Raw genomic sequence first — 57,671 nt, 5'->3', positions numbered from 1 at the left:
TGTAACCGAGTGAATTAAACGAATCACTAAAATTACCGTTGATACGGTCAACATCGCTGGATAAGCCGCCGCCTAGGACGGAGATGTTTCCGGCGATGATGGAAGAACGCACATCGGTACGGGTGGTACTCGTGTTGCCGAAACTGCCTACGCCGGCACCGAAACCGAAGTAAGGTGCCGAATTATTGCTGATTGTGCTGTGGCGAATCGATGTAAGCCCATCAGCATTGTAGATTCCACCTCCACGATCCTGTGTTGAATTGCCCGAGATCGTGGAATTGAGAATCGTTGTCTGTTTGTCGACTAGATTCGTATTGCTGTAAATGGCTCCGCCATCAGATCGCAATCCTGTAGTATTATTGTCGAATATTGCACTGTCTTCTACATGCAAGCTTCCGTTTTGGATGTAGATTGCACCACCATGTGCATCAGCCCCACTGGTTGAATTCTGCGAGACGTTGGTTTCCATGATCGTCACGTCACCGCCAATACTCGCAATCACACCGCCTGAGGAAAACTGTCCCAATGTCTTGTTAAGAATGACATTCGTGTTGTCGGAAACAGTGAAACTGCCACCATTGATGTAGACGGCGCCACCTTTGGAACTGGTGCCGAAGGTGGTGTTCAAGGCAAGTGCCGAATAGTAGCTGAGCGAAATGTCAGAATTCTTACCAAAGATACCCGCACCATCGGAGTTGGCTCCGCTGGTAATGTTGCCACTAACAACCGAGAACCTGAGTTCAACATCGCTATTGTTGGCGTAAAGTCCTGCCCCGTCGGCTGCCCCTGCAAAGGTTAGATTATTCGTGAGGATGACGTCATAGCCGTACATGGTCGAGTTCGAGAGGAAGATACCGCCACCATGGCTACCTGTAGCACTAGTCGAATTTCCAGAAAGCGTGGTACTGTAAATCGCAACGTTCGCATTCTGGGCATTAATGCCACCACCCGATGCATTTGTTGTATTTCCAGTAATAGTACTGTTCTCAATTCTCAGATTGCCGAGTTGATGGGTCAGTGCCGAGCTTACGTTGCCACGGATATCAATGTCGTCGAGCGACAGATTCTCGGAACTGACTATGTTCCTGTTGAAAAAACCCAATCTACTGATATTTACATCAATGAAACTGCCAGCATTTCCGTCGTTGACGGTAAACACCGTACCGGAGCCTACAAGCGTCAAATTCGGTGACCCAAGGCCGATGATTTCAACCGAGTCGGTGATGTTCAGCGAGCCCGCATTGATGGTCGCTCCCAATAGAATTACATCGAATTCGATGAAGTCTGGCTTGGCACTGAGATTAGAGAGTTTGATTGCCTCGCGGAGTGTCACATCTCCCATGGAATAGTTGCCGTTGTCGGTATCGCCAGGGTTGTCAACGAGGAAGGTGACACCCTGCAGTTCATAGGCACCGATGTCTATGATGCCAGAGACCGTGTCAATTCGTTTGAAAGGATTCCCCCGCTGATCGTTAAGAGGTACACCATTCATATCTGCTACGGCTGTTGGATCACCGCCATCGACAGCCTGACTTTGTTCAAGCAGTGCGTGTGTAGCTGTGAGACCTCCAGTAGAAGCCAACGGAGCCAACCCAGGATTCGTTGTGATTATGTCATTCGTTCCCGAAGAAAACTGGAACGAGGCATTCCCAGCGCCGACAAGGTTGTAGCCTATCGAGACCACCTCCACGGTATTTCCTGGAGCAGCTTCGACATCGAAGTTGAAAACATTGCCAGAGATAATGCTGGAAAAGACTTCGACATGCCCACCCCCGTGATTCCACAACCCGCCACCGCGAGTTGAACCAGGGGAATTATTGGTAATCGTAGAGAACTGGATTACCGTGTTTCCACCCCGATTGAAGATCCCCGCCCCACGATCCCCAGATGTATTACCCGAGATGGTTGTGTTGGAGATCAAAACATCGCCACTAGTCGAGTCAACGTAGAGGGCAGCACCATCGTCGGAGGAGTTATTTCCCGAGATCGTACTGCTTATCAAGTTCAGATTGCCGGCGGAATGGAAAATTGCGCCTCCGTCTAAAGTAGCACGACTACCTCGAATGGTGCTGCGTTCGAGGGTGAGGTTGGCGGAATTGTGAATTGCACCTCCCGATCCTGCAATGTCTCCTCCAAGCAACGTAAGATTGCGAACCAACACATCAGTGGTTCCTGATAAATCCCCGTTGACTATCTGCATGACGCGATCGCCGTTGCCAAAGACTGGGCTCGGATCGTTGCCGTCGATTTCCATTACGAAACTGTCCGGCCCGATAATGTTGACGGAGTGATTGACAGTCAAATGGCCATTGTTGAGCAAAATCGTTGGCGCAGGACTTGCGGTTGGATCGACCTGCCCATCACGGACGACGTTGAAGGTGATATTGTCAATACCCGGATTCACGGCGGAAAAATCAAGCGCTTCTCGAACCGAGAAATCGCCGATTGTTGTGACCCCTTGTGCACTAGAATACTGTCCATCGTTGAATTCATCGTCGTAGACATCGACCACAAATTCGCCGATCTGAACTTCGACAGCTCCAATATCGCGCCGCGGGATCATGGCCCCTTCCTCGAACGAACGTACGAAGAATCGGCCCCGTTGGTCAAATTGCCCACCCCCCGGCATATCGATATGGTCGATCACAGGACTGGTCAGCGGATCAGGATGATACGAGTCTGTCGAACCACCGTAATTGTCTAGGGCGGGAATGATCTCCAGCGTGATAGGATCCTCGAACGAGATCAGCCCGGGATCGGTACCCGCCGGAAGGTCCCCCATGCTGGAGACTACCTGGGCCCCCAACCCAAAAATCAAATTGTTTCCGCCAGTGGCTCCAGCGGTTCCCAAGTCATCAATGTTGATCGAAGGCAAGAGATCGGTAGGATTCCCTTCGTCGTCTTCTTCACCCATCCCCACCACATCGATGTCAATAGGAAGCGGATCACCTTCTAAGAAATTCGAATTGAAGTACAGGATTGAACCCGAGATCGTCGTAAAGATCGTGGGTGGTGGTGGATCGCTCTCCTCGTCTTCGGCGGGCTCGTTACCATAGCTCGCAATTCCCGAACCCAAGTATGCTTCGTTGTCGACGATGGTCGAGTTATTCACATTCATCCGCCCGTCGCGGTTGAATAGACCTCCTCCATAGCCGGAGGTAGTATTTGCGGAATTTCCGGAAATCGTAGAGCTGTTGATTGTCGTAACTGCTGGCGGCCCGTCAGTCGTGCCACCATTCTCGCTGTCGGCACCGTTCTGGATACCGCCACCATAAGTTAACGCAGTGTTGTTGACGATCAGACTGCGATTGACAGTCAAATTGCCCGTGTTGTAGATGCCGCCCCCCACAGTGGCAATGCTGTCCTGGACAACGACTTCAGTCAAAGTGAGATTCTGATTGTTGGTAATTGCCCCACCTTGGCTGTTTTCATCTCCGCCGGTTGCGGTACCTCCAGAGATGGTAAGTCCCTGAATTGAAACACTAAATGGATCCTCACCGTCGGCGTCAATGATAAAGACTCGACTCCCCGCAGCAGCGTTCACCCCAAGCTTTCTGGCGCCGAGTCCAACAATGTCGACAGAACCCTCAATCGTCAGTGGCCCAAAATCATCCTGAGTCCGTTGCAATTGGATCGTGCCTGTGAGATTCTCATTAAAAAAGATCGTATCTGCTTCGTCGGTCTCGTTGGAAGCCTCGATGGCTGCCCTTAACGTCCCAGGGGCAGTTTCCAGTTCATCGTCATCGTTTAACTGCAAGTCGCCGAGACTACTGACGATGAAGGTAGCCAACATCCGCCTGTCTTCAAGCTGCTCGATCCACAACGGTCGCGCAAAAGATCGAGACTTTTGAGTACGGGCTCGCGCAGCGCGAGCCCGGCGTTTTCTTCCTAGAGCCATTCGGGTGTTCCTCAAACAAGATGTTCAACAGGCATGATTACCTGAAATTCAGATCTCCGGAAAAAGTTGCCGCGAGCGCGTCTTGTTTCTCGCCCCTGAGAGAAACAAACTGCAAGCAGCCGAAGCCGGAAATCCAGCCCTCATTGTAATTCCCAATAGGCGAATTGGCAAAAACTGGGCAGAACAAATAACCGCTAAATCCAGATTTTCGGAGAAAAATCTTCCCGGACGGGTTCAAATGAGACAACGCCCAGGGGCCGGAACCTCTGGGCGTCGACCGAAATGCACAAAAAAACAGGCCTAACATCCTGGGATGAAGGCCTGTTTATTGCTATTCAAGAGAAAAATATCAGCAGCGTTCAGTTCACCAGATGTACTCAGTCCCTACATTGAAACCGTGATACAGCAGGTCGTCTTTGACGAAGAACGTATCCGGTACAAAGTTGGTGGTGTCGATATTTGGTCCCACCATCGCCAGATTGTCCATGTACAGGACACTGTAGCCGCATCGTAGCGACCAACTTGGCAAGAGGTCCATTACCATGTTCACACCACATTCACCAACGAAAGCAACATTATTACCCGCGGTGCTCAAGGCATAGTCATCTGGAGAATTTCCTATGTTTGCGAAATCACCTTCGGCGGCAAACTTAAAGCGATTGTTGTAAACGCCGGCTTTACCTTCCATACCGATGCGTAATCCCTGCCGCAAACCGCACCAGCCATCGCCACCGAACTGGAATCCCAGCAAGTCGTTCTCGCCACCCCAAAACAAGGAGGTATTTCCCAACAGGGCCTCCGAATCGAAGTTAAAATCTTCAGTCATGCGGACGTAGCGAAACCCGAGCAGATAGGTACCAGAGATCCTTGTACTGTTTCCAACCCAATACCGGCGGATACTAAACTCGGTACTCTGCAAATCCGCCTGGTAGTCGCTCGTCAAGTTTTCTGCATCGTCGAGCCCGTCGATTGGAAACGGCACGCCGAAGTTGGAGAAGACTGTGAAGAGTTGATTTGGCTGATTAGGCGGATTAGTCGTGACCTCTTGGGAATTGACGGTTTCGGAAAACCCAATGTCATACATGCCCATGTAGGTTGCTTCGAACACCGACAGAGGCCCCAGGTCGTAGCGAAGTGCGATTTGCCAGCCGGCAGTGTAATCCCCAGTTTCGGCACTAGGATTCAAGATCCGAGGTGCTGCTGGACCCGCTGTGATCGATCCCATTGGCCCGACTCCAGCAATCAGATCATCGGATTGTAGAAAGACCGCACCGAAGGAAACATCAAAGTAATGAGGCCCAATCTGGTCCTCAGAATATCCTCCGAAGTCGACAGCCATGGGATCACCAGGACCACCGCCATAGGCACCTCCACCACCTCCATAACAGTCCTCGGGTCCCGATGGACAATAGCTGGTCTGCATGACAATTGGATTGCCGTAAACGTCGGTAAATTGATTTCCTTGGGCCGCAGCAGGTCCGCCGGCTAGCGGCGATGCCATATTCACAGGGCCCATGCCTGGTGGCATCGATGCCTGCTGGATCCGCCCACTCTGTGGCATGGGCCGTTGTGGCATTTGTCCCAACCCCATCTGGCTTAATTCCGGATGGTTGGGCATCATTTGCCCTTGCCCCATGGGGGGATAGTTGTTGCTGCCAGGTAAGGCATATTGCTGAGCGTAAGCCAGGCCCGTTGCCATCACGGCCACCGCGAAGCCTGAGACTATTCGCGCCGAGAGTTGTCGAGTGCCAAAGTATCGTCCCATCGAGAAATCCCCCTTTTGTCTTCCCTGCGAGTACCCTATCGGTCTCCTCCCGGAAGACGTGCCGTGCCTAGGGCGCGGATCGCGTTGACTTGTAATGTGTGATGAGTATCAGGTTCTCTTGGACTAGATATACGTTGAGCAGCACAACTTGCAGCGCACCGCAAAACAGTCCGACTAAGAGGGGTTATCGGACCGGTACAGGTAGAAAAATCAGATTTTTCGTTACAAGCAGCATTTTTTACCAAATCGGTCGAGAAAGAGAATCGAGAATGGCTGGAGAAACGTAGGCCGGAACAAGCGGTAGTGCTGTTCCAGCATGATAGCTTGTCACTTTCAGCAATCGCTGGAACATTGCACGGCTAAATCACGGCATACTGTCAAGCTAAAAGCATTTCCCTCATTCCTCCATTCCTTCATTCCTCAACTTCTCCCGCAAGCGTCACAAAAAGAAAAAACTCGCTCAAGTTGAGTGACACCCTGCCGAGAATACGACCTTAAGAATTGAGAGTCCTATAAGCCAAGGGTGGTCTACTGAGGAATATCTATGGACAACCCCAGGTTTTTTGCCGAATTTTAGAGTAAGGCAGGTTGTAATAGGTGCCAGAAGTTTGACGCCAGTTGGGAATCTAAGTAATATGAACGGTTGGGTAAGCGATTTAGGGGAACCTTGGCCAGTACCCCTGAGGCCAGTCGCCCTCCCACAGACAGCTAGCAGAACTCGCGCCAGGAAATTTTCTGGCGGGGTTTCCACTCAGAGGCATGGAATCTGCTGGCCCCACCTAACGGAACAAACTTTTTCACCTGGAAGTAAGCAGCATTCTTCTGGCGAGCTTGTGTCGCCGGAAAGCTGTCCCAATTCAACCAGTGTCAACCGCTGCGGTTCTCTCCATAGGCTCAAGGTGCGCCTTCAGCTTATGGTCTTGGAACCGAGAGGGTGAATTAGTTAAGAGTCACGGCAGAAGACTTACGAACAGAGCTAGGGGATTTAACGCGAGCGGCTTCCTAGAGAAGTCCAACGAACTCGGGAAAAACTAAATATGTCACTGCTATTTAATCGCAATTCCAATTCATCTCAATCCTCCGCAAAGAAATCTCGTCGGCCTGCCGGAATCAGTCGCCGCCGGAGGCGCCAGCTCGGTTTTGAACCCCTGGAAGATCGCCGTGTGATGTCGGCTGAGTCGCCACTCTATGATCCGTTGGCCGGTCTTGAATCGCAGTCATATTCCAGCAAAACACAAGAGGGACAGCAACAGATTCTGGCCAATGAGTTATTTTGGCAGTCTCTCTATTCTAGCTTAAATCAAACAGAAGCCGTGACGAATGGGATCCCTACAGATCCGTTTCTTAATAGTCAGTGGCATCTGATTAATACGGCACAGGAGGTCGGAAACCCCGATTATCAACCTATCTACGGAGTTGCTGGCGAGGATATTAATGTCGCCCCCGTGTGGAACCAGAATATTTTTGGCAATGGTATCAAAGTAGGCGTCTTCGATTCTGGAGTGCAGACAACTCATCCCGATCTCGCCGGAAACATCGATCCCTTACTGCAATTTGATGCTCTTACTGGCGGCAGTGATGCCAACCCGAACCTGATTAATCCTGGGAACGCCCACGGTACGGCCGTTGCAGGCCTCATCGGAGCAATATCCAACAACGGATTGGGTGGCACGGGGGTAGCGCCCGGAGTGCAACTCGTGCCAGTTCGCTTGATCGATGCTGGTCAAACGGAGCAAGCGTTTATCGATGCTTTTCGTTTTGCTACGGATAATGGCCTCGACATTACGAATAACAGTTGGGGGCCAGGAGTGTCGCGCACGATTGCTGGTCCGACTCCTGCCCAACTACTTGCAATTCGAGACTCGATCGTTTTCGGACGTGATGGCAAGGGAATTATCCACGTATTTTCGTCGGGCAATAACGCAGGAACCGGCTTTCAGGCACCCGGCGGGTTTCAAGATATCGGGACCCTCGATAGTTCGGGATACAATGGATGGGTCAATTCTCGCTACACTATCGGAGTGACTGGCGTCGATCACGATGGGTTCTACGACAATGTGGATGGTACTTATACGGGCTATCCTGAAATTGGTGGCTCCGTCTTAGTTGCTGCTCCAACTGGCTCGAATGCCGCTTTGAATATTGCCACCGATACGGGGCTAGGTAGCGGTATATGGACGACCGACACTTTGGGCGAAACTGGCTACAACACGTCAGATAATACGGGAGCTCCTCTAGGGGACAGAGATTTTCTTGAAGATATCAATTTCACCTCGCGATTCAACGGGACGTCTGCATCAGCTCCCATCGTGAGTGGGGTGATTGCGCTGATGCTTGAGGCGAACCCAAATCTCACTTGGCGTGATGTCCAGGAAATCCTTGTTCGATCCGCAAGACAAAATGCCGAGTTTGGCGTACCAAAAAATGGTTCTGACCAGGGGTCTGGTACGGAGACCTTGAACACTTGGATCGTGAATCAAATGGAAGTATTCCATGATCCCGACCCTCTGGCATTGGGTGGATCACCGATTGAATCGACGTTGTTCCCTCGATTGGACCCCAATATCGACTTTGGTCAGGCTTACGCCCGGGAAGCTGCCGGCGGAGGAAACATAGCTCATTATGCCCCAGCACCTTATGCTCTGACCAATGGGGCTGGCTATACAGTCAGCATGGGTACAGGAACTAACGGTGAGCAAATTGGTTATGCCCACGGCGTAGTGGATGCTGAACTGGCGGTCCTATTGGCTCAACAGTGGGCGACTAAAAACCAGACATTGTCCCCTGAATTAACTTTTACAACATTCGTGACTACTGCAGGGAATGAGCTGGGTACTGGCGTCATTCCGGCAGCGGAAAAAGGCAATGAAGATAGTGGTTTTCAACTCGTCCCGGGCGGATTGTCAGGCGAGGCAGGTTTTATCGCCTATTGGAACGAATTCTTTGCAGATATGCCCGATTTCTCGCAGACCTTTAACAACCGTGGTGGTGGTGCATCGTTTTCGGTGCCTGCCAACAACAGCATGTCGGTGGAGACTGTTGAAGTAAAAATACATCTCTCAGGTGGTACTGCTGAGGCGTTAGACAATTTGAGAATACTACTTGTATCTCCTTCCGGCACGTCGACCGAACTGAACAACTACTACATAGAGCCCGATACTCCGTTTACACTGCAGAACAGTTCTCCCTCGAGATTCTTACTTGACGGTGCTTCTCCTACAGAACAGCCAGAGGATTTGATCGTCACCTTCAGCTCAAATCGGAGTTGGGGTGAACGGTCGGATGATGTGATCGTTATGGATGCCTCTACTAATGAACCGGTCATGGTGAACGGTGTTCCGCTGACGAGTGGTTGGCAAATCCATTTTGAGAACTACGGAAGTACAGAATTTCAACTTAATGCGATGGAGATGGCTTGGCACGGCAATCCTATTGAGCAGGATATCAATACGCCCACGCAACGTGTGCAAGGTCTGGTGGGCATCGACACCAATCAAGACAATGCTTTCAACTATAGTCGTGTCATTCAACAGAACACTGATACGGATGGAGTTTTGCGATATGGTGAGATTCAAAACTTAATCGATCCCAATCACGAAGACATGGCATCCAACGTGACAGTCGTCGCAAGACGTGCTAGCGATAATGCGATTGTCGATCAGTTTGTTACGGGGGCGGATGGCAATTATTATTTTGATCTTGTCCCGGATGAGTACATCATTTCTGTTGAAGATCCACTTGGCAGAAGTGCTATTGAAGATACACTCAGCCCGTCGAATATCCTGCAAGATTATCGTACGGAGTGGACTATCACATCCGACTTCTTCAAAGCGTGGGATTACAACAGTAGTTTAGAGGTCAATGTTGATGGCAGCGGAGTTCCCCTCTCCTTTAGTGGGACGCCAATTGCCAGCGGCATGAAGCATATCAACTTCCTCTTAGATCCCGGGCCACCTGTTGCTCCGCAGATCCAGTTCTCTGGCGTGGTGATGGCAGACCTCAATGGCGATGGGCTCTTCAATGGCACCGACGTAAACGTACCCAATGCGGTCGTGTATGCCGACACGAATCGCAACGGCCAACTGGATGCTGGCGAACAGTTTGTCCAGACAGGTGCCGATGGTCAATACAATTTGATCGTCCCCGCGACGATTGCAAGTGTCGTAAACATTGGAGTCCAAAAACCGGCTGGGTGGACCTTTATTGATCCGACATCAGGCGTTACTTCGATTTTTGGCGAGCCGGGGGATGTCTTCACCGGGATCGACTTTGACATCATGCCCCCGTTGGGAACCGGCGCGGGTAATGGAACCAGCCAGCCGGGCTACTTGATTGGTAATATTTATGAAGATGTGAATAACAACGGCACCCGCCAATCAAACGAGTTGGGGGTTCCCAATACGACAGTCTTTATCGATGCCAATAACAACGGCACACGGGAGATTGGCGAACCGCAAACGACTACGAACGTAAATGGGGCGTACATCTTTGCCAATGTCGCGCCAGGTATCCACCGGATCCGTGTGATTCCTACTGCCCCACTGATGTCGATCAATCCTGGCCCGGGCGTCCCGCGCGTAGTCACCTTGTCAGGCGGTGGAACCGTCTCGCAAATCGAATTTGGAATCGGTCTGGGAAATAATCCCAGCGGAGCGAATCTCGACTTTGGTGACTTGCCTGCTTACTACGGGATCACCACCCTCGCTGAAAACGGCGCTCGACATGGCAAGAGTGCCTACTTCTTAGGCTCTGTGGTCGATGTCGATCTCGATGGCAATCCTTCGGACCTTGCCGATGGTGACGACCTCACTAATTTCGACGACGAGGACGGAATCGTAGTTACACCTTTAATTCCTGGAACGACTGGCCAGTTGGTCGCAACGGCCAGTCGACATGGTGGCAATCTCCAAGGTTGGTTCGATTTCAACGACAACGGCGTATTCGAAGCATCGGAAAAAGTGATCTCGAACGTGGCCCTGTTGCCAGGTGCCAATAATGTCAGTTTCCAAATACCGGCGGACATGGAATTAAAGAACATCTATGCCCGATTCCGCTACGGCGAATATGGTATCAATAGCGTGACTGGTCCTGCTGTGATCGGCGAAGTCGAAGACTACTTAGTTCCACTGGATCCAGGGACAGTTCCGGCGGTAATCGAGAATGGTCCGGACTTTGACGAAGACGGCGACGTCGATGGTCGCGACTTCCTCGCCTGGATAAGGGGGTATGGCAAGTCCAGCGGCGCTGCCCCTAGCGATGGCGATTCCAATAGCGATGGGAAGGTGGATGGAGCCGATCTTCAGCAGTGGCAAACGGACTATGGGACTTCTTCTGCTCCACTTGTGGTAGCACTTACCACTGGTGGTGACGAGGATGAATCGGTCAACGATCCAGAATTGCCCTTAGCGGTCGCTCCGATTATTGTTCCCCAGACATTGAGTACCTTCTCGTCTGCAACAGAACTCAGCAATAGCGAATCGGGCACCTCGCACACTCCAGTCGTTATTAATGGAGTGTCTAATAGGGGTTCGAGCCTCAGTTCGAATGTGGCCGAGGTTTCAGCCCAAGAATCAACGGCTACACTCCCCAGTCAGCGGACTTTGAGTGCCGTGGCTAATGAAGTGGTCGGTCGTCGAACTTCACACCGGGCAACGAGTGGGCGAGTCGCAGCTCGTCTCGAATCCCATCGGATCGACCAGGTCTTTGAGCAATCGAGCGATTTGGCCGAGATCGGGTTGGCTCTGCGAGAAGGCATTCACGATCGTCGCTTGGCCGGCTTGCATCGCAGATTTGAGCATGAGCAGGTCGATTCCGAGGTAGACGGCAACGAAAATGCCTTCGATCTGGCTTTGAGCGAAGAGATCCTCTGGCGCGCGATGTAAGAGTCGATTCAAGAGCGAAGAGTCGAGATTCATGTGTCTGGCTCTTGACTCTCAGCTTAGCTTTTTTTGACATATTCTCAAAAAAGCTAGACAAATCCCCACGGATCGCGCATCCTCACACTTGATGGATGCTTCTCTCAATTTTTCTGAGCAGGTTCGCGGATGCGCTGAGCGTATGGCCGAGAGTGGGGTTTCGGCTTTGGGAGGCCTGTTTGATCTTACTTCGCAGCGACTGGTACGTTATGCGGCGACCATCACCCGCAATCAGCACGACGCCGAGGATGCTGTGCAAGGGACCCTGGTGCGAGTCGCGGGGCAGGTGAATCTGCTCCGCCACGCAACCGAGCCGTGGCCCTATCTGCTGCGGATGGTGCGAAATGAAGCTCTGGTGATCGTCCGTCAAAAGAAACGCTGGGTCATTCTCGCGAATTTGTCTGACCTCACGACGCGAAAGTTGGTGGACGAAGCCGAACGAGAAGAGTCGCACCAGGCGATTTGGGCTGCGCTAAGAGATATCCCCACCCACCAGGCTGAGGTCGTGGTGCTTAAGATCTGGGAAGAGATGACATTTGCTCAGATCGGCGAAGTACTGGAGGTTTCGGCGTTCACGGCCGCAAGCCGGTATCGCTATGGCATGGAAAAGCTGTCTCACAAACTCGTTTCCACTCAAATTGAGGTGACACATGAACGAGTTTGACTCCATCGAATTGCTTGAGGCGACCATTCGCCAGGCAGGCAACTACGTCCAGCCGACCGACGATCTCCGCCCCAAAACACTCGAGGCGGCTCGCGCGGCAACCTCCCAGCGGCGCACGAACTGGCGCGCCGGAAGCCTGGTTGCCGCGGTGCTCTTGGTGGCAGTGGCCCAGGCCTCGCCTTATTTTGACCGGCCCGACCCGAAACCCATCATGGCGACGGCAGTCAACCACGAATTTGCCTTACGGCAGCAAACGCTCGAGCGCGGCGTCAACTCCAGCTGGGCACTTTACGAGGCCTTCTGCGAACTACGCAGCAAACAGGCCCATCTCTTAAAAGATTCGTTGTAGTTTCGCGGATTTCTAAACAAATCTGTTGCCGCGGCGCATCTCCCTTCATAGCCATTGGCGTCAGGTCCATGGTTTTCTGTGGCGAGTCAACCATTGGCTTCCGCCAACGGCTACTAAATCCGTGATGATGACTGCTATGCCCACTGCCACTCTTCAAGATGTGCTTGCCATCAACCGCGAAATCGGTTCCTTGGCCGAGGCCGGTGTCCCCATTCGCTTGGGTTCCGCGGCCACATCGACGAAGCGCACCCTGGAGCAGATCGATGCGAGTCTCAAACTGCGGTCCAGCCTGGGGCAGGACATCCACGACGCCATTGCCGACAATCCCGATCTGCCGCGCCTCTATCAACACGCATTGCAAGCCGGTCTGTCGAGCGGCGGTTCAGAACTGACTCTCGCGGGGGTAACAGAAGAATCCGCGGCAAAGAACGAATTACGCAGTGCAATGGGCCGCGCTCTTGTCCAGCCATTGATCGTATTCGCCCTGGCATATTGCGGATTCATTTTGTTATGCACGTTGTTTGTCCCTGAATTGACTGACATGTACGAACAACTTCGCCAGGCGCCGAGTCTCCCCGTGCGTCTGCTCGAGTTCTGTCGCCAGACCATGCCAGTGTGGATACCGCTGGTACCAATCCTGGTGTTGATCGCGGTCTTCCTGTGGCGGCGCACCACAGTTGCTCCTCCTTGGTGGATTCCAGGGGCGCGCCGCTATGTAAAGACCGTCAAGCAGGCATTGTTTGCTGAGGAGCTTGCGCGGCTTGTCGAATCCAAGATGCCACTCGCTGAAGCGGCCGAGCTTGCAAGTGGCATCACAGGCGACTCCCATCTCATGGAAGCCTGTGCTGCACTGGAGAATGATGACCCCAGCCGTGCCGCAACGAGGCACGCAGCCCATCCGGAGAACTCTCAACTAGCAGCTTTGCCACCACTATTACGCTGGGCTCTGACCGGAAATCTGGGAGAGCAGTCACTCCCAGGAGTACTACGCTTCGCAGCCCAGACGTATCGTCAATCGGCCCAGCGATTGGCCACCGTTTGGCAGACGGCGCTACCGATTTTGCTCGGCAGTGTACTCGGGGGAGCGATCGTACTGGTGTACGGACTGAGCGTGTTTTTGCCCTATATCCAAATGATGAGAGACTTGTCGGGATAGAACCCGTAGGGTGGGCAGTGCCCATCCCAAATGAACATGCTCGAATTTGAATACCAAGCTTTGAACTCTGAAGGGCAATCGACTTCCGGTCGCATTGCCGCGGAAAGTGCTGCGCTGGCGATAGCCGAATTGGAAAAGCAAGGACTTGCAGTACAAGCCCTGCGGCAATTGGAAACTACTGAATCTGCCATAACCCCGGATGTGGTACTGCCACCTGCGCCTCAGGATGACTGCGAGCGTGTACTGCGGGAACGTGTCGGTCAACTCATTGCCCAGCGCGATGTGCTGGGCCCGGCGCTCTTGGCGTTTGCTGCAGAAATGCCCGCCGGCCGACCACGGCGTGAGATACAGAAGCTCGCCACGCAGTTGAACGAGGGAGTCGGTGCCGAAGAGATCGTGCGCGGTAGTGATCTGTCCGTGTTGCTACCCCTCTTGGGCGACGATGCGATGCAGGGTTCCCACCGCTCACTCGACAATCTCCTGGCAGAATCCGCACTGAGAAACCGTACGCGAACAGTCTTCTTACGGACATTCTCTTACCCGCTGATCGTCTTGCTAGTTGCTGGTGCCGTTTTGATTTTCTTAGGGGCAGTAGTCGTCCCCACCTTTAGCGACATTTATGATGATTTCGATCTTCAATTACCCGGCCTGACCAAAGGGTCGGTCCTCCTATCGAAAGAACTCCTCTTTCATCCGCTCCGTCTGCTTGCAGAAATTGCAATCTTAGTTGGAGGTGCCTATTTGGCGTTCAACGCGCTCAGATACTGGGGACTCCCAGGCCGTCTGCTGGGGGATATTACCTCTGGCAACTCAAGCCAGGTAACTTCCTATGAGATCTTCACTCGCACATTGGCCGAATCTCTGAGCGCAGGCTTTTCGCTCTCCTGTGCGTTGCGGCTGGCCGGCCAGAGCAGCAATCAACGTTGGTTGCGCAAGGATTCGGAGAGTTTGGCTGTGGCTGCTCAGGACGAATGGTGCCTCCCAGAAACAGTAGTCAGCGAGACGCGCCTGCCTGCAACGGTCGCTCACGCCTTGCGAGCTGGACCGTCTGGAGCACCAAGTCTGCCGCTTTTGCGAGAGGTGGCTGAAATGTATGCAGAGCGGGTTCGAAACCGACTTGATTGGAGCACTGGTTTCATTCCCCAGTTCACAATTCTATTGGTGGGACTCGTCGTGGCGGGAGTTGTTTTTGCCCTTTATCTACCATTGGTCACCCTGATTAAGGGTCTCACAGGATAAATCTTTTGCAAGCTCATTTCCCCACCTTTGCACGAGTCAAACATGCCTTGCGACGGCTCTCGCCGGTGCTGACCACTCCTTGGTGGCCAGCGGATAGGATTGCATCAAAACAGCGGTCCTTGCTGAGAATTCTTCGAGTAGCGGCAACCGAACGACTGGAGGCTGCTCCGCTGGTCGCGAGTTTGGCTGCGGAACATCGCTTTCGTTTTCGCCGCCGCTTGCGCTTGCTAGCCAGGCGATTGGCCGCTGGAACGCCGCTAGCCGATGCCTTGGAGCAAACCCCGGGAGTAGTCTCCGACGAACAGCAGTTAGCAATTCGATTAGGCGATCAATCAGGCACCTTACCAGCTGTCCTTACCAACCTCCTGGAGCGAGAAGACACGACTGCCAAACAAGTGGATATGCGCGTCCGGCAATTAGGATTCTATGCGACGATTACTATGACCATATTTGTGCTTGTACTGAGCTTCATCATGATCAAGATAATGCCTAGTTTCCAAGCAATTTTTGATGACTTCTCTTTGGATTTATCCGACCCCACGATCTGGATGATTCGTGTAAGTAATTGGGCAGTAAACTATTGGTATCTGATAGCCATCGTAGTCGCTGGCTTCCTATGGCTCATTCGCTCAGAAAGGGCTCGTCGCTTCTGTCGCCGGAACATATGGTCGCGACTTTTGCCTCCGATTGCCCAGTTGCGCTCGGCAGATTTATTGAATTTGCTATCCGTCTCCGTCCGGTCCGGGCGACCCCTGGCCGGGTCATTGTCTACGTTGGCCCGATATCACTACGACACACTCATGCGGCACAAGCTGTTGTTCGTCCGCAACGAAATCGAGCAAGGGGCTGACATCTGGGAGAGCATGGCTACGGCTCACCTCTTAACTCCACCAGAATCTCGAGCACTCAATGACTCTACCTCGCCTCAGTCACGTGCCTGGTCCATGTCGCAGCTGGCACGGTTGAGGCGGGACCGTGTGGGAGGTCGAATTGAAATCGTCGTCATGCTTCTCCAGACACTAGTGATTCTGATTATGGCCGGGGCGGTATTGATGGTAGGCCTAGCTTGTCTTACACCGCTCATTGATTTGGTATCGGGACTCGCGTGAAATGATTAGATCAAGGTTTTATCGCATTGCAGAACGACCACGCCTGGTCGTTGTTTCGAAGACGGGCAAGAGTGGCCGTCCTACGCGCCACGGCATCACGATGACGGAATTGCTCGTGGCCGCCACGCTTTTGATTGGTGCGATGTCGTTCGCTGGACCGTTGGCCGTGCGGAGTGGTCGATTGCAACAAGACGCACGGCATTACCAGTCTGCACTCGAGGAAGTTTCCAACCAGTTAGAACGACTCACCGCACTGGAGGACGAAGAACGTGAAAGGGCACTTGCAGACCTAACGCCGTCTCCCATAGCACAAGCCTCGCTGCCGAATCCGCAACTTTCGGCCGAAACGATTGACGACTTCGATGGCCTGCGTCTCGTAATACGAATTCAATGGGATCGACTGGGCCAGCCGAAACCCTTGGAGCTCGTCGGCTGGATCGAGCCCCCTCCCTTAGCGAAAGAAACACCATGAGACATCACAACGGCTTTACGCTCATCGAGGTGATGGTATCCATCTCTGTCAGCAGCGTCCTGATGGTATTGTCGCTGGGGATGGTGCATCGCGTAATGAATCTGGAATCGAGTTCTCGCGATCAGGCCCGGGTGAGTCGATCAATGACGAGGCTAGGCCACGATTTTCGCAGCGACGTGCAACGATCTTCTGCCGTTGAAACCGATCATGAAGCTGTCCTAGAACTGACTTTTGCTGACGGAGCGGTCGTTACCTACCGAGTGCTCGATGAGCATGTGCTCCGTGAACAGGCTGTGGATGATTCCCGCACTCGGCGTGAATATTACAATCTGCCGGCGGACGCAGACGTCGAATTTACTGAGCATGTTTCACCCACCCGCTGGGAAATCTCTGTCACTCGCGACTTGAAGTTGGTAGGAATCGCTCCTCGGCCACTGCTACAAACCATGGCTGAAGTGGGACGACTCCTGCGATTGGCCGGTCTGCAGGAGGTGAAACAATGAGCGGACGATTCAGAATACTTCTCGCAAGACCTGCCAGTCAGTCGGGCGCGATCCTGATCTGCGTTCTGGCCTGCCTGGCGATCGTGACGGCGATGGTCACGGCGACGATCCGCTCGGCGTTGCGGTCCCATGTCGAAGTCCGCAGCCAGCGCGACCTGCGCCAAACCGAGCTGGTGCTTGAAGCGGGTATCCTGCGGGCTCGGCAACAGGTGGCCGCAAGTAGGGACTACGCAGGGGAAATCTGGCAGTTGGCTGACGAAGTTTTGCCCGGTGACACACCTGCCACGATAGAAATCTTGGTAAGAGATCGCAGCATCGCGGTCACAGCCCGACTTGGTTCCAACTTGCAACAGCTTACCCAACGTTCTTTCGAATTTATGTTTGACGAACCTTCTCCCTCCAACAAGGAGTAATATCATGAAAAAATCAGAAAAAGCTTTTACTTTAGTAGAACTTCTGGTGGTGATTGCCATCATCGGCATCCTGGTCGCACTGCTGCTCCCCGCAGTCCAGGCGGCGCGCGAAGCAGCTCGGCGTACCGGATGCCTCAATAACATCTCACAATTGGCACTTGCCACGCACAACTATGAATTTGGAGTCGAGCATCTCCCTGCGGGGGTGATCAATCCGACCGGTCCAATCCGCAGCGAACCCGACGGTCAAAAGGTGAGCTGGATCGTGCAAATCCTCCCCTACATGGAAATGAGTACCGTCTATGAACTTTTCGACCAAGAGGCGGGCGCCTTCGCGCCGGTGAATGCTCCCATTCGAGCGGTCTCCGTTTCGCTGTTGATGTGCCCTTCATTCCCTGGTAGCGAGAAAAATCAAGACGAAACAATCGCCTTTGGAACCTACGCTGGTTGCCACGATGGGAGCGAAACACCAATCGACGATGACAACAATGGAGTAATGTTTCTCAATAGTAACATCCGCTACAGCGACATTCTCGATGGCAGTTCACAGACTTTGCTAATAGGGGAGATGATGCCGTTGGAGAGCAGTCTCGGCTGGGTAAGTGGCACCCGGGCTACTTTGCGTAACACAAGCAAGATCGAGAGTCGCTATCGGTGGTCTCAACGAAACAAAGAGGCTGAGTCTGATCCACCAGGACCTTTGGAGGTCGGGGGTTTCGATAGCGCTCATCCTGGAATTGTGAACATCGCTCTAGCTGATGGATCCAGTCGCGCATTGAACGTAGACACTGACGAGAAAGTGCTCGAACAATTGGGCAATCGCGCCGATGGTGTCTTGCAGAAGGAGTATTGATTGCTGAAAATCGCTGCCTTGCTAACCATTGGCTTGCTGCCAATGGCTATAAAGGAGTACAATCACTGAGTGCGACGATTTTCACCGACTCAAAGGAGGCTCGTCATGAAAACTCGCTACTTGGCATTGGTATTCGCCGCGACAATAGCTGCCCCCGCTAAGGCACAAATTACTTACCAGCAGACAGTTCAGTTGCCCACATTTCATTATTTTGGCGTTTCGACTACTGTCGTTGTGCCGACCGGCGGAACTGCCTCTCTTGGAAGTATTGGTGGCAGTACGCGAACTCGGTTTGATCGAGTGGGCAATCGCTCTCTGGGCACGAGTTCTTTCTCTGGCTCTCTCTCTATGAGCGCAACGGTGATCGATTTGGCCGAAATGGACCGGGAAGTCCTAGCCGAGGCCGCTCGCCGTCGAGGGGCAGATGTTGATGTCGTGGGTCGTCCTGTGGACGCTGAACCCAATGCGGTGAATTGGCTAGAAAATCAGCGAGCCGCCACCTATTTGCGCAGGGGTCGCACGGCGGAAGCGGCAGGCCAGCCAGAAGTCGCCCGCGTCTTCTATCGCAAGGTCGTTAAGAATGGCAATGCAAGAGAGAAGCGAATTGCCAAGGCAAGTCTAACGCGGATTGATTCCGCCCAGGTGGCGCGCCACAATGAGAAGGTTCGCTAAACCCTTCGCTCTCTGAAGAGCTACCTCATGCCTGTCAACAAATGGAAGAACCCCTTTTACACCCTGCTGATCCCCGTGGGGATGGTGTTTGTCGTGACCGTGTTCGCCTATGGTTTTATGGCCTTTCTGGCAGTAAACGGCACGAACGTCGAAGCCACCAGCCAGGCAGATCATCCCCTCTTTGCTTGGCTAGATAAGCATGGCACCCAGTTGGTGCTCTGGGAATTGGCCGTGTTGGGTGTGCTAACCGTTGGAGCAATCGCCACCGATAGTTGGTGGATCAAAAAGGCTTCGAAGGATAGTGCAAAGAACGAACTGCACGAAAATGTTTTCGGGAAACAGCCCAGTGAATAGGATTCGGTATTCACTTCCGCTCTTGGCCGGATTGTTACTTTCAGGAGAAGCGCATGCAAGCCGATCGGCATTGTGGCCGGGGTTTGTGTCTTATGGATCGCAGAATGAGCAGGTTCGAGAGATCCGCTTTGCCGAAGATACCCGCGCGATTGTCTTAGCCCCAGCGGCGGATCGAATTGATCCAGATCTGCCCATTCTACTAATCCTCTATGCCACTCCCAACGGCAACACGGCTGAGCAAACTCTTGGATACCAGTTGAAGGAAGGCATGGATTGGCACTTTGATATTCAGCACGCCGCGGCCCAGTGGAGACAATTTGCTTCGTTGGAAACTGAACGAACGATCGTGCTGGCTTGTGTGCAAGCCAACTGCCTCAGCTGGCCCAGTTGGAAAAGCCAACGAACGAATGGGCCGCAGACTATCCGCCAGATGGTTGATTCCTTGGCCGCCAGCCTCCCCAGCGATGTAGTTCGTATCGCACTCACCGCTCATAGTGGTGGAGGCAGTTTTCTGTTTGGCTACCTGGATGCCGACGAGGAAATCCCCGGCACAATTGAACGTATCGCCTTTCTTGACGCGAATTATGGCTTTGACGCTGCCCAGCATCATGGAGATAAACTGCACCATTGGCTGGAGTCCGATCCTACGCATCACCTGGTTGTGCTGGCCTATGATGATCGCGAAATCGAGCTTAATGGCAAGAAAGTCGTTAGTCCGACTGGTGGGACGTTTCGCGCAACCCAAAGAATGCTGGAGGACCTAAAGACAAAGTTTGCTATCGATGAAAGTGCTCGAGTTGAATTCAAGAGATCTGAAGGTCTTGATGGCCAGTTCACAGCACTCGTTCATCCCAATCCAGACAACCTGATCTTACATACTCGACTGGTAGGTGAGATGAATGGCTTGCTCGCGGCGCTCACGATAGGAACGGCGAACGCCGCCACGTGGGGCGACTTGGCATCACCTCGGACTTATAAGACTTGGATTGAAGAGCAGCCGCTTTTGCCCGCCAATTGGCAGGGGGTTGCTCCCGCAGTGCAGCCTCGGCGAGTTGGGGCATCGAGTGGAACAGCAATCGTACAGACCTTGCTCGATGTTGATCGTGCGCAAGGTGAATCGATACTTGCCGAGGAAATTTTGCAAGGCAATCTACCGGACTGGTGGCGTAGCTTTGAGAAGATTTCGGCAGAGATTCAGAACGACTCTGGGGAGAGCCACCAAATAGTCTATCGCGTATCACCTGATTACTTGGCAGTTGGCGGAGATGAGGATTCTGTTCGCGTTCCATTAACTCCCCACGCAGCCCAGTTCTTGGCCGACATGTTGGGATGTGTCCTGCCAACGAGAAAAATGGTGGATGACATAAACACTGCAGCTAGGGTGAAATTGAAACCCCTTCCATTGACTGAAGACCGCGAATCGTGGGCCACTTTTTGCCAACACAATCAGCTAATCCAAGATCAATTGCCAAACGATGCACCGGGGAAGATAACCTCAGGTATCAAGAAGGATGTCGTAGTGACCAAGGAGCTTGTCAATCGTCCTGGCCATGTCGCTATCTACGGCTGGCATCGCCTCGATGGCAATCCGATCCAGCCTCTTACGACCGTGCATGTCGATTGGTATGTCGACTATAGCCACGGCATTCGCCTGATCGATCAATGGGCAGAAGTTGATGGTGAACCGATGCGGATCGAAGATGTGCTACGTGATGAGATGCTCTGTAAATTATTGAGTGACGAAGGCCCCCTTTCGCAGACGAAATATCAATCTTTCAAGAAAGAAAAAGAATAAGGCATCTTAAACATGAACGGACGTTATCCCAGATTTCTTGTCTTGCTTCTAGCCGCATGCATCGTCTGTCTGGGACAGCTTCAAGGCGCACGTGCGGAGCAAGAGTCGGCGACAGACTTACCGAACATCGTCGTTATCTTTATCGACGATATGGGCTATGCCGATATTGGTCCATTCGGTGCCACCGAGTATCCCACGCCCAACCTGGACCGGATGGCCAGCGAGGGCCGCATCTTCACCGATTTTCATGCGGCCACGGCCGTTTGCTCTGCTTCACGGGCGGCCCTGCTCACAGGGTGCTATCCCGAGAGGGTGAACATTCTCGGTGCGTTGTCGCCTGATGCGAAGTTCGGCCTCAACAACGATGAGTTGACGTTGGCCGAGGTTTGCAAACAGCGTGGATATGCCACGGCGATATTCGGGAAATGGCACCTAGGGCATCTACCGCCTTTTCTTCCATTACAACATGGTTTTGATGAGTATTTCGGCCTGCCGTACTCCAACGACATGTGGCCCCAGCATCCAGATATCGTAAATCTTCCACCAGAAACTAGAAGGCGAAAGCAACGCTATCCAAACCTTCCCCTGTTTGACGGCAATCGAGTCGTTGACGAAGAGGTAACCGCTGAAGACCAGGCCCAATTGACGACTTGGTACACCGAGCGGGCAGTCGACTTTATAAACCGCAACGCGAAACATCCATTTTTTCTCTACGTACCCCACTCGATGGTCCATGTGCCCCTGTTCGTATCCAGTAAATTTCGCGACAAGAGTGGAGGCGGCCTCTATGGTGATGTTGTGATGGAAATTGACTGGTCCGTGGGTCAAATCCTCGACGCCATTTCAAAAAATAAACTCGACGAAAAGACGCTGGTCGTCTTCACCTCAGATAATGGACCTTGGCTAAACTACGGCAACCACGCGGGCTCGGCCAAGCCATTGCGTGAGGGAAAAGGGACCATGTTCGAGGGGGGGTATCGAGAACCCTGCATCATGCGCTGGCCGGGGAAGATTCCCGCTGATACGAAATGCGACGAGTTTGCAACCACTATGGATTTGCTCCCCACCGTGGCGGATCTGATTGGAGTCAAACTGCCAGCAGACCGAATTATCGACGGCAGAGATATTTTGCCGCTTATGTCTGGCGAACCGGATGCTGTGAGTCCTCATGACATGTTTTATTGCTATTATGGGGGCGAATTGCAGGCAGTCCGCGATCCTCGCTGGAAGCTGCACTTTCCACATCAATATCGAACTTTGGCTGGCAAGCGAGGCGGAGTAGATGGCACGCCCGTTCCTTACAGCCAACGCAAGACGGGGTTGGAGCTCTATGACTTAAAGAACGACGTGGCGGAGACGCACAATGTGGCTCGCCGACACCCGCAGATTGTCGCGCGACTGAAGGCGGGTGCCGAAAACGCCCGAGCGACGCTTGGTGACAAACTTACACAACGCGAGGGTTCCCAGGTCCGCCCACATGGGACTGCTGAGTGAGGATGGGAATAGCCGCCTTTTGCTCCATCGTTTGGCGACAAGCTAACTCACTCGATCCAGAATCAGTGGGCCGACTGTGGGTGGTTCATCGGAGATTTGAACCGCCGAGAGAAACAACTCTCGCCCCTCGTCGGCCACGTTAGCCGGTGAAAAGAGTCTGGCAAGCGACTGACCGACTTCTACCTTGTCACCGAGCCTGACCAGCATCTCGAAACCTGTGGAAAGATCAAGGACATCCCCTAGTTTCCTTCGTCCGCCTCGCATGGCGATCACTGCCTGGCCGAGTTTTTCCGTATCCATGGAAGCGATGTAGCCGCCGCGCCCTGCAGCGACGTCGCTCGCCGGCGCAACCTCTCGAGAAGCATCGAGATTGCCACCCTGGGCAGCGACCATCTGGGCAAATTTTTCTCGTGCCGCACCAGAATCGATAGTTTTTTGAAGTTGCTTGCGAGCCGTCTCGATTGATTCGGATTTCTTCGTGGAAAGCAACAACTCCGCTCCAAGAGCAAGTGTCACTTCCATAAGATCCTCAGGGCCCTCCCCTTCCAAGGCAGCCACCGATTCATCGACTTCAACCGCGTTGCCTACCATCCGGCCCAGAGGCTGATTCATGTCCGTTAGCACTGCCGTGGTTGCTACGTTCATCCGGCGACCCGTCGCGACCATCGACTCAGCCAGGTCTCGCGCAAGCTCCGCCGTCTTCATGAAGGCTCCGCTGCCGAATTTCACGTCGAGTACCAAAGCATCGAGCCCTTCGGCCAGCTTTTTGCTCATGATGCTCCCCGTGATGAGCGGAATCGAGGGAACCGTACCGGTCACATCGCGCAGTGCATAAAGCTTTCTATCGGCGGGCACCAGATCGGAGGTGGCACCGCTGATCACGCAGCCTACATTCTCGGTGACGGCTCGCATTTCATCCATCGAAAGATCGGTGCGGTAACCAGGAATCGATTCGAGCTTATCGAGAGTGCCACCTGTCGCTCCTAGTCCTCGGCCCGAAATCATTGGCACCTGCAAATCGCAGCAGGCAAGCATCGGAGCAAGGGGCAGCGAGACCTTATCGCCGATACCACCGGTCGAATGTTTGTCGACTTTCGGCAGGCCACCCGCAGGCCACTCGAAACAGGCCCCTGATTCAAGCATGCTGTCCGTGAGCGCAGCGATTTCCGCCGTGGTCATCCCGCGGAGGTAGATCGCCATGGCCATGGCAGACATCTGGTAGTCGGGTATGTCACCGCACGCGTATCCGGCGATGAACTCGCCAATCTCTGTAGCAGAAAGTTCTTCACCGTCACGTTTTTTGGCAATCGTCCAAACCGGATTCATGGAACTTTCGAGGCCTTTCAATCTGAGAGTGTTGCGACCACACCTTGAACGATTTTCGTCAGTTTATCCGTAGCCAACTTTGCCGCGGCAATTACGTCATGACCAGAAGTTCCGTTGGGAGCATCGGGGGAACCAACATTCGTGATTGTCGATAAACCAAGTACTCGCATGTCGGCATGGCGAGCTGCAATTACTTCGGGCACAGTAGACATCCCCACCACATCGGCGCCTAAGTAGCGTGCCATGCGATATTCGGCACGGGTTTCGTAGGTGGGACCCAACATGGCTAGGTAAACCCCCCGATGCAACGGGAAGTTATGCTGACGAGCAATCTTAGTGGCGGTTTCCTGCAAATCGAGATCGTAGGGGGCTGACATATCCGGGAATCGCGGTCCTAGATCATCGTCATTCACACCAATTAGCGGATTGTTGAAAAGCAAGTTGATCTGGTCGTCGATCACCATCACGTCGCCAACCTTATAACGAGGATTCACCCCTCCGGCAGCATTAGACACAATCAATGTGTCGGCTCCTAAAGCACGCGACAGGCGCGTGGGCTGCGCTGCCTGCTGGGCGGTGTAACCCTCATAGAGATGAAACCGACCTTGAAACGCGACGACGGGTACGTCGGCTAGATGGCCGCATACCAAACGCCCCTTATGGCCGAGAGCAGTGGTGCGGGGGAAATGGGGAATTTCGGTGTAGTCGAGCGATTGGTCTACATCGATCTTCTCAGCTAAATCCGCCAACCCTGAGCCGAGCACGATCCCTGCTCGAGGCGTGATATCCCACCGCTGGCGGACTGCATCAGCAGCGGCTGCGATCTGTTTGGCCACTTCTTGCATCGCCTAATTTCCTCGCGATCGCTCGTGGGCCAACACACCCAACACGAGGGCACGGAGCTTCGGTTCTGCAGAATTCGCCACTGCTATGATTTCTTCTACATTGGCTGGCTTCAGAGAGTCTGGCAGACACATATCGGTAACGACCGAAAGCCCAAACACTCGCATCCCACAATGGACCGCGACAATCACCTCAGGCACCGTGGACATGCCGACAACGTCGGCCCCTATCTGTCGGAGAAAACGATACTCGGCCCGAGTTTCCAGATTGGGCCCGGTAACGGCCACCATCACGCCACGCTGCACGGGGAAATCCTCGCGGCGGGCGATCTCCTGGCCGAGCGAGATCAGTTCGGAAGTATAGGGAGCACTCATGTCCGGAAAACGAGGCCCCAAGCGATCATCGTTGATGCCAACTAAGGGGTTGTCTCCCATGAGGTTGATTTGATCGTCGATAATCATCACGTCGCCGGGCAAATAGTACGGATTCAGCCCGCCGACGGCATGCGTAACAATCATCAACTCAGCACCCATTGCCTTCATCACCCGCACCGGGAGAGTGATCTGCTTGAGGGGGTAACCTTCGTATTGATGAAAGCGCCCTTCCATGGCCATCACGGGAACGCCTTCCAAGATCCCACAAACCAATCTTCCCCGGTGGCTGACAGCGGTTGAGCTTGGAAAGTTGGGGATCTTTTCATAGTCGATCGCCAAGGCTCCTTCGATACGATCGGCAAATCCTCCGAGGCCGGTCCCCAAGATGATACCCGCTCGAGGCGTATGATCCCATTGCTGTCGAATCGCTTCGGCAGCCGCTTGTGCTTGATCGTAGAGTTCTAACATGCAGTAAATCTCAAATTGAATGATATCGAAGAATCAGTATCCTGCTGAGCTCTCAGTTTTCTCGCCACGCTCACCTTGGGCAATTGCCAATGTACCGCTGGTGCCAAGCCGGGTGGCCCCCAAGGACACAAATCGACACGCATCGTCATAACTGCGAATTCCCCCCGAGGCCTTCACTTGTAGCTTGTCGCTCGTGTGTTTGCACATCAGGCGAATGTCGTTTTCAGTTGCACCCGTGGACTGGAGCGATCCATCAGCGGACTTCACAAAACCGAATCCCGTGGAGGTCTTCACAAATGCGGCGTCTGCCTCTTCGCAGATTTCACAGAGCTTAATCTTCATCGCGTCTTCCGGCAGTAGCCCCGTCTCGAAGATCACTTTGGTGATGGCACCTCCAGCGTTCACCGCCTCGACTACGGCCCGAATGTCTGCCGTCACGTAGTCCCAATCCTTCTGCAGGACCCGACCAATATTGACCACCATATCCACCTCACGGGCACCGTCCAGACACGCGATTTCTGTCTCGCGGACCTTCGTGCCAGTGGTCGTTCCCCCGTGCGGAAACCCAATTACCGTGCTGGGAACCACCTTCGATCCGGCGAGCAATTCACCTGCCAGCGAAACCATCGCTGGCTTCACGCAAACGCTCGCGGTCCCTACTTCCATACACATGGTGCACGCCGCGCGCAGATCGGCATCGGTTTGGGTCGGACTCAAAACGGCATGATCAATTAGAGCTACAACAGATGGAGGCATCTTGGAAACTCTCTCAAAACTAAGGAAAAACTAGTAGCGGAAATGCTTAATCTTCTCGCCCTTCTCGCCTATCTCGGTAAGTGATTCAATCCCGATTTCCAAGTGGACGTCCGACCAATTGGAATCTACTTTAGCATCGCTTGCCTGGGTCTTGATGCCATGCTCGGACATCGGCAAATCGGAAACTAACAACAACGCTCCGCGAGAAATCTCATTCTTGTGTCCGACGATAAACAGCGTGGCAACTTCCATATCGATCGCAATCGGAGTGTATTCAACTAAACGAGCCTTGAATTGTTCATCGTGCTCCCAAACTCGTCGATTTGTGGTGTAGATGACGCCGGTACGATAATCAAGTTTGCGTTCCACGAGTTTGTCGGAAACGAATTTATGGAGTTTGAAGGATGGCAACGCCGGCACCAATTTTGGCAAATAATCGTCTGAAGTTCCCTCACCACGTATTGCACCGATTGGCAGGATGAAATTCCCAATCTCTGTCGAGGTCTTGAGCCCTCCGCATTTCCCCAGAAACAAGACCGCTTCTGGATGATATGCCGTCAGCAAATCCATCACGGTCGCCGCATTTGGCGAGCCAATACCAAAGTTAACAATGGTCAACCCATCTTCATTAGTGGCGGCCTGCATGGGACGATCTTCGCCATGCACTTCACAACCAAACTTCTTGGCAAACTTGCTGACGTAAGTACGAAAGTTGGTCAGCAGCACGTAGTCACCAAACTTTTCGAGGGGCATACCCGTATAGCGCGGAAGCCAATCCCTCGCGAGATCCAGTTTCGTGACCATAGTCGATTTATTACCTTCCTAACCTCGTCGCCAGTACTCAGTAAGCATGCTTACTGGGGCTTGCTTGCCATAGCTCAAATAATTCTCGACACTCGTCGACCAGTAGTCCACCAATGAGCTCCACTTTGCTGCCACCAATACGCAACAACTCGGCTGCTGGTAGTTGCAACTCATTGAAACCCGAAGTGTCTGCGTCAGCAATCGTTGCACCGTAGTATACCGTCCCCACTCGGGCCCAATGCAGCGCGGCCATACACATCGGACACGGTTCGCAGGTCGTTGCTACAACTGCATCGGTAAGGAATATGTCGTCAACTGTCTTGCACCCCAAACGAATCGCGTTCACCTCTGCGTGTGCCGTAATATCTGTGGACATCACCACCGTGTTGTGTGCCCTGGCAACCACTTCATCTCCGATGGCAATCGCACAACCGAAGGGACTTTGGCCATGGGCTAATCCCTCACGGCAAGTCTCTATTGCGAGTTGCATCAATTCGGCAGGATCAATCATGGGACACCTAAAACGCGGTACAAGTACTGACAACCAAGTGGTTGTCACAATCAATTGCTCGCCAAATTGAGGCGATAATACTAGATTAGCAGAGATAGTATTGCGCAGGCTAGCGAGAAACCGCAAATGCTACGTAGGTTCCGCAAATATCAGACTCTTGAATAGGTTTTCAGCCTCTTCAAAAGTCGTTTGGAACTTCCCCTTCGGCGATGGCGTAGGCTGTCGCATGGCTACGGCAATGCGAAATACTGATGTGCATTTTTGCGATACCCGATTTCTCGAGTACTTCGCGGGCTCCACCACAGAGTGCAATGGTGGGAGCTCCACTGGGCTGATTGCGAACTTCAATATCGCGCCAACTGATTCCCTTTCTCCAACCCGTACCGAGTGCCTTAAGTACCGCCTCTTTAGCAGCCCAACGACCAGCATAATGTTGCGTGGCAGCTTTCTTGGTGGAACAGTACGCGATTTCGTGCGGCGTGTATACGCGACTGATGAACAACTCACCGTGGCGGTCGATCATTTGCGCAATTCGCAAACACTCGATGATGTCAGTACCAATGCCAATGATTTGCAGCGCCACGATCAATAACCCTTGAGCCCACTTGCCTCTTGGGACCGCGAGAGAACTTCCCCTGCCTTTTGTCGTGCTTTTGCAGCTCCAGAAGCCAAAATATCTCTCACGTCGTCAGGGCGGCTCTGCCAGTCTTCGCGTCGCGATCGGGCTTCTGCAAAAAAGGCTTCCGCCGCTTCTGCCAATTTTTTCTTCACATCTCCATAGCCAAACCCACCGCGCCGATACAGATCTGCCATCTCTTCGCGATCGCTTTCGGGGGCGACCAGCGAATAGAGCAAATACAAAACATCGCTCTGCGGGTCCTTGGGATCGTCCATCGGCCGCGAATCGGTGGCGATCCGCATGATCTGCTTTTTCTGTATGTTGGCAGCTTCAAAAACTGCCAAGGTATTGTTGTAGCTCTTCGACATCTTCTCGCCATCCGTCCCCGGCACACGGGCAGAGCTATCGAGCACCTTCGCCTTCGGCAGCACGAAGACTTCGCCATACTGATGGTTAAAACTACCAGCAATATCACGACAGACTTCGATGTGCTGCACCTGATCTTCGCCGACCGGGACCGTATCGCTGTCGTAGGCAAGAATGTCGGCTGCTTGCAGAACAGGATAGGCGAACAGACCTGCGTCGGCGGCGAGACCCTTGGCCTTCTTGTCCTTGTAAGCGTGACAACGCTCGAGGAGCCCCATCGGCGTCCCTGTGAGCAAAATCCAACACAGTTCGCTCACCTCAGGGACATCCGATTGCACAAAGAGTACTGCCTTCTGGGGATCGAGGCCCAGAGCCAGCAGATCCATCGCGGCATCGAGAGAGTATTGCGAGAGTAGCTGTTTGTCGCGCACCGTGGTGAGAGCATGCAAATTCGCAATAAAATAGTAGGCCTGCTCGGCATCCTGCAGCGCAATGTACTGCACGATCGCGCCAAAATAATTACCCCAATGAGGCCGGCCAGTTGGTTGGATTCCGCTAAGTACACGCATGTGGTTAGTGGTTAGTGGTTGGTGGTTGGTCATGGTTCTCCCATCGTCCCTACGACTTCCTGAACGCTCTTCGCCCCTAATTCTCCAAGAGCACCTGGCAGTGCCTCAAGCACTTCCATCGAGACCTTGGGATTATAGAAGTTTACCGTACCAAGTTGAACCGCTGTGGCACCAGCTACGAGAAACTCCATCACGTCGTCGATCGTTGCAATGCCCCCAATGCCAATGATTGGAGTCTTCGTTGCTTGCGCTGCCTGATAGACAGCCCGTAAGGCAATTGGCTTGATTGCAGGACCGCTAAGTCCTCCTACGACATTCCCCAACATTGGCCGACGACGCCGCCAGTCGATTGCCATCCCTTGGCAAGTATTGATCAGGGAAATCGCATCTGCCCCGCCAGCAGCAGCTGCACGGGCCATGTCGGCAACACTGGTCACGTTCGGAGTGAGCTTCGCAATAATCGGATGCGACGAGTTCTCACGGCAATCAGCAACGAGTCGCTCGCACATACCCGCATCAGTGCCAAAATCGACACCGCCACTGACATTCGGACACGAAATATTTAATTCAACTGCTGCGATTCCCGCTTCAGTGGAGAGCTGTGCTGCCATCTCGACAAACTCATCATGGGTCCGCCCGGCGATACTTACGATGATTGCCGTGCCCAGATTAGCCAGATAGGGCAGGTGATGCTTGATGAACAACTCGATCCCGTCGTTGTCCAACCCTATCGAATTAAGCATCCCCGAGGGTGTTTCTATCGTTCGCCAGGGAGCGTTACCTTTGCGAGGGAGCTTGGTGATCGTCTTGGGGACGATCCCCCCCAGCCGCGAGAGATCGACTAGAGCTTCCATTTCACGGGCGTAACCAAACGTGCCAGATGCTACCAGAATTGGGTTGGAAAATTGCAAGCGACCTAAGTTCACTGGCAATTCGACTTGGAGTGGAGATGCGGGAGGCAATTTGGCTGCCGAGACTTCTGGCATGGTAACTTTTCGAGCGAGGCAAATGGGAACATGACGACTGAACAAGTCCAACCCGAGTCCTGTATTTCTCAGTGAACTCGGACGGCCCATTCTACCAAATCTACTCAGCCTTTGCCTCAGCTCGTGCGCGTACCGGTAGCGCAGCCCTTGATTGTAGCGACTTATGAAGTGTCAACGAGCTTAAATAATCCCGCCGTGAACGCTATGGGGCGTCAGGTGAGAAGGTTGGTCGAGAAACCAGATTCGCTCCCACTCATCGAGCATAGCGCGCAGGTTCTCGGATGTGTAAATCAACTGTTGCGATCGCCGTGTCGGATCTGCCGAGTACCCCGGCAGCAGACAGCCGGTTGACCCGGCCAACGTACATACAGTCACCAAAATTAAGAGCCATTTACGCATGGGCGTAGCTCCTCCTTGAGCATTGAAGCCAATCCAGCCGCGCATACAGCTGGACAAGAGCTTCCAATTAGTTGGCAGTTTTCCAAGAAGAACCCTTCTTGGATAGCCGCCAGTCCCGCAAAAAAAGTGAAAAGTTTGTGACAAACGCTCCATCATCCGACACAGAAATTCCTCTGAATCGCCTAATAAACGCCTGTCTGGTAGAAAAGTCGCGCGAAGGATAGCAATCCAAGCTTCCGGCGCCGAGAGCAGATTTTGTAGCGGCGGCTTCTAGCCACCGAGATCTTGAGTCGGTGGCTGGAAGGCACCGCTACGAAAGCGACTATGTCCCAGCCTTTGGAACGTAAGTCGTTGGCGGGGAAAGAGTTTCGTGATTTGTTGTTTCGATAGGTGGTGGTGGGGAACCACTGGCTGCCCGGTGGGCTGCTTCGGCGGCGGCGTTGGCCTGCCGCTCGAGTTCGTGAACACGCTCTTCCATCTCTTTGCCCGGCTTGAATGTCACGACAAACTTCTCGGGGACGAAAACCTTCTCCCCCGTACGTGGATTTCGGGCCTTGCGAGCAGCACGCCGCTTGACCTCAAACACTCCGAAATTCCGCAATTCAATCCGCCGGTCCTCGACAAGGGTCTCCACAATCGCGTCGAAGGTCTTCTGTACGATTTCCTTCGTCTTCAATTGGGTCAGGCCAATTTCCTCAGAAATTGTCCTCACGATCTCTTTTTTGGTCACGACGAGGTCCTCCGCGAATTGCCCGGATGGGCTTCCCAAGGGTGCTTCATCAGATGAGCTAAGTTCCAGAAGCAAAACACTTCCGCTTGTCCCAAGTGTAATTGGCGCAAGACTTAGTGTCAAGGTTTCGTCAGATCGGTATGGAACTTACGGCACGACTCATACGCTAGGAGCCGGGCCGGAAACGACCTGATTTAGGCGATAAATTGTCAAAGAACAGTCATTCGCTCGCCAATAAACCACCCATTCAACTTCAGCTGTTCAGTTAGCCGAGAGGGCGTAATTTACCTGGCAAACGAGGAGTAATCCCATCCCCATGATCGGTGTTTCAGCCGGCAAACTTGAACTATCCCCTATATTTTGACAGGTGGCCTGCTTAGTGCATCTCTTGTATCCCATGATAAACCACGGACGTGTCGAAGCAGGTGCGATCGGCACCTCACCACGTCAGTAGGTTGCTCTTGGTCTTTCTCGCAGCAACGAAGCGAACTCAAATTGCTATGCGATCTTCGAGAAAAAAATTGCTAACTGTCAATCGCCGGCTTGAATTCGGACATCAGAAATTGATTTTGAATCGAGACAGTTTCGTCATTTCGAGAATCTCTTGCGCATAGAATGGTCGCGAGGTGAAAGGGATTGGCTACAATAAGGGTTGCAATCCGCCGACTCATCTAAGCTGTCCCTCCAGTTGGTCGATTGCTTCCCTTCAGATTGTGAATCCCAAAGAGAGTTCATTGCCGTGAAAACTTCGATGATTGTTGCTAGTTTCGTTAGTTATCTCTTAACACTCAGCATCGAGTCGGCTAATGCAGTGGGAGTTGGCGAACCCAATGCCCGAACTGGTGACGAAATTGTCGTCTGTGGGCAGTTCTTCCATACGACGGCTCCCGTCGTTCTTTGGATGGATCCCGGTGGGTATGACGCCTATCGAGTTGAGCGGCGTTTTGCCCCTCTTGAGAAGGCCGAATGGGATTTTTCCCGTGAAGAAGCAAAACTTGATACCCCCAATCGGTATGGAATACGTCAGGACAAGTTGACACCCGAGCAGCTCGAACAAGTTCGTGGTGGGGGATGGACCTTGCCTCTGCTCCAGGATGTCGTCGATCAATTTGTCATGCACTACGATGTCTGCGGAACTAGCGAGCGCTGCTTTCAAGTCCTGCACGATAGCCGGGGCTTAAGCGTACATTTCATGCTCGACATCGACGGTACGATCTATCAAACCCTTGATCTCAAGGAACGAGCTTGGCATGCTACGATTTCTAATTCTCGCTCAATCGGCGTAGAAATTGCCAGCATCGGTGCCTATCCCGCCGACAAGAAGTCGGTCCTTGACAAGTGGTATGTCACCGACGACGACGGCGTCGTGCATTTACGACCGCCACGCACGATCGGCCATATAGGCGTCCGCACCAAGCCCTTCTATGGCAAACCCGCTCGACAGGAACTCATCAATGGAACGATCCAAGGGCAGGAACTCTACCAATATGATTTCACCCCCGAACAATACGATTCGCTGATCAAGCTCACAGCCACACTTTCTCGTGTGTTTCCAAAAATCGAATGTACGTATCCGCGCGATGCCGAGGGAGACCTCATCCCGCATGTGCTGACGGACCAAGAATGGAGAGATTTCCACGGGGTCCTCGGACACTATCACGTCCAACGCAATAAAACAGACCCCGGCCCCGCTTTCGATTGGCCCAAAGTAATCGACGGCGCCCAAGCGCTACTAAAACAATCTCGTTAGCCGCGATGCGGAGCCCCAGCGCAGCAGAGCGCGACGACTCGGAATTTGGGTTGGATGCTGAGATTCACTCGAGACAGCATCCTAAATTCAAATAGCCCAGCTTAAACATTAAACACGGCAGCCTGCTCTTGAATTTGCTCAAGCTGGTAGAGCTTCCCCTTGCCGCTGCCTGGACATGCTTCGCACGTCTCGGCCCAAGTTTCTGGGGATTTTAGATTGGAGTTCCAAAAGGGCCAGGTGCGACACTGTCGGGGACGCTCAGTGTAAACGTTGCACTTGCGAGTCTCATTGTCGAAGAAGACGCAGTCGCCGTTGGAGAACTCGACAAGGCTTCGCCGGATGCCGATTCGTCGGACATACTTTGATTCGAATTTGTCGACCTTCATCTCCAAGAGCGCGGCCAGTCCGTCAATTTCCCGTTGGTTTACCCAAACATAACCGGGCGCGCCGGTACAGCAATCTCCACAGCCCGTGCATTTGAAACGCAGGCCCTCCTTGTACCAGGGTTCTTGATTCGCGTCTTTCTTTCTCTTGGTCGACTTGGCCATTTCCTTTTGCTTCCACATACTAGGTTTATCCCACTGGAATCGTGAGTACGTTCTCTAGAGCAGCAACCGCTCGATCGATCTCTTGATTGGTTGTCGCCCAACCAAGGCTCAGTCGCAAGGTACCGCCACTATCAAGTGTTCCCAAAGCTTGATGCATTCGCGGGGCACAATGCAGTCCGGCGCGACACTCCACACCCGCTGCCATTTCCAGCAAGGCAGCCAACTCCTGTGGATCATATCCGACGCAATTGATGCTGACCACACTCGTCCGAGGTTGGTCGGCACGCGGTCCGAGAACGGTTGTCCCAGGGAGAGTTTCCAGGCCGGCTAGCAGTCTGGCAGTGAGCAACTGATGGTGATTCTGGATCGCTTTGATGCCATGTTCTTGTAAATAGTCCAAAGCAGATGTGAGGCCTGCCAAACCAAGGACGTTGAGGTTGCCTGCCTCGAATTTTTGAGGTAACTCCGTGGGTTGGTGCTCATTCTTACTGGCACTCCCAGTGCCACCCCTTCGAAGCGGCTCAAGCTCGCCAAGAACCCGATCACCCAGGCATAGCACACCCGTTCCAAATGGTCCTAGCAGCCCTTTGTGCCCCGGGGCAGCAAGCATGTCGGCTTGGCACTCGCCCATGCTGATGGGCACGTGCCCCAGTGTTTGTGCTGCATCAACGAGATAATAAGCGCCGCAGGAGCCTGCTACCTTGCCAATCTCGGCAATTGGCTGGATTGTTCCGGTCACATTGGATGCATGATTCACAGCGACCAATCGTGTATTTGGGCGCAATGCCATCCGAATGTCTTCTGGCGAAACAAACCCCACGCTATCGCAAGGCACATAACTGACTTCGACCTCGGCTTGATCGGCCAGATGCCTGAGTGGTCGAAGAACTGAATTGTGTTCGCAAACGGTGGTGACGACATGGTCTCCCGGTCGGAGGATACCGAGTAATGCCGTGTTGAGCGAGTCTGTTCCGTTGGCCGTGAAAACCACATGGTTGGGATCGTTGATCCCAACTAGTTGAGCGAGACTGCGACGCGCACTCTCGACCAAACGTTGGGACTCTTCGGCCGACCGATAGCCGCTGCGCCCGTAAGGAGATCCAATTTCCCGTTGATATCTGTCAATCGCTTCGTAAACGCACGCGGGTTTGGGCCAACTTGTAGCGGCATTGTCCAGATAGATCCGAGAATGTGCAGGTTCGACGGTTGTCGAGGGATTCATGCCTAACCCCCGATCTGATACATGGCCCGCTCAGGTTTCACAAACTCCGCCCCGCCCACTCCGTGAGCGGGCTTCTTGTGGAGCACGCAGTCGCGCACGAGTTCTCGAACCTGATCGTCGGAGCCACCCTCACGCAGCAGTGTCCGCACGTCCCATTCTTTTGTGGAAAACAAGCAGTTTCGCACTTGCCCTTCTGCAGTGATTCGCAGGCGATTGCAACTCGAGCAAAAAGGTTGGCTGATTGGATTAATAAACCCAATCCGGCCGCAGCCATCGGAAAAGTGAAAATCGACGGCTGGCTGGCTCGGATCGTGTCGCGAGCTCGGCACCAGCGGACAGAAGTTTGCCTCAAGTGTCTGACGAATTTCCTGGCTCGTGAGCACTTGCTCACTCTCCCAGTGGTTTTCCGCGTCCAGAGGCATGAATTCGATGAATCGCAACTCGAAATCATGGGTACGCGCAAATCCCGCCAAGGGAACAATCTCTGTTTCTGTGAGCCCACGAATGGCGATCGCGTTGAGTCGAATATCGGTGAAGCCAGCTACGCGTGCTGCGAAGATCCCATCCAAGACTCGTTGTAAGCCACTCCGGCGTGAAATCTTCTGGAACGTCTCTTCGCTCAAGGAATCAAGACTTACGTTCAACCGTTGAAGACCTGCCGCTTGTAAATCGGCGGCTTGTTCGGTGAGCAGGATGCCGTTGGTGGTGAGGGCAAGGTCTTCAATGCCATCTATGGAAGCCAGTCTTTCGACTAGTTGCGGCAATTCACTCCGCACCAAAGGTTCCCCTCCAGTGAGTCGGATCTTGCGAATGCCGAGGGTAACCCCAATGCGTACGAAACGTTCTATCTCCTCAAAGGTGAGCAACTCGTCGCGAGGACGAAAGTTCACGTTCTCAAGAGGCATGCAATAAAAGCAGCGAATGTTGCAGCGATCAGTCACACTCACCCGCAGTGAGGTATGCACCCGGCCCAGCGTGTCAGTCAATGGTTGACCGACGCTCGACATTACGGAATCCATGGCTGGCAAGGAATTTTTCATTCGTTCGATGCGGAAGTGGACTGTACTTGTTATGGATGAACCCACTCGCTTGACCCGTCGGCCCAGTGTTCTTGCTTCCAAATTGGGACAACTTCTTTTAAAGTGTCGATCAACCATTCTCCTGAGGCAAATGCCTCGCGGCGATGGGGACTAGCGACGACGATGGCAACGCTTGCTTCTCCCAAAGGTACTCTCCCTAAGCGATGGACTATCAGACATTCATCAAGTCCCCATCGCCGGCGGGCCTCTGCCTCTAAAGTAGCCAATTGTTGCTCGGCCATCTCATGGTAGGTGTCGTAATGCAACTCGGTGGTTTCGCGACCTGCCGTGTGTTGCCGTGTCACTCCGAGAAACAACAATACCGCACCCGAGGCAGGACTCTGAGCCTTTCCCAAGAGAGTTTGCGTGTCGATTGGATCGTTCGTTAATTGAATCATGATCGTATCGCACTTACCCTCCACTCACCGGCGGAATACAGGCGATCTCGCCCGTTAAGGGTATTGGTGTAGCCTCGTCGGCATATTGGGTATTAATGGCAAACAACGCCTGAGCAAGCAACGGTGCCAACTGCGGATAATCGGCTCTAAGGGCGCTTCGCAAGTCGCTTACCCGAGACAGTTCTAGCAGTTCCACACTTATCTCGGCAGCTCCAACGGCATCGCGCGCCGCCGCAAACATTTTAACCCTTACTATCATGTTACCACCAGGTCACGGCCAGGGCTATCGAGGAGCTGACGAAGTTCGGGCATCAATCCATAGGCAATCGCCAAAATCTTGACGGGATGGATCGTCGGCTTCGAGGTGCTTTGTTCCATCTGGATTTTGCAAGTGCTGCACTCCGTAGTACCGGCGGCAAAATCTCCCGTCCGCATAGTCGTAATCAATGGCAAACCTGCCCGCAGGCTATTGCGGTAGTTGTCGCGCTGAAAACCGTACATCCCTGCGATGCCGCTACATCCCTTCTCGATCCGCTCGATCTTGAGTCCTGGGATCAGACTGAGCAAACTCTGCGTGGGAGAACCAATTTCCAGGGCTTTGACGTGGCAGGGAATGTGATATCCAAGTGAGATATCGAGCGCATCAAAATTCAGGAGCAATTTCCCTTGCTGATGAAGTCGCCAGAGATAATGACACGCTTCTTTCGTGTTCTGCGAAACCATTTCTGCATCCTGATCGTCTGGCAAGAGTTGCAAGTACTCATGAGTTAGAGCGAGAACCGCTGACGGTTCGGTTGCCACGATGGTGTAGCCCTGACGAATCGCTTCAGCCAGCAGTGCCACATTTTCTTCTGCGATCTTCCGTGCCTGAGAAACTCTGCCTCGAGCAATGGAGGGCATGGCAGATTCTTGCTGACGGGGAGGAACGTAGACAGGAACACCATTGTACTCAAGCACAGCAACGAAAGCCTCAGCCAATTGTGTATCACAGTAGTTGGCATAGGTGTCAACAAAATAGAGTACTTTTTCCGAGCCACGTTTCTCCGGCAATTGAATATTCTGATGAGTGGTCGACTGGAGAAAAGGATGATGGCGAAAGCGGGGGAGTTTTCGACTCCGCGATATCCCCAAGCTCTTCTCAATCAACCAGCGGGCAATATGATTTCCAACCGCCCAGTTGGCAACCCGATCATATCGCGAACCAATAGCGCATAGCTTGTCCACTCGACTCATAAACCAAGTGTGCAATGACTCACCATTGGTTGCAATGTAAGAGGCTTTTGCCTCGACCATGAGTTTGGGAATGTCCACATTGGCTGGACACTCGAGACGACACATGTGGCAATGCACACAAAGATCAGCGATTTCCTTGCAATCATCTTCCAGTAGAGTTTCTGCAGGCAGACTACCAGTCAGCACGCCTCTAATTAGATTCGCTTTCGCGCGCGGAGACGCTTCTTCGCGAGGAGCATAGCGAAAGATTGGACACATGCGAGTTTCCTCGGATGTGGTTCGGCATGCTGCACAGCCATTACAAGTTCTGGCGGCGTGAGCCATTTCTTCAGGCTGCCATGCCAATTGCAATTCGACCCGCGGGGACTGGGCAGCTTCTCTCACGGGCTTCGTTGTTGTGGAGGAGAAAGCAGAATCTAGTAGCGGGTAGCGCACATGCCGTAGCTTGCTACTTAGATTGCTCGACTCTTGCGGCAAGATTTTACCTGGGTTCAAGAGATTGTGTGGGTCGAAAAGTTGTTTCACTTCCTGGAAAGCTGACATCAACGGCCCAAATTGCCGTGCCACGAAAGGAGTCCGACTCAGTCCGTCTCCATGCTCACCACTGATCGTACCACCCACACGCCAGACTTCTTCGTAGAGCCGGTTGGCCAAAAGTTCCATTCTTTCTATGTCTTCAGAATTTGCCAAATCCAGGAAGGGGCGAAAATGTAACTGCCCATGACCGACATGGCCAAACAGTGATGTCGTAGTCTGTTTTTGCCTGAAGATCTGTTGGACTCTTGGAAGGAATTCTGGCAAACTCTCGGGAGGGATTGCCACGTCCTCCACGAACGGCAACGGTCGTGTCAATCCTCTTAAACGGTACAAAGTGGGTGTATAGTGCCGGGCTAATTGCCACAAGAGTTCGTGATCGATGGAATCGGCAGCTATGTAAGCCCCCGCGGCCAGACGCAACTTGTCTTTGACTTGGGCAACGGTCTTTGCCAATCGCGCGTAGACCTCGTCCGCCGTATCACCTTGAAACTCGACCAGTAGCACCGCCTCAGCTTCGACGGGGATCAAGAACTCGTAGCGAGGGTCGCTCTCCCGAGCAATACTCAAATGGCGACGGTCCATCAGGTCACAAGCACTCGGGCCCAGCGAAGCTAGTTCCAACGACGCATGTGCCGCCTTATCCAACGAATCAAAATAAAGCAGCAAGCTCCCTGAATGGTTGGGTAGAGGCAGAGTCTTGAGCGTGACTTCTGTAACCAGGCCAAGCGTTCCTTCACTTCCCACGAGCAAGTGTGCCAGGTTCACCTGTGAACCGCCAAACCAGGGAACCCGTAAGTCATCGAGTTGATAGCCACTACAATTAACGCAGCTTTTCGGATGATATTTACGAATCAACTCATCGTGATCCTCTAGGATCTTTGAGAGACTACCCGCTAGCTTCTCAACTTCTGTCGACTCTTCTTTCAAAGGCACATCATGTAGAGCGAGTTCCCGCACTTCGCCGTCTGCCATGACAACCTGTAATGACTCGACGTGCCGACGTGTAGAGCCTACAACTGGCCAATGGCTTCCTGAGGCATCCAGGGCAACCATGCTACCGATAGTTGTTACTTGCTTGGTGGCGGGGTCAGGTCCAAAGTATCTTCCTCTACTTGAAAGATGGCGGTTGAGTTCATCGAGCACAACACCCGCTTCGACACGCACGGAGTTCTCGCTCACATTGAGAACTTTGCGGAAGTAGCGGGAAAAGTCGACAATCAATCCTCGGCCCAAGGCACCCCCGGTGAGTCCCGATCCACTCCCTCGAGCATGCAGGGGAATATCGTTGGCGGCTGCATAACGCACCGTCGCCACGACATCGTCCAAGGTCCTTGGCCGCACGACGCCGAGTGGCGGAATCTCGTAAATGCTGGCATCGCTGCTGTAAAGCTGAACATAGAGGTCGTCGCAATGGACATCGCCGGCGATTTGTCCCCGCAGATCCTCTTGGATCCGCTGCCTTTCGACTTCCATGATGATTGATACCTGTGAAAACGGGACAACTAATTGGCAAACTAGAAGGGTTGAAACCGTCAAGTACGGGGTGCCGCACGCTGCTGGGTTTCTTCGAGCCGGGCTTGGAGTTGCCGATAACGCTCATGCGTTTCCAAATCGAAGTTTCCATGAGAGTCCATCTCGGCCACACCACGATACTGGGCTTGGCAGCGGTAGCACATTAATGCATCGCCGACAAACGAGTAGAGCAGCACGTCGATCAAGGCCGTGGCAAACAGAATGCCAAACGTCCAAGGCAAGTTGGCATAGTACCAGGCGATTGAGCTACCCACGATCCCAACGGCTACGATCAGCACCCCGAGACGCTGAGGGAAATCCTTGCGAACGAATAGATCGGTGCTGGGACATACCAAGCAGCGCCGAACACGATTTCCTTCGACCGCGTCCGCTGACACGGCTAGTTGCTGGTGGCAATGCGGACAAACGAGTTCCCGAGTGGTGGAATCGAAGTTGGACCGCACTGGGGCGTCACAGGCGGGGCAGGCGTAGGTAATGTTCAAAGGAATTCTCTCTCGCTTATGATGATCGCTAAGCCGCAAGCGGCTGCATTCACTAATCATTATAGCGGAAAGAGCGACTCGGCAGACAGTAGCAGAGACATGGTTTCGCCGACAAACGTGCCGATTACGGCAACGTAAAGGATTCCGGTCGCACTTTGCGTATTGGGAATCTTGAGCGTTTCCCACGCCATCCAGGTGAGTACTGCAACACCAACCAGCCCAAACGACCACCTTAGTAAGAGAAAGAGCCACCACTGCGTGGAAAGTTCGTTTGCGTACTCCAGTTCGCCCCACAGGCCAAGGGCGGAGACGAGTATCTGAAATGCAACGGCCGCTCCCATAGCCAGGATGAGACGCCGCAACGGGGCCAACTCCATCGTGGGCGTGTTGAGATACCAGTGGCCTAATAACATCGCGGCCATAGTCATTCCGAGCAAGAGGCCAGAGCTAGATACGGAAGACATGGTCAAATAATCTGAAATGCTTTTAAAGCTTCTAAGCTCTCTGTCCATCTCCTGTGACAATCCAAATGTGTCTTTAGCTAATCGCTTCTCAAGTACAGACTGTGATAAGTAATTTAGCATAATTGGAGATGAATGCCATTTAATAGAGTACTGTCTAAGCTGTTGTCTGAGTCCACCGTTCAAGCAACACAAAGCGACAACTATGAGAATCATCTTCCCCAGGAATCGCGTTTCATAAAGCCAACATACCGAGCCGACGTAGCTCGCCACTGCGGCCGCCACTGCATACCAAAACACCTCCGGAGCGACTGTGTAACTTACTAACGATGCGAGTGTCGATAAGCCCAGCGTCACATAGAGATGATTACGGAAATACCCGCTAGTGACCTGCCGCGATGAGGTGATCGCCATTCCTGCGGCCAGACCAAAGCAAAGTCGCAACAGGAATTGAATGAGCAGATTCATCGTAAGTTTGCAGAAACTTTCATAGCCGGAGGCACACTTGCCTCCGGGATGGCCCCGGAGGCAGGTGTGCCTCCGGCTGGGAAGATTACCGTCGATCACCGTAGATGAGGGTCATCACTTCGGAGCGACTGGAAAGATTCGTACGGAACAAGCCCTTCATTGCCGAGGTCACACACATGCTCTCTGGCTTGCGAATTCCACGGATCGACATGCAAGAGTGCGATGCCTCGATCACAACCGCCACCCCTTTGACTTCCAGTTCTTGAATCAGAAGATCGGCGATCTGCTCAGTCATGCGCTCCTGCACCTGCGGACGGTGAGAGACTTCTTCCACCACGCGGGCCAGTTTGCTCAGTCCGACGACTTTTCCATTCGGCACGTAACCTATGTGGGCCTTGCCTATGAAAGGGAGCATGTGGTGTTCGCACATGCTGTTGAAGGCAATGTCTTTCACCAGCACCATCTCGTCGTACTTCTCGGTGAAAAACTTCTGTAGATGAATTTTGGGATCGGTATGCAATCCGCTAAAAAGTTCGGCGTACATCCGAGCAACCCGCGCGGGAGTTTCCCGCAAGCCTTCTCGGTCAGGGTCCTCCCCGACCGCTGTAAGGATTTCACGAACCGCCCGTTCAATGCGAGGCAAGTCTACCGGGGTAGCCTCGCAGGGTTTTTCGTCTTCACTAGTACAGTTCGATGCAGAGGAACTCATGGCAGACCTTACCTAAGGAAAATACCGGCACTGTCGAAATAGACAACGCCCAAAGGGTCGATAGTATGCTCTCGCCCAGGGCATCGTCAACCGAGCGCCACAACCTCAAAAATCGTTAGTTGGCGCTAAAGGGTGGGAGCGTATTGAAGAATCTCCGATGGTGACGTGAAGACCCATCGGGACCGGCTGCGCCGATTGCAGAGAGCAACATGGTAGCACGCTTGTCGATGTCACACTCGCCAAGCAAGTCTCGCTTTTTCTTGAACTCCATCGGCAAGGCGAAGCTGACCAAATCCGTAAGCACGCCCAAAGGGATCTCCGAAGCCAATATCTCTTGTAACGCGCTATCCATGGACTTGCCTTGCGGAAGAAAGTCCTGGAATTGCTTGGTAAGTTCTGCCTGCAAATCGGACCGTTTCCCATCGTTGCTCGTCTTACAGAAGTCGTCGAGCAAAGTGACTTCCGCTTGCCGAAAGGTGCGAGTTGCTGGCAGTTCGCGCTCAATACGAATTCGCCGCATGCCCAACAGCAAAATGTTGTACTCACCATTGTCGGTCCGTTGGTGTGTGACCACCCGGCCTAAACAGGCGTGCGGCAAGAGCGGAGGATTTCCCTCGTAGTTCTTTTCCCATCCCGGTGCGAACATACACATGGCAATCAGCCCGTCACTATCCAGGGCATCATTGAGCAGGTCACGATAGCGGGGCTCAAAAATATGCAACGGCTGCATCACATGGGGGAACATGATCAGATCGGGCAGCGGAAACAAGCGAGCCGTCCCTTTGAAGCGGGTCTCGTCGAATATCAAATCTTCTGCGTTCCAAGGAACCATAATTCTACTTTCACTCTAATGTTAATCGCGGGATAGCTCTCCCGATTATTAATGTCAGGCATCAGCCTCGGCGGGCTGCAAATGTATCTCAGGGATTAAGTCGGGTACGATTTCTATTTGTGGATATTCTTCTTCACTGGCCAAGACGTCCGCAAAGCACTCTTTATATTGGTCGCGGAACGTGTCAAGGTCGAGCCCCATATAAAGCGACGGATAGTCGGCCAAATAATTGAGGCTAGTAAGGTAAACCTTCCGTGCCCCGCGAATGTTGCCATTGCCGAAATGATGCAGTGCAACCGCGACTTGGATCAACCCCTGGTAAAATTTGCGACCCGGACCGCGGTATTCAGTCCACAGTTCTTCCCACGTCTCGTGGGCCTCGAAAAAATCGCAGACATTGAAATGCTCGATCCCGGCCAAATACAACGGGTCGTAATTCTCGTTGTCACTGGCCATAAGATCCTCGGTAGGCGGGATTCGTTGCGGGAGGGATGATACTACGAGGATTATAGGCGATCTCGCTCTCAGAAGCCAACCGGGACTGTTTTCTCCGAGCAGAAAACCGACATGCAGGTTCACCTAATCCTAACCTATCACTTGACACTGCTCTCACGGGGCGGAAAATGACCCGCACGACTGGAAATTGCTGAAAGCTTGTTTCTTCATGGACAACTTTTGCTTGGACGAGGCCCGGAATAGCCGGTTTTATTGCCCTTTTGCAACCATAGCGCCGAACCCCAACTGTGCCGACAGCTATGCCACCTAAACGTGTTTCCAAGCCTACTCGGCCGACCAGTGGCTCGAAAAAGCCTGCCCCATCTGCCGAGCTGAAAAGCCACGCGGCGAAAATCATTCGACAATTGAAGAAAGATTTTCCGGATGCCGATTGTGCCCTGGTCCACAAGACACCGTTTCAACTGCTCGTTGCCACGATTCTTTCCGCCCAGTGTACGGACGAACGGGTGAATCTCGTCTGCAAAGACCTGTTTCGCAAATACAAGAAACCCGCCGACTTCGCGGCTGCCCCCATTGGAGATCTTGAGACGGCCGTCAAGAGCACAGGTTTCTTCCGCAATAAGGCCAAGAACATCAAAGCGTGTAGCACGGAACTTGTAGGTAAATACAAGGGGCAAGTGCCGCAAGACTTGGATTCCTTGGTTGAACTAGCCGGGGTCGGTCGTAAGACAGCGAATGTGGTGCTAGGAACCGCCTATGGCATCCCGACAGGAGTGGTGGTCGACACCCATGTCGGTCGTCTTAGCTTGCGAATGGGGCTCACGAAACAAAAAGATGCCGCTAAAGTTGAGCAGGATCTGATGCAACTCGTCCCACAAGACGAATGGATTGGATTCTCGCACCGTATGATCCTCCACGGTCGACAAGTTTGCTCGGCTCGCAAGCCCGATTGTGATAATTGTTCACTTCAGAAGTCATGCCCCAAGGTTGGGGTAGGCAAGTAGCCCAGCGATGCATTGCATCGCGGCTACAACTGACCGCTGACTACTAACCACTGATAACTGACTATTCCCCATGATTCTATCCGGACAAGAAATCCTCAGCCGCATGGGCGAGGACATCGACATCGATCCCTTCGATCCAAGGAGGATCAACCCCAATAGCTACAACCTAACTTTGCACGACGAATTGATGGTCTACGAAGAAGTGGTCCTCGATATGGCCAAAGCCAATAGGGTCCGCCGGATCGAGATCCCCAAGGAAGGGATCGTTCTCAGCCCTAACCAACTCTACTTGGGACGTACTGTGGAAAGGACCCACACCCACAACCTGGTGCCACAGATCGAAGGTCGTTCGTCGGTCGGTCGGCTGGGACTCTTCGTGCATGTAACAGCCGGTTTTGGCGACGTCGGCTTCGAAGGCTTTTGGACACTCGAAATGTTCGCCGTCCAACCCGTGCGAATCTATGCAGGAACGGAGATTTGCCAAATCATCTATCACGAGCTAACCGGCTCCGTGGAAGAGTACTGCTCCAAGTACCAGCACAATCACGATATCCAACCAAGTTTGCTATTCGAGGAACTGGATCCCGAGCGGGAGAACGACCCCCAACTACCACTGAATTTTGGGCTGGAGCGGTCACATGGGTGAGAGTGGACGAAATCAGACTGCCCATCTGGCTTCAAACGACTGCGCAGGCTAGAACCGCCATCACACTTCACCTACTCACAGGTTCGATGGTATACTGTATAAGTAACTTATCTTGGAGGTTCCTATGCCTACTTGGCAATTTGACACTCAATTTCAATCCGATGGGTCGCTTGTGGTTCCCCCGGATGTTGCTGCGCAATTGCACCCCGAAGATGCGTTGCGGGTCGTTATTTCTACTGAAAATGACGAAGAGGATGCCCAATGGCAGCGGCTAGTAACCGAACAGTTTTTGAAAGGATACGGCCCAGGCGACGACATATACGATGAACTATCAAGCGGGTGACTTCGTTTTGGTGCGATTCCCTGACTCCACGGGAGTTATTGGCAAGTTACGTCCTGCGATGATTCTCGCTGCTTCCCATGATAGTGATGTGCTGTTAGCGAGAGTAACGACCCAGCCCCATTCATCTCAGTTTGATGTGGCCTTGAAGGAGTGGCAGGCCGCAGGATTGTTGGCACCATCTACAGTTCGACTTCACAAAATTGGTACTCTAGAGAAAACTCTTCTCCATCGGAAATTAGGTACGCTTTCCAGTAAAGATCGCAAACTCATGAGGCCAGTACTCGATATGTTATGGAGCGATTGGTCGTGAGGTAGCCAATAATCAAGAATTTGTAAAATGGCAGGCGACTCAATCCGCTACCCGTATTTTCATCTCATCTGAATTCGCCTTTAGCTCAGGTGCGTACATAGCCGACGCCTTCGTGGGGAGCGCACTGAACTGGCCAGGGATTTCTGCCCGGAGACGATAAGTGACGCTGTGACGCCCGCGGGCCAGTCGGCTGAGGAACAAATTGACGCGTTCGTCGCGAAGCTCGACATAGGCCCCCAGTTCGTTGCCGTTGTAGCCACTGCGGACCTCAACAGGTTCCAGCCCGGCAGCTTTCATGTCTTCGAGCAGGATGTATTCGTAGTCGTTCTTACTTTCGACGGTGAGTTCTACTTCCACCAAGTCGCCGCTTGCGACCTCAGCGAAGTTTACCAACGGGGTACGTTCGTATTTTTCAACCGCTTGCTGGACGACTTGACCATGGCCACCTGCCACGGTGGTTTTCTTTTCCACTGGAGTGAGCTTGTAATACTGGCGATCTACCTTAAGCTCCAACCCTGCTGCCTTGATATCATCTTCGAGGGTAAAGTTTGTGAGATAACCGCTGTAATAAATCGGCGACTCTCCCTGTTTGCGGAGTTCGACGGTATGCCGTCCCGCGGCGAGTTCTTCCCCCAACAGCACAAGCTTGTTGTCGAAGGTAAACAGATTTTCCTTGGTGATCGTGACCGACTTGCGTTCCTGTCCGTCGATCCAGACCTCGAGCGTAACGTTGGGCTCCGTTTCGCCGGTAGTTTGCAAGTAGTCAGCAAAAGCCTCGATCACCAGTGCGGTATCGCGGGTGCTGTTCCAATAGGTCGCGTGCTTGCGGTTATTCAGAAGATACTTTACCAAACGTGGAGCGATCTCGCTGTCGGGGTCGGTCGCGACGAGCAACTTCAAATAGTAGGCATGGGCTTCGTACTCGCTGCCGTACCAATACCACCAACTTCCACCAGGAAGTTCCAGCCATGCCGTTTGATTCTCGTCGTCCTCGCGCAGATATTGGCCAATATTGCGCATCACCATAGCGAGCTTTTCCGTTTCTCCTCGCGTTTGCAACGCAATTCCATAGGTTGCCAGACTGTAGACTGCTAATTTGGTTCGGTCGCGGTAGAGGAAGTCTCGCATCTTCGCCATCGCTTCGCTCGATTCAGCTGCAATCTCCGGATGTTCAGCCAGCACCATGAATACCAGGGCATCGAGATTGTCGGCGTGCGGCTTCGAGCGCACTTTGCCGCGCTGTTCCGCTGGCAATTTTTGTTGAACTTCGTAGTTCTCGATCAGTCGCACTTGTTCGGATTGGTAGTTTAGCAGCCAGGCAATGCCCCGATCCAATACGCCGGGTACCATGGCTACGTCGTTCTTGACGGCAATCTGCAGTCCGTGCACGACGGTGGCCGTGGTATGGGGCGTGCTCTGTTCGCCGAACCCGCTGAACCAGCCCCAACCGCCGTCGCCAAGCTGCATCTCGGTGAGTCGATTGACACCTGCTTTTACGATCTTCGCTAACTCGGCATCGTCAAACACGGGATTGCGTTCGAATCGTTTCCAGCCGGCGGCTCGTTGGAGATCGTCACCGATCTCCTGTGAGTTGAGATTCGTGCGTTTGGCTTGGATCCCCGCCAGGTCGAGATTCATTTGCCGCAGTGTTTGCTGTGTGACCACTGCCGGCAGAAATCGATTGAGGGTTTGCTCGGTGCAGCCGTAGGGGTAGTCGAGCAGATACGGCAAGGCGTCAACCATTGCCCCGGCAAGGGTCGGCGTATAGCGGATCTCGAGCCGAGTTTCCTCAGCACGTCGCTCACTTGGGACAGTTACGCTGAACTCACCCGATGTATCCTGTGGTCGGATTACTCCTGTATACGACTCGGTCTTGAGCATCCCATGGACGAGCACGGGGAAACTCATCTGCATCGCGTCGGACTCTTCGTCGGTGCGGGCCGACATGCGAATTGTGGCTTCTCCCTCTCGGACGACTTTCACGCGCCAATCAACGCGCTGCTCGCCATCAGCAGGAATCGTGACGGTCTGCTGCAAATCCTCTGGGCCGGTGATGGTCTCCCCTTCCAACTCGAGGGAAACGCGGACCTGCTTTTCCGTGGCGAGATAGTTATGCACGTTGGCCGAGAGCACGACTTCGTCGGTTTCGACGAAGAACCTCGGTGCCTGCAAGCGGACAATCAGATTCTTTCTCGTAACGACTTCCGCCGAGCCCTCACCGACCTGGGTGCCATGACCCATCCCCCAAGCGTGAATCTTCCAGGCGGTGAGATTCTCCGGCATTGGGAATTCAACCTGGGCGATTCCTTCGGCGTTCGTTTCCAGCGTGGCCTGCCAAAACGCTGTGTCGGCAAAGTTCTGGCGGAGAGTGGGTTCGACCAAATCAGGGGCCTCACCAGCTGATTCATCGGCAGACTTGCTGAGAATTGGATCACCGTATTCCCCTCCACTATCCGGCATTGGGGCTGCGGCCATCGACATCGCCTCAAATTGAACACCCAACATTAGCGGGGTTCGACTCTTGCTGCGTACTGACAGTTGCTCGGTTCCACCTTCTTGGATTTCATCTACGATGCTCTCGCCGAAAATGCCTAGATTCCCCATCGTTGGTTGATCGGGTTTTACCAGAACTGTGCTGTAGCCGCGCAGATTGGTTTCTCCCTGCGAGTTATGATTGCGACGCCACTTCCAAAAAAAGGTGCGAATATCAGCTACGTTTGAGCCACCTGCTATATAGTCAAGAGCTTTGTCATAGACTGCCAGAGCCAATGAGCCGACAAAAGGTTGTCCCTCAACGTCGGTCAACTTCAGCGACAGCTTGGCTTCTTGGCCAGGCAGATAGACCGGTGACGACGGTACGACCTCTAGATTGAGAACACGCTTAGTCGGTGGAACAAAGAGTTCCTTCACGAAGGTATGCACTCGACCACCATGCACCGTCACCGCTTCCACGTAAATATTGGGCGTGTCTTTGGCCACCACATCGACCTCCACCACGGTACTCTTACCAGTAATCTTTACCAGTTGAGGCAGCTGATAGACTCCATTGGCTGGGCGAACAAACAAAAGTACTGCCGAGCCGATCTGATTCGTATTGATCTGCAGGGCCGCCTTATCACCTGGCTGATAGTTGCGGCGATCGGGGACGATTTCAAGGTCGTTATATCGAAACTCCGATCCGTTGAAATCGGGGCCTGCGATCGTGAAAATGCGACCTCCCTCGCCGGTATGGTTCTGAGCATCGGTAAGTTCGTAAGAGAGCCGATACTGACCTGCAGCGGAAGCTTTGATGGGCATCTCTGCTTGGCCAGTTTCACCAAGATCGAGTTCCCAACGCCCGACTTCTGTCTCAACGGGTTTGCCATCCTCGTAGAGAATTTTCAGAAGTCGAACGGTGCCGTTTCCCGAGACTGGTTTGCCATCCAAGGTGCGCGCTGCCGTGCCCACCGTGATTGTATCGCCAGTACGATAGAATCCTCGATCCGTCCAAAGGGTCACTTGGAAAGGCTCCCGTGCAACCAACACACTGCCGTTGCCGACGATCGTGCGACGAGATTGATCGACCACTTCGGCCTGTATTTCATACTTGTGGTCATCATTGGGATGCAACTCCTGGGCCAGCGAGGTATCGATTTCGACCTCGACCGTTCCATCCACACCGATGGGCACTTCACGGTCGCTGACCACTTCAGGCGGAGTGGGTGCACGCCAGAACCACCATGGAGACGGAGGGAGACAACCCCAACGTTGCCAGCCTGGGTACCAACTGTAGTCCTCGCCAAACCAGCCGTAACCTGCGCCGTAGAGCCAATCCCAAGGCGAAGGCGGATACCACCGTTCGGTGTGGCTCGTGCGGAGTACTTTGTAGTGGACTCTGGCGTCGGTGACTGGCTTTCCGAAGTAGTACTTCGCTGTGATCTTAGCCTTAATTGTTTCGCCCAACATAACAGACTCGTCAGGTGCATCGACGGTAACTTCATATTCGGGCTTCTTATATTCCTCGACGCGAAATGTGCCGCCACCGTGGTTAACGACATTCACCTGATATTGTCCAAGCGTGGCCCCCTCAGGTATTTGCCAAGTTCCGGAGAGTCCGCCATAAAGATCTGAGATCACTTGTGTGCTGTAAACGCGTTCGTTGCGAGGATCACGAATCTCGATCTGGAAGGACTTTGCTGCAAACCGCGACTCATTGGGCATATCAAACTGGGCCTGGGCAACCCAGAATTTGAAGTGCACTTCCTGATCGGGGCGGTACACGGGTCGATCGGTGATCGAAAAGACTTTTACCTGCTGATATTCTTGATCGTAAGAATCTCCGCTCCATATGTTGTTGAACCCCAAATAAGCAAAACGCCCTTGGGATGTAGTCGCAGTGGTTAGCCACTGAAAGCGACGATTCGCATCGTTGGAATCAATCGTTGCCACGCCGCTGGAATTGGTTTTTTCCGCGAAGCTCTTTGTTTCGATCCGAAATCGATTCCCGTCGAGATGCTGCTGAGAGTAGCCAAAGAATTCGAGATTACACTTGGCAATCGGCTTTCCTGTCGAAGCGTCGGCCACGTAATACAGCGATTTCCCTTCGAAAGGTTTTTTGACGATGGCGGTGTCCTTGAGCCAGAGCACGATACTGGTCGTGTTGCCATCGGCCATTTTTGAGGTGAGGAGGTAAGCTCCAGGGTCTTGCAAGGGCGTGGTCACCGTAATACGACGATCGACGTGCTTCTCGCGAGGAGAAAGGTCCAGGCTCCAGCGGGCGACTTCTGCACCGACATACTTCTTCTGATCTTGAGTGACAAGTCGGTGTCCAATGTTTTCAATCTGCAACTGTTCCCAATCTAGTTTGTCAGGATTCTTCTTGAGATAAGCCTTCACATCGTCAAGTAATTGGCGAACTTCAACGCGTTGGGCGATGAATTCGACTCGTTTGCCGTTGCGAAAACGAAAGTCGACCGTAGCCCCCATGCCGGCGGGTTGCGATGAAACAGGCTCGAAACGTCCCCAATTGCCGGTGATTTGGGCGAGTCGATCTCGTGCCTCCTGGCGACGGGGCAGATTGCGATCCGCGATTTGCTGCCAGAACTCTGCCGCACGCGGATACTGTCGGCGATTTTCAAATAGATTTGCCAAGGCAGTGACCGCTTGGGTCCATGAATCGAGATCTGGACCATTTTCGACACGAGCATTTTCTGCGGCCACCTGCTCAAAGAGCTTGATATAGTTGTTCTCATCGGGAAGTGTGAAACGCTCTATCCCAGTCGCTAGCCGAGCGATCGTTTCGTTTTCGCCAAGCGTATGAAGGGCAAACGTTCCGGTTTCCTCTTTCTCATCTCCAGCTTGCTGGGACCGCCCAAACCACCAACCATATTCGGAAAGAGTTTGAACACCAAATTGTGATTGCAAGAACTTGGCCCGTGTAAGTAACACATAGTTTTCATTCGCAGGCTGCCACTCGACTATTTGCTTCAATATCCATCGCCACCGCTCGCCGTCACTTGTAGCAGTCTTCCAGGAATCAGGCACCTCGTAGTAGACCGGCCTGCCATCTGCCGTAACTGGAGCGCCGCTCGCACTGAAAGTCCGATGCTGCCAGCCCTCTTCGTAGTCGGGGAGTTGGGACAAGTCGGTTAGTTCTTGCAAGCCCCAGGATTGTCCACTTGAAGCCGGTTGTAGAAGTGCTTCTGCAAACGTGCGAAGAAACGAGAACGCCTCCGGAGCACTACGTTCATCTCCCTGTCTTGCGAGAATCTCAAACGCTTGCCTGTAGAGTTGCAAAGAGCGGACACGATCGCGGTCAATTGAATTGACAACTTGGCCCTGGCCCCCTCGCTGCGGGCCACGAACATATTCGCCCGCCGTCATCACACCATAATGACTCAGAGCGCTGACGCCATCAGCAACGGCGGCCAGCACTTGCCAATCGTCTACATAAGCAGTCGCGACTGAATCCAAAAATGCATCGACTTCACTCTGCCGATTCAAACGGCGATAGCAATCTAGTGTCCGTTGCACGCTTGTCGCAAGTTGCTTGGAATTGGCTCCCGTGGGGCTTGCTAGCAGATCCTTATAAGCATCAAGGGCTTCTTGATAGTTGCCCTCGTCGTAGAGCTTGTTGGCACTTTCCAGCATAGAAGCGTCGACTCGACCGGGAAGTAGGATGAAGAGTGAGAAGAATACAGTAATCCAGAATTTCATCGCGGTGCCACCATCAAATGTGCTGAATTGTCGCGTCAAGAAGCCGTTACGCCTTCCCGAGACAACCATGTTCTACGACAGAAGTGCCTAAGCGGTCCACCCGTATGTGCAACAGCTTATTTCTCCAGATAGTTCGACGCAGGTCAGTGGCTAAAAGTTCCGAAAGTTTCCCTCCATCCACACATAAGCCCTAGATGTTGCGTTTTTACAACACCGGAGACTGTTCCCAGATTCTCCGCTACCGGACCCATCTAAAAGCTACACTTGCGAAACGTCGCCGCGGCCTGATTGCGCTGCTCCGTCTCATCCAAGAACTTTCACAAGGAATACTCAACGTGGTATCCTCCGGCAACTACAATGTGCGGACACATCGGTCGCTTGTCAGCATTGCCTATCGATTGATTGATGCATTTGGAATCGTATGCGGGGCTGCTTTGGCAGCTCAATACACACATCTGGCCACGACTCAGGACATGGCCGCCATCGCTGCGACGACACTTCTGATCCATCTGATTGCTTCCGAAGTAAGTGGCTTGTATCGAAGTTGGCGAGGCTCACGACTTGCTCTTGAGTTGTACTGTGTGATGTTGAACTGGATGTACACGGCTCCGTTGGTCCTCGGTGTTGGCCTGTTGACCAAGCTCAATGCCCATTTCAGCTACGAATCGAAAATACTCTGGCTGTTGGTAACACCCCTTGCGATGGGCAGTAGCCGAGTCGTGTTTCGGATGATACTTAAAAACCTACGCAAACGTGGCTTCAATACACGTCGCTTCGCAATCTGCGGACTCAATCCACTGGGATTGCAATTAGCTGACAACGTTCAAGAGTCGCAAGAGTTGGGATTGGAGTTTGCCGGTTTCTTTGACGACCGACCTTCTAACCGTATCAAAGAAGCAATGGGGCGCGACCTACCCAGTGCTGGCACGTTGTCTCGCTTGGCCGAGATGGCTCGTCGAGGCGAGGTGGACATGATATTTATCACCTTTCCGATGCGGGCGGAAAAGCGTATCCGCGACTACCTGAGCAAGCTTAGCGACACTACCGCCTCAGTTTATATTGTTCCGGATTTTTTCGTGTTCCAAATGTTGCACGCTCGTTGGAATCAGATAAATGGCCTACCCGTGGTGAGTGTATTTGAGACACCTATCACAGGAATTGATGGTGTGCTGAAACGAGGCTTTGATTTGTTGGTCGCTACTGTGCTCCTGGCAATTCTCTCGGTGCCGTTTGCCATACTTGCCGGTCTGGTAAAATGGTCCTCGCCAGGACCAGTATTTTTCCGCCAGAAGCGATATGGACTCATGGGAGAGGAAATCCGAGTTTGGAAATTCCGTTCTATGCGGGTCTGCGACGATGGAGAAGAGATCCAACAGGCAACCAAAGACGACCAGCGCACTACGCCATTGGGCCAGTTCATGCGAAAAACTTCCTTGGATGAACTACCACAGTTGTTCAACGTCATTGGAGGCAGTATGTCTCTCGTAGGTCCGCGGCCCCATGCCACCGCGCACAATGAACAATACCGCATGCTAATCGATGGCTACATGCTCCGCCACAAAGTAAAACCGGGCATTACAGGGCTGGCTCAGGTTCATGGCTGGCGTGGCGAGACCGAAACGCTTGAAAAGATGGAACGCCGAATCGAATTCGACCATCGCTACATTCGAGATTGGACGCTCTGGATGGACATGAAGATCCTTGCCCAAACCGTAATGGTCGTCTTCAAGCAAGAGAATGCATACTGAGTGGTTAGTGGTTGGCATATTGCAAAGATGATCTAACTGCACATAAACTTCTATAGTCAACCGTTCGTACTATTCCTAGGAAGTGTAACTGTGCGCCATCTGTTCTGCTATTTCGTCTTTATCTTTGGAATAGGTCTGCTCTGCTACTCTTTCGTGGATGCCCAATCTCCAAAGGAAGCGGGTGCATCTCGTGAGCCAACACAAGCGACGGCAGGGCTTGACGTCGCAGACGGGTTGGCGTGCACACTTTTCGCTGCAGAGCCAATGGTGGTCAATCCCTCGGCCATCGACGTCGATCACAAAGGTCGCGTCTGGGCTTGTGAGATTGTCAACTACCGCAAGAGTCTAGGCTCACGCCCTGCCGGGGATCGGATTGTCATTCTTGAAGACCTCAATGGTGATGGGCAGGCCGACCAGAGCAAGACCTTTTACCAGGGGGCCGACATCGATTCCCCCCATGGCATTTGTGTTCTGGGCACCCCTGATGGGCATGGTACGCGAGCAATCGTCTCAACGGGATCGCGAGTCGTGATCCTTATAGATGATGATGGTGATGATCGATGCGACCGACAGGAAGAACTCTTTACCGGAATTCAAGGCAAGCAACATGATCATGGAATTCACGCGTTCGTGTTTGGACCTGATGGCAAACTCTATTTCAACATTGGCAATAGTGGCAAAGAGATCTGCGATGCAAGGGGGCAGCCTATTCGAGATTTAGCCGGCAATGTGGTAAATGATCGAAGAACTCCTTACCAAGAAGGTATGGCTTTCCGATGCAATTTGGACGGAAATGACTTTGAAACACTTGCTTGGAACTTTCGCAATCCGTGGATGCTCACCGTCGACTCGTTCGGCAACATCTGGCAGAGTGACAACGACGACGACGGAAATCGCGGGACGCGAGTCAATTTTGTCATGGAGTTCGGCAACTATGGTTACAAGGATGAACTGACGGGGGCCTCGTGGTGGATGCCTCGGACCGGTCAAGATGATGAGTTGCCAGGCAAACATTGGCATGTGAACGACCCTGGAGTTGTACCTTCGATGCTATATACAGGCAGTGGTTCGCCGGCAGGGATTACGATCTACGAAGGCAAACTGCTCCCAGTCAATTTTCATGGGCAACTTTTGCATTGTGAACCAGGGCACAACGTAGTGCGAAGCTATCGCGTTGAGGAGGAAGGCGCGGGCTTTTCGGCAGAAATCACCGAGATTCTCAAGGGGGAGCGGGATCCTTGGTTCCGACCTGTTGATGTAAAGGTAGCCCCAGACGGCTCGTTATTCGTTGCCGACTGGTACGATCCCGGCGTAGGGGGACACAACGTTGAGGATCTCCAGAAGGGACGCATCTTTCGAATCACCCCCTTTGGCAGCGGCAACAACTACGAAGTGCCAACCTATGACTTCGCCACACCAGTTGGAACCATTGCCGCCTTGGAGAATCCAAATTTTGCCGTACGGGCAATCGCCTGGCAACAAATCTTGAAATGGGGCGAACAAGCCGAACCTGAGATAGCAAAACTATGGGAGTCCGGCGATCCCTTACTGCAAGCACGTGCCCTCTGGTTGCTCGGTGCGGTCGCCAGTGATCTTTCCGGCTATGTCGATTCGGCTTTGAATAGCGACGATTCGCGAATACGCATCGTGGGATTGCGACTAGCTCGACAACATCAAATGGACATGCTTCCGTTGGTTAGGCGTTTGATGCACGACCCCTCGCCCCAAGTGCAGCGAGAATTGGCAATTGCACTTGCAAATAACAACTCAAAAGAAGCTGCCCAGCTTTGGGCGCAGCTTGCTGACAAAACTGAAGAAAACGATCGTTGGTGGCTTGAAGCGATCGGCATTGCCGCCCGTGGCAAATGGGATTCTTGTCTGGAAGCTTGGATTAAACGGGTCGGAGACAAATGGCAATATCCTCCAAGTACCGACATCGTGTGGATAAGTCGCTCCAAAGCGACGCCAGCACGATTGGCTGAACTGATTCTCTCTGCGAACGAAAATGGTTTCGACTTGGATCGCTATTTACGAGCATTTGATTTCCAATCAGAGCCCGGCAAATCAATAGCACTTACCCAACTGTTGGAGCGAAACTATTCCTTGCCTCCCAGTGTAGTCGTAGAAATCCTGGATCGATTGCCAAAATTCGATATCACGAAATCCCCGCATACGAAAGGTGCCGTCAAAGCTTATCTCGACTCGCAACGAGGAACGGACCAGTATTTTCAATTAATACGCAGGTATCAACTGAGAGAATACCAGGATGACCTGCTAGCTCAAATAATTTCGCCTGAGGATGACCAGACTTCCGTGGAAGCGGCACGGACCATCTTGGCAACCGGCGGTAAAGACCAACTCTTGCAGATCACCTCGTCACTGGACGACACTCATGCCGCGGCTCTAATCACGATCGGGCAGGTGGATGACTCCGATCTCAATCTAAGGCTTCTCGACATCGTTAGAGATGAGTCTTCTACCATGCCGCAACGCATGGCTGCGGTTCAAGGCTTAACTAAGTCGATCTCAGGGCAACGACTACTGATTCAGCAGGCCAAAGATGGTAAGTTACCCGAACAATTTCAATTTGTCGCTGCCGATGCGCTGCACCTTTCGTCCAACGAAGAGATTCGTCAGCAGGCAGAGAAATTCCTTCCACTTCCCCAGTCGGCCAACGCGGAGGCTCTTCCCCCTTTACGACACCTCCTCCGTGAAACCGGTTTTGCTGACCAAGGTCAAAAAATCTTTGCCGAGGTCGGCACATGTGCGGATTGCCATCAAGTTCATGGTAAAGGTAAACAAGTCGGCCCTGATCTATCGGAAATCGGCAGCAAACTATCGAAAGAAGCGATGTATCAGGCGATCATGGATCCCAGTGCCGGCATTAGTCATAATTACGAGCAATACATTGTGATTCTTGACTCGGGCAAATCGATGACCGGCTTGCTGGTGAGCGAAACCGATGAGGCCGTCACTCTGCGCAATGCCGAAGGCATCGACACCACGGTCTCGCAAGATGAAATCGAAGATATGTTCAAGAGCGAGATTTCCCTGATGCCAGCAGAACTGCAAAGAAAACTCACCAAGCAGCAGTTGGTTGATTTGGTGGAGTATTTGATGACACTGAAGAAGCCTTGATTCTCCATCTCTTAGCCGCGCCGCGCCAACCGAGCTTCGCAAGGCAGAGCTAAGCGCGTTCTCACGGAGCCAGTCTGTGAGCCGATGGAATACTAACTCTGCTGCACCGGCACTCCCCTCGCGGTTATCAATTGTTGCCCTGGCCAACCTGCCAGTTGCTTCGTAATCTGTGTGAATGGGCCGGAACGGTAACAAACTGGGATCTAACGAATCTTCTGTAACGCAGTGGCTCGAGATTGCGCTGATCTTGGTGGTCTTCTTTGTACATGGAGGAGCACCTGTGCCGCATGTCAATGAAGCCCACTATCTGGCGAAAGCCAAGCACTATTGGAATCCCGCATGGTGTGCAGGGGATCTGTTTCTGGAATCCGCCGATCCGCATTTGCTCTTCTATTGGACCGTGGGAGTGTTGACCAAGTGGTTCAGCTTGCCCACGGTTGCCTGGATAGGTCGGATCGTGGCTTGGGGGGCATTAGCATGGGCCTGGCAACGGTTGAGTTGGCGGATCGTGCAAGTGAAGTATTTGTCGGTGGTCACTGCAATGCTCTTGGTAACACTCATCGCTTGGGGAAACTTCGCTGGGGAATGGGTCGTTGGCGGCGTGGAAGGAAAATGCTTTGCCTATGTTTTTGTTTTCTGGGGACTTGCAGAACTCGCACGTGGTAACTGGCGAAGCGTTTGGCTCCTGCTTGGCGTCGCTTCGGCCTTTCATGTCTTGGTCGGAGGTTGGTCGGTGATCGCAGCCTTGGTGGTCTGGGGATTAGAAGACAAAGCGTCGCGCCCGAGTTTCTCGGCGATGTTTCCTGCCTTGCTGCTAGGAGGAATGTTGGCGCTAGTCGGTGTCGTACCGGGGCTCATGCTTTCGCGCGGCACGCCTGCTGCGATTCAAGCTGAGGCCAATCAAATTTATGTTTTCGAGCGACTGCCCCACCATCTGGCTCCGTTGACCATGCTGGGAGCAGAGCTATTTAGCCACACCTGGCGATTTGGCCTCTTGCTGGCGGCGTTCTTGTGGTTGTGGCAAGCTTGCAGTCGACTGCCTTCTCGATCCCTCGTACCGCTGGTGAGAGTTCAGCGATTTGCTGGGGCGTGTGTCGTCATAGGAACACTAGGCCTTCTTTGGGAGGTTGCCACCTGGAACTACCCTGCCCTTTCTGCCAGCTTGCTAAAATACTAC

47 protein-coding genes (2 of these 47 only partly in view) are annotated in these 57,671 nt (G+C 53.0%); 22 read left to right on the top strand and 25 right to left on the bottom strand.

What is annotated here, in order from left to right; genetic code table 11:
- Nucleotides 1-3,898, bottom strand: partial view of a beta strand repeat-containing protein gene (locus Pr1d_RS09410; protein ID WP_148073292.1) — the 5' portion only. It extends 800 nt beyond the left edge of the window; only the first 3,898 of its 4,698 coding nucleotides appear in the window; it begins with the start codon at nt 3,896-3,898; the stop codon falls past the left edge of the window.
- Nucleotides 3,899-4,262: 364 nt separating this feature from the next.
- A complete protein-coding gene (locus tag Pr1d_RS09405; RefSeq protein ID WP_148073291.1) occupies nt 4,263-5,663 on the bottom strand; it encodes a hypothetical protein in 1,401 nt (466 codons plus the stop codon).
- 1,037 nt (nt 5,664-6,700) lie between these two features.
- Here Pr1d_RS09405 and Pr1d_RS09400 point away from each other — a divergent pair.
- The 14 genes from Pr1d_RS09400 to Pr1d_RS09335 all read left to right on the top strand — a co-directional run bounded on the left by Pr1d_RS09400 (nt 6,701) and on the right by Pr1d_RS09335 (nt 22,651).
- Nucleotides 6,701-11,545: a S8 family serine peptidase gene (locus Pr1d_RS09400; protein WP_148073290.1), complete on the top strand. Its 4,845-nt coding sequence runs from the start codon at nt 6,701-6,703 to the stop codon at nt 11,543-11,545.
- A 124-nt stretch (nt 11,546-11,669) separates the two neighbouring features.
- Nucleotides 11,670-12,242 carry an RNA polymerase sigma factor gene (locus Pr1d_RS09395; protein ID WP_210417936.1) on the top strand — a complete coding sequence of 191 codons (573 nt, stop codon included), beginning with the start codon at nt 11,670-11,672 and terminating at the stop codon, nt 12,240-12,242.
- The gene (locus Pr1d_RS09390; RefSeq protein ID WP_148073289.1) at nt 12,229-12,591 is read left to right on the top strand and encodes a hypothetical protein; all 363 of its coding nucleotides are present in this window, start codon (nt 12,229-12,231) and stop codon (nt 12,589-12,591) included. Before Pr1d_RS09395 ends, Pr1d_RS09390 begins: the two co-directional genes overlap by 14 nt.
- A 136-nt stretch (nt 12,592-12,727) precedes the next feature.
- Entirely contained in the window at nt 12,728-13,747 is a 1,020-nt protein-coding gene (locus Pr1d_RS09385) for a type II secretion system F family protein (RefSeq protein ID WP_168205140.1), read from the top strand.
- Nucleotides 13,748-13,777: 30 nt separating this feature from the next.
- Nucleotides 13,778-14,986, top strand: coding sequence for a type II secretion system F family protein (locus tag Pr1d_RS09380; protein ID WP_148073287.1), 1,209 nt, complete (start codon nt 13,778-13,780; stop codon nt 14,984-14,986).
- Nucleotides 14,987-14,991: 5 nt separating this feature from the next.
- Nucleotides 14,992-16,095, top strand: coding sequence for a type II secretion system F family protein (locus tag Pr1d_RS09375; protein ID WP_148073286.1), 1,104 nt, complete (start codon nt 14,992-14,994; stop codon nt 16,093-16,095).
- A gap of 1 nt (nt 16,096) precedes the next feature.
- Nucleotides 16,097-16,567: a type IV pilus modification PilV family protein gene (locus Pr1d_RS09370; protein ID WP_148073285.1), complete on the top strand. Its 471-nt coding sequence runs from the start codon at nt 16,097-16,099 to the stop codon at nt 16,565-16,567.
- Nucleotides 16,564-17,070 carry a prepilin-type N-terminal cleavage/methylation domain-containing protein gene (locus Pr1d_RS09365; RefSeq protein ID WP_168205139.1) on the top strand — a complete coding sequence of 169 codons (507 nt, stop codon included), beginning with the start codon at nt 16,564-16,566 and terminating at the stop codon, nt 17,068-17,070. Before Pr1d_RS09370 ends, Pr1d_RS09365 begins: the two co-directional genes overlap by 4 nt.
- Nucleotides 17,067-17,483, top strand: coding sequence for a hypothetical protein (locus tag Pr1d_RS09360; protein WP_148073283.1), 417 nt, complete (start codon nt 17,067-17,069; stop codon nt 17,481-17,483). The genes Pr1d_RS09365 and Pr1d_RS09360 overlap by 4 nt, the downstream gene beginning before the upstream one ends.
- A 4-nt stretch (nt 17,484-17,487) precedes the next feature.
- Entirely contained in the window at nt 17,488-18,336 is an 849-nt protein-coding gene (locus Pr1d_RS09355) for a DUF1559 domain-containing protein (protein ID WP_148073282.1), read from the top strand.
- Between the two features lie 105 nt (nt 18,337-18,441).
- The gene (locus Pr1d_RS09350) at nt 18,442-19,008 is read left to right on the top strand and encodes a hypothetical protein (protein ID WP_148073281.1); all 567 of its coding nucleotides are present in this window, start codon (nt 18,442-18,444) and stop codon (nt 19,006-19,008) included.
- A gap of 27 nt (nt 19,009-19,035) precedes the next feature.
- Nucleotides 19,036-19,362: a hypothetical protein gene (locus tag Pr1d_RS09345; RefSeq protein ID WP_148073280.1), complete on the top strand. Its 327-nt coding sequence runs from the start codon at nt 19,036-19,038 to the stop codon at nt 19,360-19,362.
- Nucleotides 19,355-21,157, top strand: a complete 1,803-nt coding sequence (locus Pr1d_RS09340; RefSeq protein ID WP_148073279.1) for a hypothetical protein — start codon at nt 19,355-19,357, stop codon at nt 21,155-21,157. Before Pr1d_RS09345 ends, Pr1d_RS09340 begins: the two co-directional genes overlap by 8 nt.
- A gap of 12 nt (nt 21,158-21,169) precedes the next feature.
- On the top strand, nt 21,170-22,651 hold the full coding sequence (locus Pr1d_RS09335; RefSeq protein WP_148073278.1) for a sulfatase family protein: 1,482 nt from the start codon (nt 21,170-21,172) through the stop codon (nt 22,649-22,651).
- A 42-nt stretch (nt 22,652-22,693) separates the two neighbouring features.
- Here the strand turns inward: Pr1d_RS09335 and Pr1d_RS09330 are convergent, their stop codons facing one another.
- From Pr1d_RS09330 to Pr1d_RS09280, 11 genes are all read right to left on the bottom strand, one after another.
- Nucleotides 22,694-23,977 (bottom strand): thymidine phosphorylase, encoded by a 1,284-nt coding sequence (locus Pr1d_RS09330; RefSeq protein WP_148073277.1) that lies wholly within the window; start codon nt 23,975-23,977, stop codon nt 22,694-22,696.
- Nucleotides 23,978-23,994: 17 nt separating this feature from the next.
- The gene (locus tag Pr1d_RS09325) at nt 23,995-24,822 is read right to left on the bottom strand and encodes a purine-nucleoside phosphorylase (RefSeq protein WP_148073276.1); all 828 of its coding nucleotides are present in this window, start codon (nt 24,820-24,822) and stop codon (nt 23,995-23,997) included.
- A gap of 3 nt (nt 24,823-24,825) precedes the next feature.
- Nucleotides 24,826-25,662, bottom strand: coding sequence for a purine-nucleoside phosphorylase (locus tag Pr1d_RS09320; RefSeq protein WP_148073275.1), 837 nt, complete (start codon nt 25,660-25,662; stop codon nt 24,826-24,828).
- 33 nt (nt 25,663-25,695) lie between these two features.
- Entirely contained in the window at nt 25,696-26,418 is a 723-nt protein-coding gene (deoC, locus tag Pr1d_RS09315; RefSeq protein ID WP_148073274.1) for a deoxyribose-phosphate aldolase, read from the bottom strand.
- Nucleotides 26,419-26,448: 30 nt separating this feature from the next.
- Complete coding sequence (locus tag Pr1d_RS09310; RefSeq protein ID WP_148073273.1) at nt 26,449-27,222, bottom strand: AMP nucleosidase; 774 nt, start codon at nt 27,220-27,222, stop codon at nt 26,449-26,451.
- Nucleotides 27,223-27,259: 37 nt separating this feature from the next.
- A complete protein-coding gene (locus tag Pr1d_RS09305) occupies nt 27,260-27,733 on the bottom strand; it encodes a nucleoside deaminase (RefSeq protein ID WP_148073272.1) in 474 nt (157 codons plus the stop codon).
- 178 nt (nt 27,734-27,911) lie between these two features.
- Nucleotides 27,912-28,316: a holo-ACP synthase gene (gene acpS / locus Pr1d_RS09300; RefSeq protein WP_238476667.1), complete on the bottom strand. Its 405-nt coding sequence runs from the start codon at nt 28,314-28,316 to the stop codon at nt 27,912-27,914.
- A gap of 2 nt (nt 28,317-28,318) precedes the next feature.
- Nucleotides 28,319-29,287 (bottom strand): tryptophan--tRNA ligase, encoded by a 969-nt coding sequence (gene trpS, locus Pr1d_RS09295; RefSeq protein WP_148076326.1) that lies wholly within the window; start codon nt 29,285-29,287, stop codon nt 28,319-28,321.
- Nucleotides 29,288-29,316: 29 nt separating this feature from the next.
- Complete coding sequence (locus tag Pr1d_RS09290; RefSeq protein WP_148073271.1) at nt 29,317-30,273, bottom strand: dihydroorotate dehydrogenase; 957 nt, start codon at nt 30,271-30,273, stop codon at nt 29,317-29,319.
- A 180-nt stretch (nt 30,274-30,453) separates the two neighbouring features.
- Nucleotides 30,454-30,672: a hypothetical protein gene (locus tag Pr1d_RS09285; RefSeq protein ID WP_210417935.1), complete on the bottom strand. Its 219-nt coding sequence runs from the start codon at nt 30,670-30,672 to the stop codon at nt 30,454-30,456.
- Nucleotides 30,673-30,994: 322 nt separating this feature from the next.
- Nucleotides 30,995-31,402 carry an HU family DNA-binding protein gene (locus Pr1d_RS09280; RefSeq protein WP_148073270.1) on the bottom strand — a complete coding sequence of 136 codons (408 nt, stop codon included), beginning with the start codon at nt 31,400-31,402 and terminating at the stop codon, nt 30,995-30,997.
- A 739-nt stretch (nt 31,403-32,141) separates the two neighbouring features.
- Between Pr1d_RS09280 and Pr1d_RS09275 the strand changes: the two genes are divergently transcribed.
- On the top strand, nt 32,142-33,152 hold the full coding sequence (locus Pr1d_RS09275) for an N-acetylmuramoyl-L-alanine amidase (protein WP_210417934.1): 1,011 nt from the start codon (nt 32,142-32,144) through the stop codon (nt 33,150-33,152).
- Between the two features lie 101 nt (nt 33,153-33,253).
- On the opposite strand, the gene Pr1d_RS09270 is transcribed toward Pr1d_RS09275, so the two are convergent.
- The 11 genes from Pr1d_RS09270 to Pr1d_RS09220 all read right to left on the bottom strand — a co-directional run bounded on the left by Pr1d_RS09270 (nt 33,254) and on the right by Pr1d_RS09220 (nt 43,110).
- A complete protein-coding gene (locus tag Pr1d_RS09270) occupies nt 33,254-33,718 on the bottom strand; it encodes a YkgJ family cysteine cluster protein (RefSeq protein ID WP_238476666.1) in 465 nt (154 codons plus the stop codon).
- A 7-nt stretch (nt 33,719-33,725) separates the two neighbouring features.
- Nucleotides 33,726-34,922, bottom strand: a complete 1,197-nt coding sequence (locus Pr1d_RS09265; protein ID WP_148073269.1) for an aminotransferase class V-fold PLP-dependent enzyme — start codon at nt 34,920-34,922, stop codon at nt 33,726-33,728.
- A 2-nt stretch (nt 34,923-34,924) separates the two neighbouring features.
- Nucleotides 34,925-35,962 carry a GTP 3',8-cyclase MoaA gene (gene moaA, locus Pr1d_RS09260; RefSeq protein ID WP_238476665.1) on the bottom strand — a complete coding sequence of 346 codons (1,038 nt, stop codon included), beginning with the start codon at nt 35,960-35,962 and terminating at the stop codon, nt 34,925-34,927.
- Nucleotides 35,963-35,991: 29 nt separating this feature from the next.
- Nucleotides 35,992-36,399 carry a molybdenum cofactor biosynthesis protein MoaE gene (locus Pr1d_RS09255; RefSeq protein ID WP_148073268.1) on the bottom strand — a complete coding sequence of 136 codons (408 nt, stop codon included), beginning with the start codon at nt 36,397-36,399 and terminating at the stop codon, nt 35,992-35,994.
- A gap of 13 nt (nt 36,400-36,412) precedes the next feature.
- Nucleotides 36,413-36,640: a MoaD/ThiS family protein gene (locus Pr1d_RS09250; RefSeq protein WP_168205138.1), complete on the bottom strand. Its 228-nt coding sequence runs from the start codon at nt 36,638-36,640 to the stop codon at nt 36,413-36,415.
- A gap of 14 nt (nt 36,641-36,654) precedes the next feature.
- A complete protein-coding gene (locus Pr1d_RS09245; RefSeq protein WP_148073266.1) occupies nt 36,655-39,642 on the bottom strand; it encodes an anaerobic glycerol-3-phosphate dehydrogenase subunit C in 2,988 nt (995 codons plus the stop codon).
- 59 nt (nt 39,643-39,701) lie between these two features.
- On the bottom strand, nt 39,702-40,184 hold the full coding sequence (locus Pr1d_RS09240) for a hypothetical protein (RefSeq protein WP_148073265.1): 483 nt from the start codon (nt 40,182-40,184) through the stop codon (nt 39,702-39,704).
- A 59-nt stretch (nt 40,185-40,243) separates the two neighbouring features.
- Nucleotides 40,244-41,113, bottom strand: coding sequence for a hypothetical protein (locus Pr1d_RS09235; protein WP_148073264.1), 870 nt, complete (start codon nt 41,111-41,113; stop codon nt 40,244-40,246).
- Between the two features lie 85 nt (nt 41,114-41,198).
- Nucleotides 41,199-41,822 carry a GTP cyclohydrolase I FolE gene (folE, locus tag Pr1d_RS09230; protein WP_148073263.1) on the bottom strand — a complete coding sequence of 208 codons (624 nt, stop codon included), beginning with the start codon at nt 41,820-41,822 and terminating at the stop codon, nt 41,199-41,201.
- A 115-nt stretch (nt 41,823-41,937) separates the two neighbouring features.
- Entirely contained in the window at nt 41,938-42,654 is a 717-nt protein-coding gene (locus Pr1d_RS09225; RefSeq protein WP_148073262.1) for an LON peptidase substrate-binding domain-containing protein, read from the bottom strand.
- A gap of 54 nt (nt 42,655-42,708) precedes the next feature.
- On the bottom strand, nt 42,709-43,110 hold the full coding sequence (locus tag Pr1d_RS09220) for a DUF309 domain-containing protein (RefSeq protein WP_148073261.1): 402 nt from the start codon (nt 43,108-43,110) through the stop codon (nt 42,709-42,711).
- A gap of 299 nt (nt 43,111-43,409) precedes the next feature.
- Between Pr1d_RS09220 and nth the strand changes: the two genes are divergently transcribed.
- From nth to Pr1d_RS09200, 4 genes are all read left to right on the top strand, one after another.
- The gene (nth, locus tag Pr1d_RS09215; RefSeq protein ID WP_148073260.1) at nt 43,410-44,114 is read left to right on the top strand and encodes an endonuclease III; all 705 of its coding nucleotides are present in this window, start codon (nt 43,410-43,412) and stop codon (nt 44,112-44,114) included.
- Nucleotides 44,115-44,184: 70 nt separating this feature from the next.
- Complete coding sequence (dcd, locus tag Pr1d_RS09210; RefSeq protein WP_148073259.1) at nt 44,185-44,760, top strand: dCTP deaminase; 576 nt, start codon at nt 44,185-44,187, stop codon at nt 44,758-44,760.
- A gap of 124 nt (nt 44,761-44,884) precedes the next feature.
- Complete coding sequence (locus Pr1d_RS09205; RefSeq protein WP_148073258.1) at nt 44,885-45,103, top strand: hypothetical protein; 219 nt, start codon at nt 44,885-44,887, stop codon at nt 45,101-45,103.
- Entirely contained in the window at nt 45,084-45,413 is a 330-nt protein-coding gene (locus tag Pr1d_RS09200) for a type II toxin-antitoxin system PemK/MazF family toxin (protein WP_148073257.1), read from the top strand. Before Pr1d_RS09205 ends, Pr1d_RS09200 begins: the two co-directional genes overlap by 20 nt.
- 39 nt (nt 45,414-45,452) lie before the next feature.
- Here Pr1d_RS09200 and Pr1d_RS09195 read toward each other — a convergent pair whose 3' ends face one another.
- Nucleotides 45,453-51,647, bottom strand: a complete 6,195-nt coding sequence (locus Pr1d_RS09195) for an alpha-2-macroglobulin family protein (RefSeq protein ID WP_168205137.1) — start codon at nt 51,645-51,647, stop codon at nt 45,453-45,455.
- 155 nt (nt 51,648-51,802) lie between these two features.
- Here Pr1d_RS09195 and Pr1d_RS09190 point away from each other — a divergent pair, with 155 nt between their 5' ends.
- The 3 genes from Pr1d_RS09190 to Pr1d_RS09180 form a co-directional block, all read left to right on the top strand.
- Nucleotides 51,803-53,356 (top strand): undecaprenyl-phosphate glucose phosphotransferase, encoded by a 1,554-nt coding sequence (locus Pr1d_RS09190; RefSeq protein WP_148073255.1) that lies wholly within the window; start codon nt 51,803-51,805, stop codon nt 53,354-53,356.
- A gap of 90 nt (nt 53,357-53,446) precedes the next feature.
- Nucleotides 53,447-56,494 carry a PVC-type heme-binding CxxCH protein gene (locus tag Pr1d_RS09185; RefSeq protein ID WP_148073254.1) on the top strand — a complete coding sequence of 1,016 codons (3,048 nt, stop codon included), beginning with the start codon at nt 53,447-53,449 and terminating at the stop codon, nt 56,492-56,494.
- Between the two features lie 280 nt (nt 56,495-56,774).
- Nucleotides 56,775-57,671: the 5' portion of a DUF6798 domain-containing protein gene (locus tag Pr1d_RS09180; protein WP_148073253.1), read on the top strand. Its footprint extends 618 nt past the window's final position; only the first 897 of its 1,515 coding nucleotides appear in the window; its start codon is at nt 56,775-56,777; the stop codon falls past the right edge of the window.

The organism is Bythopirellula goksoeyrii, assembly GCF_008065115.1.
Taxonomy (GTDB): domain Bacteria; phylum Planctomycetota; class Planctomycetia; order Pirellulales; family Lacipirellulaceae; genus Bythopirellula; species Bythopirellula goksoeyrii.
This window is presented reverse-complemented; position numbering and strand designations above follow the sequence as displayed.

Excerpts from the sequence above, each read along its gene's own strand:
- Pr1d_RS09405 (WP_148073291.1), bottom strand. The coding sequence starts at position 5,663 with ATGGGACGATACTTTGGCACTCGACAACTCTCGGCGCGAATAGTCTCA.
- Pr1d_RS09400 (WP_148073290.1), top strand. The coding sequence starts at position 6,701 with ATGTCACTGCTATTTAATCGCAATTCCAATTCATCTCAATCCTCCGCA.
- Pr1d_RS09395 (WP_210417936.1), top strand. The coding sequence starts at position 11,670 with ATGGATGCTTCTCTCAATTTTTCTGAGCAGGTTCGCGGATGCGCTGAG.
- Pr1d_RS09390 (WP_148073289.1), top strand. The coding sequence starts at position 12,229 with ATGAACGAGTTTGACTCCATCGAATTGCTTGAGGCGACCATTCGCCAG.
- Pr1d_RS09385 (WP_168205140.1), top strand. The coding sequence starts at position 12,728 with ATGCCCACTGCCACTCTTCAAGATGTGCTTGCCATCAACCGCGAAATC.
- Pr1d_RS09380 (WP_148073287.1), top strand. The coding sequence starts at position 13,778 with ATGAACATGCTCGAATTTGAATACCAAGCTTTGAACTCTGAAGGGCAA.
- Pr1d_RS09370 (WP_148073285.1), top strand. The coding sequence starts at position 16,097 with ATGATTAGATCAAGGTTTTATCGCATTGCAGAACGACCACGCCTGGTC.
- Pr1d_RS09365 (WP_168205139.1), top strand. The coding sequence starts at position 16,564 with ATGAGACATCACAACGGCTTTACGCTCATCGAGGTGATGGTATCCATC.
- Pr1d_RS09360 (WP_148073283.1), top strand. The coding sequence starts at position 17,067 with ATGAGCGGACGATTCAGAATACTTCTCGCAAGACCTGCCAGTCAGTCG.
- Pr1d_RS09355 (WP_148073282.1), top strand. The coding sequence starts at position 17,488 with ATGAAAAAATCAGAAAAAGCTTTTACTTTAGTAGAACTTCTGGTGGTG.
- Pr1d_RS09350 (WP_148073281.1), top strand. The coding sequence starts at position 18,442 with ATGAAAACTCGCTACTTGGCATTGGTATTCGCCGCGACAATAGCTGCC.
- Pr1d_RS09345 (WP_148073280.1), top strand. The coding sequence starts at position 19,036 with ATGCCTGTCAACAAATGGAAGAACCCCTTTTACACCCTGCTGATCCCC.
- Pr1d_RS09335 (WP_148073278.1), top strand. The coding sequence starts at position 21,170 with ATGAACGGACGTTATCCCAGATTTCTTGTCTTGCTTCTAGCCGCATGC.
- Pr1d_RS09330 (WP_148073277.1), bottom strand. The coding sequence starts at position 23,977 with ATGAATCCGGTTTGGACGATTGCCAAAAAACGTGACGGTGAAGAACTT.
- Pr1d_RS09325 (WP_148073276.1), bottom strand. The coding sequence starts at position 24,822 with ATGCAAGAAGTGGCCAAACAGATCGCAGCCGCTGCTGATGCAGTCCGC.
- Pr1d_RS09320 (WP_148073275.1), bottom strand. The coding sequence starts at position 25,662 with ATGTTAGAACTCTACGATCAAGCACAAGCGGCTGCCGAAGCGATTCGA.
- deoC (WP_148073274.1), bottom strand. The coding sequence starts at position 26,418 with ATGCCTCCATCTGTTGTAGCTCTAATTGATCATGCCGTTTTGAGTCCG.
- Pr1d_RS09310 (WP_148073273.1), bottom strand. The coding sequence starts at position 27,222 with ATGGTCACGAAACTGGATCTCGCGAGGGATTGGCTTCCGCGCTATACG.
- Pr1d_RS09305 (WP_148073272.1), bottom strand. The coding sequence starts at position 27,733 with ATGATTGATCCTGCCGAATTGATGCAACTCGCAATAGAGACTTGCCGT.
- trpS (WP_148076326.1), bottom strand. The coding sequence starts at position 29,287 with ATGCGTGTACTTAGCGGAATCCAACCAACTGGCCGGCCTCATTGGGGT.
- Pr1d_RS09290 (WP_148073271.1), bottom strand. The coding sequence starts at position 30,273 with ATGCCAGAAGTCTCGGCAGCCAAATTGCCTCCCGCATCTCCACTCCAA.
- Pr1d_RS09285 (WP_210417935.1), bottom strand. The coding sequence starts at position 30,672 with ATGCGTAAATGGCTCTTAATTTTGGTGACTGTATGTACGTTGGCCGGG.
- Pr1d_RS09270 (WP_238476666.1), bottom strand. The coding sequence starts at position 33,718 with ATGTGGAAGCAAAAGGAAATGGCCAAGTCGACCAAGAGAAAGAAAGAC.
- Pr1d_RS09265 (WP_148073269.1), bottom strand. The coding sequence starts at position 34,922 with ATGAATCCCTCGACAACCGTCGAACCTGCACATTCTCGGATCTATCTG.
- moaA (WP_238476665.1), bottom strand. The coding sequence starts at position 35,962 with ATGAAAAATTCCTTGCCAGCCATGGATTCCGTAATGTCGAGCGTCGGT.
- Pr1d_RS09255 (WP_148073268.1), bottom strand. The coding sequence starts at position 36,399 with ATGATTCAATTAACGAACGATCCAATCGACACGCAAACTCTCTTGGGA.
- Pr1d_RS09250 (WP_168205138.1), bottom strand. The coding sequence starts at position 36,640 with ATGTTTGCGGCGGCGCGCGATGCCGTTGGAGCTGCCGAGATAAGTGTG.
- Pr1d_RS09245 (WP_148073266.1), bottom strand. The coding sequence starts at position 39,642 with ATGGAAGTCGAAAGGCAGCGGATCCAAGAGGATCTGCGGGGACAAATC.
- Pr1d_RS09235 (WP_148073264.1), bottom strand. The coding sequence starts at position 41,113 with ATGAATCTGCTCATTCAATTCCTGTTGCGACTTTGCTTTGGTCTGGCC.
- folE (WP_148073263.1), bottom strand. The coding sequence starts at position 41,822 with ATGAGTTCCTCTGCATCGAACTGTACTAGTGAAGACGAAAAACCCTGC.
- Pr1d_RS09225 (WP_148073262.1), bottom strand. The coding sequence starts at position 42,654 with ATGGTTCCTTGGAACGCAGAAGATTTGATATTCGACGAGACCCGCTTC.
- Pr1d_RS09220 (WP_148073261.1), bottom strand. The coding sequence starts at position 43,110 with ATGGCCAGTGACAACGAGAATTACGACCCGTTGTATTTGGCCGGGATC.
- nth (WP_148073260.1), top strand. The coding sequence starts at position 43,410 with ATGCCACCTAAACGTGTTTCCAAGCCTACTCGGCCGACCAGTGGCTCG.
- dcd (WP_148073259.1), top strand. The coding sequence starts at position 44,185 with ATGATTCTATCCGGACAAGAAATCCTCAGCCGCATGGGCGAGGACATC.
- Pr1d_RS09205 (WP_148073258.1), top strand. The coding sequence starts at position 44,885 with ATGCCTACTTGGCAATTTGACACTCAATTTCAATCCGATGGGTCGCTT.
- Pr1d_RS09200 (WP_148073257.1), top strand. The coding sequence starts at position 45,084 with ATGAACTATCAAGCGGGTGACTTCGTTTTGGTGCGATTCCCTGACTCC.
- Pr1d_RS09190 (WP_148073255.1), top strand. The coding sequence starts at position 51,803 with ATGTTGCGTTTTTACAACACCGGAGACTGTTCCCAGATTCTCCGCTAC.